At 66.5% G+C, this 57671-nt stretch carries 50 protein-coding genes and 1 riboswitch (1 of these 51 running past the window's edge); of the genes, 24 read left to right on the top strand and 26 right to left on the bottom strand.

Annotated elements, in window-relative coordinates:
- Positions 1 to 185, bottom strand: partial view of an NUDIX domain-containing protein gene (locus ACFWB0_RS15970; protein ID WP_378491440.1) — the start only. It extends 502 nt beyond the left edge of the window; only the first 185 of its 687 coding nucleotides appear in the window; the start codon lies at positions 183 to 185; its stop codon lies off the left edge, out of view.
- Positions 186 to 246: 61 nt separating this feature from the next.
- On the opposite strand from ACFWB0_RS15970, the gene ACFWB0_RS15965 reads away from it, so the two are divergent.
- Positions 247 to 1194, top strand: coding sequence for an ADP-ribosylglycohydrolase family protein (locus ACFWB0_RS15965; RefSeq protein ID WP_378491439.1), 948 nt, complete (start codon positions 247 to 249; stop codon positions 1192 to 1194).
- Between the two features lie 9 nt (positions 1195 to 1203).
- Here the strand turns inward: ACFWB0_RS15965 and ACFWB0_RS15960 are convergent, their stop codons facing one another.
- Entirely contained in the window at positions 1204 to 1383 is a 180-nt protein-coding gene (locus tag ACFWB0_RS15960) for a hypothetical protein (RefSeq protein ID WP_378491438.1), read from the bottom strand.
- Positions 1384 to 1451: 68 nt separating this feature from the next.
- Positions 1452 to 3506, bottom strand: a complete 2055-nt coding sequence (locus tag ACFWB0_RS15955) for an elongation factor G (protein ID WP_378491437.1) — start codon at positions 3504 to 3506, stop codon at positions 1452 to 1454.
- A 224-nt stretch (positions 3507 to 3730) separates the two neighbouring features.
- Here ACFWB0_RS15955 and ACFWB0_RS15950 point away from each other — a divergent pair, with 224 nt between their 5' ends.
- From ACFWB0_RS15950 to ACFWB0_RS15915, 8 genes are all read left to right on the top strand, one after another.
- A complete protein-coding gene (locus tag ACFWB0_RS15950) occupies positions 3731 to 4843 on the top strand; it encodes a collagen binding domain-containing protein (protein WP_378491436.1) in 1113 nt (370 codons plus the stop codon).
- Between the two features lies 1 nt (position 4844).
- Complete coding sequence (locus ACFWB0_RS15945; protein WP_378491435.1) at positions 4845 to 5453, top strand: class F sortase; 609 nt, start codon at positions 4845 to 4847, stop codon at positions 5451 to 5453.
- 392 nt (positions 5454 to 5845) lie between these two features.
- Positions 5846 to 7237, top strand: coding sequence for an ABC transporter substrate-binding protein (locus ACFWB0_RS15940; protein WP_378491434.1), 1392 nt, complete (start codon positions 5846 to 5848; stop codon positions 7235 to 7237).
- Positions 7237 to 9360 (top strand): ABC transporter permease, encoded by a 2124-nt coding sequence (locus tag ACFWB0_RS15935; RefSeq protein ID WP_378491433.1) that lies wholly within the window; start codon positions 7237 to 7239, stop codon positions 9358 to 9360. Before ACFWB0_RS15940 ends, ACFWB0_RS15935 begins: the two co-directional genes overlap by 1 nt.
- Positions 9338 to 10051, top strand: coding sequence for an ABC transporter ATP-binding protein (locus tag ACFWB0_RS15930; RefSeq protein WP_378491432.1), 714 nt, complete (start codon positions 9338 to 9340; stop codon positions 10049 to 10051). The genes ACFWB0_RS15935 and ACFWB0_RS15930 overlap by 23 nt, the downstream gene beginning before the upstream one ends.
- Positions 10048 to 10752, top strand: coding sequence for an ABC transporter ATP-binding protein (locus tag ACFWB0_RS15925; RefSeq protein ID WP_378491431.1), 705 nt, complete (start codon positions 10048 to 10050; stop codon positions 10750 to 10752). The genes ACFWB0_RS15930 and ACFWB0_RS15925 overlap by 4 nt, the downstream gene beginning before the upstream one ends.
- Positions 10749 to 11102: a hypothetical protein gene (locus ACFWB0_RS15920; protein ID WP_378491430.1), complete on the top strand. Its 354-nt coding sequence runs from the start codon at positions 10749 to 10751 to the stop codon at positions 11100 to 11102. The genes ACFWB0_RS15925 and ACFWB0_RS15920 overlap by 4 nt, the downstream gene beginning before the upstream one ends.
- A gap of 54 nt (positions 11103 to 11156) precedes the next feature.
- Entirely contained in the window at positions 11157 to 11708 is a 552-nt protein-coding gene (locus tag ACFWB0_RS15915; protein ID WP_378491429.1) for a hypothetical protein, read from the top strand.
- Between the two features lie 96 nt (positions 11709 to 11804).
- On the opposite strand, the gene ACFWB0_RS15910 is transcribed toward ACFWB0_RS15915, so the two are convergent.
- A complete protein-coding gene (locus ACFWB0_RS15910) occupies positions 11805 to 13562 on the bottom strand; it encodes a sulfite reductase subunit alpha (protein WP_378491428.1) in 1758 nt (585 codons plus the stop codon).
- Positions 13559 to 19048 carry a glutamate synthase-related protein gene (locus ACFWB0_RS15905; protein WP_378491427.1) on the bottom strand — a complete coding sequence of 1830 codons (5490 nt, stop codon included), beginning with the start codon at positions 19046 to 19048 and terminating at the stop codon, positions 13559 to 13561. Before ACFWB0_RS15905 ends, ACFWB0_RS15910 begins: the two co-directional genes overlap by 4 nt.
- 326 nt (positions 19049 to 19374) lie before the next feature.
- Between ACFWB0_RS15905 and ACFWB0_RS15900 the strand changes: the two genes are divergently transcribed.
- Together ACFWB0_RS15900 and ACFWB0_RS15895 are read left to right on the top strand one after the other, a co-directional pair.
- The gene (locus ACFWB0_RS15900) at positions 19375 to 20799 is read left to right on the top strand and encodes an aldehyde dehydrogenase family protein (RefSeq protein ID WP_378491426.1); all 1425 of its coding nucleotides are present in this window, start codon (positions 19375 to 19377) and stop codon (positions 20797 to 20799) included.
- Positions 20800 to 20945: 146 nt separating this feature from the next.
- Positions 20946 to 21410: a hypothetical protein gene (locus ACFWB0_RS15895; RefSeq protein ID WP_378491425.1), complete on the top strand. Its 465-nt coding sequence runs from the start codon at positions 20946 to 20948 to the stop codon at positions 21408 to 21410.
- 83 nt (positions 21411 to 21493) lie between these two features.
- Here the strand turns inward: ACFWB0_RS15895 and ACFWB0_RS15890 are convergent, their stop codons facing one another.
- Positions 21494 to 21793: a chorismate mutase gene (locus ACFWB0_RS15890; protein ID WP_378491424.1), complete on the bottom strand. Its 300-nt coding sequence runs from the start codon at positions 21791 to 21793 to the stop codon at positions 21494 to 21496.
- Positions 21794 to 22108: 315 nt separating this feature from the next.
- On the opposite strand from ACFWB0_RS15890, the gene ACFWB0_RS15885 reads away from it, so the two are divergent.
- Together ACFWB0_RS15885 and ACFWB0_RS15880 are read left to right on the top strand one after the other, a co-directional pair.
- Positions 22109 to 22987 carry a hypothetical protein gene (locus ACFWB0_RS15885; RefSeq protein ID WP_378491423.1) on the top strand — a complete coding sequence of 293 codons (879 nt, stop codon included), beginning with the start codon at positions 22109 to 22111 and terminating at the stop codon, positions 22985 to 22987.
- A 164-nt stretch (positions 22988 to 23151) separates the two neighbouring features.
- Positions 23152 to 24336, top strand: coding sequence for a thiolase family protein (locus ACFWB0_RS15880; RefSeq protein ID WP_378491422.1), 1185 nt, complete (start codon positions 23152 to 23154; stop codon positions 24334 to 24336).
- 97 nt (positions 24337 to 24433) lie between these two features.
- Here ACFWB0_RS15880 and ACFWB0_RS15875 read toward each other — a convergent pair whose 3' ends face one another.
- Genes ACFWB0_RS15875 through ACFWB0_RS15855 form a run of 5 tightly spaced genes read right to left on the bottom strand, consistent with a single transcriptional unit; the run spans position 24434 to position 33345 of the window.
- A complete protein-coding gene (locus tag ACFWB0_RS15875; RefSeq protein ID WP_378491421.1) occupies positions 24434 to 25993 on the bottom strand; it encodes a long-chain-fatty-acid--CoA ligase in 1560 nt (519 codons plus the stop codon).
- Positions 25994 to 26042: 49 nt separating this feature from the next.
- Complete coding sequence (locus ACFWB0_RS15870) at positions 26043 to 26537, bottom strand: NUDIX domain-containing protein (protein ID WP_378491420.1); 495 nt, start codon at positions 26535 to 26537, stop codon at positions 26043 to 26045.
- Positions 26538 to 26546: 9 nt separating this feature from the next.
- Positions 26547 to 30740, bottom strand: coding sequence for a TIGR02680 family protein (locus tag ACFWB0_RS15865; RefSeq protein WP_378491419.1), 4194 nt, complete (start codon positions 30738 to 30740; stop codon positions 26547 to 26549).
- Positions 30737 to 31870 (bottom strand): TIGR02678 family protein, encoded by a 1134-nt coding sequence (locus tag ACFWB0_RS15860; RefSeq protein ID WP_378491418.1) that lies wholly within the window; start codon positions 31868 to 31870, stop codon positions 30737 to 30739. The genes ACFWB0_RS15865 and ACFWB0_RS15860 overlap by 4 nt, the downstream gene beginning before the upstream one ends.
- Positions 31867 to 33345: a DUF2397 domain-containing protein gene (locus ACFWB0_RS15855; RefSeq protein ID WP_378491417.1), complete on the bottom strand. Its 1479-nt coding sequence runs from the start codon at positions 33343 to 33345 to the stop codon at positions 31867 to 31869. Before ACFWB0_RS15855 ends, ACFWB0_RS15860 begins: the two co-directional genes overlap by 4 nt.
- 103 nt (positions 33346 to 33448) lie before the next feature.
- On the opposite strand from ACFWB0_RS15855, the gene ACFWB0_RS15850 reads away from it, so the two are divergent.
- The 3 genes from ACFWB0_RS15850 to ACFWB0_RS15840 are packed head-to-tail and all read left to right on the top strand — an operon-like array spanning position 33449 to position 36376.
- Entirely contained in the window at positions 33449 to 34036 is a 588-nt protein-coding gene (locus tag ACFWB0_RS15850) for a DinB family protein (protein ID WP_378491416.1), read from the top strand.
- A gap of 59 nt (positions 34037 to 34095) precedes the next feature.
- A complete protein-coding gene (locus tag ACFWB0_RS15845) occupies positions 34096 to 34587 on the top strand; it encodes a MarR family winged helix-turn-helix transcriptional regulator (RefSeq protein WP_378491415.1) in 492 nt (163 codons plus the stop codon).
- Positions 34580 to 36376, top strand: a complete 1797-nt coding sequence (locus ACFWB0_RS15840; RefSeq protein ID WP_378491414.1) for an AMP-dependent synthetase/ligase — start codon at positions 34580 to 34582, stop codon at positions 36374 to 36376. Before ACFWB0_RS15845 ends, ACFWB0_RS15840 begins: the two co-directional genes overlap by 8 nt.
- 3 nt (positions 36377 to 36379) lie before the next feature.
- On the opposite strand, the gene malQ is transcribed toward ACFWB0_RS15840, so the two are convergent.
- Both malQ and ACFWB0_RS15830 read right to left on the bottom strand, forming a co-directional pair.
- Positions 36380 to 38485 (bottom strand): 4-alpha-glucanotransferase, encoded by a 2106-nt coding sequence (malQ, locus tag ACFWB0_RS15835; RefSeq protein WP_378491413.1) that lies wholly within the window; start codon positions 38483 to 38485, stop codon positions 36380 to 36382.
- A 65-nt stretch (positions 38486 to 38550) separates the two neighbouring features.
- Positions 38551 to 39981, bottom strand: coding sequence for a hypothetical protein (locus ACFWB0_RS15830; RefSeq protein ID WP_378491412.1), 1431 nt, complete (start codon positions 39979 to 39981; stop codon positions 38551 to 38553).
- Between the two features lie 120 nt (positions 39982 to 40101).
- Between ACFWB0_RS15830 and ACFWB0_RS15825 the strand changes: the two genes are divergently transcribed.
- The gene (locus ACFWB0_RS15825) at positions 40102 to 40665 is read left to right on the top strand and encodes a potassium channel family protein (protein WP_378491411.1); all 564 of its coding nucleotides are present in this window, start codon (positions 40102 to 40104) and stop codon (positions 40663 to 40665) included.
- 63 nt (positions 40666 to 40728) lie between these two features.
- Here the strand turns inward: ACFWB0_RS15825 and ACFWB0_RS15820 are convergent, their stop codons facing one another.
- The 6 genes from ACFWB0_RS15820 to ACFWB0_RS15795 form a co-directional block, all read right to left on the bottom strand.
- The gene (locus ACFWB0_RS15820; RefSeq protein ID WP_378491410.1) at positions 40729 to 41289 is read right to left on the bottom strand and encodes a LysM peptidoglycan-binding domain-containing protein; all 561 of its coding nucleotides are present in this window, start codon (positions 41287 to 41289) and stop codon (positions 40729 to 40731) included.
- 124 nt (positions 41290 to 41413) lie between these two features.
- Entirely contained in the window at positions 41414 to 42430 is a 1017-nt protein-coding gene (locus ACFWB0_RS15815; protein WP_378491409.1) for an alpha/beta hydrolase, read from the bottom strand.
- Positions 42431 to 42612: 182 nt separating this feature from the next.
- Positions 42613 to 43362, bottom strand: a complete 750-nt coding sequence (locus ACFWB0_RS15810) for an ABC transporter ATP-binding protein (protein WP_378491408.1) — start codon at positions 43360 to 43362, stop codon at positions 42613 to 42615.
- Positions 43359 to 44192, bottom strand: a complete 834-nt coding sequence (locus ACFWB0_RS15805; protein WP_378491407.1) for an ABC transporter permease — start codon at positions 44190 to 44192, stop codon at positions 43359 to 43361. Before ACFWB0_RS15805 ends, ACFWB0_RS15810 begins: the two co-directional genes overlap by 4 nt.
- On the bottom strand, positions 44173 to 45195 hold the full coding sequence (locus ACFWB0_RS15800; RefSeq protein ID WP_378491406.1) for an ABC transporter substrate-binding protein: 1023 nt from the start codon (positions 45193 to 45195) through the stop codon (positions 44173 to 44175). The genes ACFWB0_RS15805 and ACFWB0_RS15800 overlap by 20 nt, the downstream gene beginning before the upstream one ends.
- Complete coding sequence (locus ACFWB0_RS15795; RefSeq protein ID WP_378491405.1) at positions 45180 to 45890, bottom strand: TenA family protein; 711 nt, start codon at positions 45888 to 45890, stop codon at positions 45180 to 45182. The genes ACFWB0_RS15800 and ACFWB0_RS15795 overlap by 16 nt, the downstream gene beginning before the upstream one ends.
- Positions 45883 to 45979: riboswitch (TPP riboswitch) on the bottom strand. Its footprint overlaps the gene before it by 8 nt.
- Positions 45980 to 46065: 86 nt before the next feature.
- On the opposite strand from ACFWB0_RS15795, the gene ACFWB0_RS15790 reads away from it, so the two are divergent.
- The 4 genes from ACFWB0_RS15790 to ACFWB0_RS15775 are packed head-to-tail and all read left to right on the top strand — an operon-like array spanning position 46066 to position 50901.
- Positions 46066 to 47607: a carboxylesterase/lipase family protein gene (locus ACFWB0_RS15790; RefSeq protein ID WP_378491404.1), complete on the top strand. Its 1542-nt coding sequence runs from the start codon at positions 46066 to 46068 to the stop codon at positions 47605 to 47607.
- Between the two features lie 57 nt (positions 47608 to 47664).
- Positions 47665 to 48318 carry a TetR family transcriptional regulator gene (locus tag ACFWB0_RS15785; RefSeq protein ID WP_378491403.1) on the top strand — a complete coding sequence of 218 codons (654 nt, stop codon included), beginning with the start codon at positions 47665 to 47667 and terminating at the stop codon, positions 48316 to 48318.
- Between the two features lie 19 nt (positions 48319 to 48337).
- Positions 48338 to 49264, top strand: coding sequence for an ATP-binding cassette domain-containing protein (locus ACFWB0_RS15780; RefSeq protein WP_378491402.1), 927 nt, complete (start codon positions 48338 to 48340; stop codon positions 49262 to 49264).
- Positions 49261 to 50901, top strand: a complete 1641-nt coding sequence (locus ACFWB0_RS15775; RefSeq protein WP_378491401.1) for an ABC transporter permease — start codon at positions 49261 to 49263, stop codon at positions 50899 to 50901. The genes ACFWB0_RS15780 and ACFWB0_RS15775 overlap by 4 nt, the downstream gene beginning before the upstream one ends.
- Positions 50902 to 50911: 10 nt before the next feature.
- Here ACFWB0_RS15775 and ACFWB0_RS15770 read toward each other — a convergent pair whose 3' ends face one another.
- The 7 genes from ACFWB0_RS15770 to ACFWB0_RS15740 are packed head-to-tail and all read right to left on the bottom strand — an operon-like array spanning position 50912 to position 54419.
- Positions 50912 to 51199: a GNAT family N-acetyltransferase gene (locus ACFWB0_RS15770; RefSeq protein WP_378491400.1), complete on the bottom strand. Its 288-nt coding sequence runs from the start codon at positions 51197 to 51199 to the stop codon at positions 50912 to 50914.
- Between the two features lie 10 nt (positions 51200 to 51209).
- Positions 51210 to 51851 carry a Type 1 glutamine amidotransferase-like domain-containing protein gene (locus ACFWB0_RS15765; protein WP_378491399.1) on the bottom strand — a complete coding sequence of 214 codons (642 nt, stop codon included), beginning with the start codon at positions 51849 to 51851 and terminating at the stop codon, positions 51210 to 51212.
- Between the two features lie 2 nt (positions 51852 to 51853).
- A complete protein-coding gene (locus ACFWB0_RS15760; RefSeq protein ID WP_378491453.1) occupies positions 51854 to 52690 on the bottom strand; it encodes a maleylpyruvate isomerase family mycothiol-dependent enzyme in 837 nt (278 codons plus the stop codon).
- Positions 52691 to 52695: 5 nt separating this feature from the next.
- Positions 52696 to 53136 (bottom strand): HIT family protein, encoded by a 441-nt coding sequence (locus ACFWB0_RS15755; RefSeq protein WP_378491398.1) that lies wholly within the window; start codon positions 53134 to 53136, stop codon positions 52696 to 52698.
- A 4-nt stretch (positions 53137 to 53140) separates the two neighbouring features.
- The gene (locus ACFWB0_RS15750; protein ID WP_378491397.1) at positions 53141 to 53884 is read right to left on the bottom strand and encodes an NAD-dependent deacetylase; all 744 of its coding nucleotides are present in this window, start codon (positions 53882 to 53884) and stop codon (positions 53141 to 53143) included.
- A 22-nt stretch (positions 53885 to 53906) separates the two neighbouring features.
- Positions 53907 to 54047, bottom strand: coding sequence for a hypothetical protein (locus ACFWB0_RS15745; protein ID WP_378491396.1), 141 nt, complete (start codon positions 54045 to 54047; stop codon positions 53907 to 53909).
- A 9-nt stretch (positions 54048 to 54056) separates the two neighbouring features.
- Positions 54057 to 54419, bottom strand: a complete 363-nt coding sequence (locus ACFWB0_RS15740; protein ID WP_378491395.1) for a DUF488 domain-containing protein — start codon at positions 54417 to 54419, stop codon at positions 54057 to 54059.
- A gap of 258 nt (positions 54420 to 54677) precedes the next feature.
- On the opposite strand from ACFWB0_RS15740, the gene ACFWB0_RS15735 reads away from it, so the two are divergent.
- From ACFWB0_RS15735 to ACFWB0_RS15725, 3 genes are read left to right on the top strand one after another with little or no spacing between them, the layout of a single operon-like run.
- Complete coding sequence (locus ACFWB0_RS15735; RefSeq protein ID WP_378491394.1) at positions 54678 to 55805, top strand: Re/Si-specific NAD(P)(+) transhydrogenase subunit alpha; 1128 nt, start codon at positions 54678 to 54680, stop codon at positions 55803 to 55805.
- A complete protein-coding gene (locus ACFWB0_RS15730; RefSeq protein ID WP_378491393.1) occupies positions 55806 to 56135 on the top strand; it encodes an NAD(P) transhydrogenase subunit alpha in 330 nt (109 codons plus the stop codon). It abuts the gene before it with no gap.
- Positions 56135 to 57559 carry an NAD(P)(+) transhydrogenase (Re/Si-specific) subunit beta gene (locus ACFWB0_RS15725; RefSeq protein ID WP_378491392.1) on the top strand — a complete coding sequence of 475 codons (1425 nt, stop codon included), beginning with the start codon at positions 56135 to 56137 and terminating at the stop codon, positions 57557 to 57559. Before ACFWB0_RS15730 ends, ACFWB0_RS15725 begins: the two co-directional genes overlap by 1 nt.
- Positions 57560 to 57671: the final 112 nt, after the last annotated feature.

Below are 57671 nucleotides of genomic sequence, written 5' to 3'. Positions count from 1 at the left end.
GCGGCGTCGGCGAGACGCTCGCCGGGATGCAGGAACGTCCCGGGCAGCGCGCGCCCCCGTGGGTGGTCGACCACCAGCACTTTCACGGTCTCGTCGACGACGGTCAGCACGGCCACGTCGACGGCGACCGAGGGGCGCGGATAGTCGGTGAGGGGCTTGCTCGGAGACCCGGGGTTCTTACTCACGTAGACATTAAATCAAACATGCGCTAATTTCATTAGCGCAACATTGAGCGAAGGGGAGAATGTGGAACTGGACATGCAGCAGAAGGATCGTGTCGCGGGAGTGCTCGTGGCCACTGCAGCAGGTGATGCGCTCGGCGCCGGATACGAGTTCACCTACCCGCGACCGGACACGGTGATCGACATGATCGGCGGAGGGCTCGGCCCGTTCGCTCCGGGGGAGTGGACGGACGACACGTCGATGACCCTCGCGATCGCCGAGATCTCCGCCTCGGGACTGCCGATCGGGTACGGAGACGGACTCGATGCTGTGGCTGCGCAGTTCGTGCGCTGGTACGACACCCGCCCGAAGGATATCGGCAACCAGACTGCCGCCGTGCTCTCGGCGCGACCCGCCTCGGCGGCTGCAATGCGGCAGCGTGCCCGGGGCATTCCGGGACGGAAGGCGGGCAACGGATCTCTCATGCGTACCGCGCCCGTCGGCATCGCCTACCTGGACGACGCCGACGCGTGCGTCGCGGTGGCTGCCGAGATCAGCGCTCTGACCCACGATGATCCGCAGGCCATCGAGGCGTGCAGACTCTGGTCGTACGCGATCCGCCACGCTGTGCTGTACGGAAGCTTCGACGGCGCCCGCATGTATCTCGAGGGTGCGTCCACTGACGTGGCCGAGTATTGGGGAGCGCTCCTCGACGAAGCCGAGAAGGCAGAAACTGCAGCTGTATTCGACAAGAATGGCTGGGTGGTGCACGCACTGCAGGTTGCGTGGTGGGCCATCACCCACACCGACGCATCCGGACCGGGCCACCTCGTCGACGCACTCGAAGCCGCAGTGCGCGCAGGCGGCGACACGGACACCACCGCAGCAATTGCAGGCGGCCTGCTCGGCGCCCGCTGGGGTGCGTCGGCGGTGCCGGAGCGGTGGAAGCAGATGCTGCACGGATGGCCGGGATATCGCGTCGACGACCTCATCGAACTCGCGTCGAAGACGGCAGCGAACATGGCGGGCTAGGAATCCGGATCAGGAGGGAGCCTGATCGTCGGGTTCGACCTTCTCGGTCTGCTCGCGGTCGGTGGGATTCCCCGGCACGCCCTCTTCGTCGCGTTCCTTCTTGACGCTTTCTTCCATGTCGTCGATGAGCTGAGACAGGTTGTCGCCGGTCAGGTCGTTTTCGTGTGCACGTCGATGGGGATCGGACATGGTCTTCCTTTCGTCGTGCGTGCCTTTGCGTAAGACGGTACCCGGCTCGGCGGGGCGGGAAACCGGTCTCACGAACGAGCCGGCGCCTTCCCATCGAGGTACTGCGCGGCGAGGGCCACGGGCATCGGTTCGTGCCGGAGATATCCGCGGGCGAAGTCGGCCGTGCCCTGCGTGATCGCGCGCAGGTCGATCGGGTAGCGGCCGAGTTCGAGCTCGGGCACCTCCGCGCGCAACAGTGCGACGCCCGGACCGGGAGATTCGGTTCCCAGGACCCGGCCGCGCCGCGACGACAGGTCGCTCAGCACTGCCCCGAGATGTTCTTCGGGGACGGTCACCCGCACCGCGGCGACCGGCTCGAGCATCCGCGTCTCACCGTGGGATGCGGCATCGCGGAGCGCCAGGCCGGCGGCTGCCTGGAATGCGGCGTCGGACGAATCCACCGAATGCGCCTTACCGTCGACGAGCGTGACCCGCACATCGACCATCGGATTACTGGTCGCGACACCTTTCGCGGTCTGTGCACGCACACCCTTCTCCACGGACGGGATGAACTGCCGCGGGACCGACCCTCCGACGACGCGGTCCTCGAAGACGACCCCGCTGCCCACGGGGAGGGGTTCGATTTCGAGGTCGCACACCGCATACTGACCGTGTCCTCCGGACTGCTTCACCAGGCGACCGTGCCCCGAAACCGGGGCTGCGAATGTCTCGCGGAGCGGAACGCGATGCTCGACCACGTCGACCTGCACACCGTGCCTGTGGCGGAGTCGGTCGATGACCAACTCGGCGTGCGCCTCGCCGGTGCACCACAGCACCACCTGATTGGTGTCGGGATTCTGTTCTACCCGCACGGCTGGGTCTTCTGCAGTCAGCCGAGACAGGGCCTGGGACAGCTTGTCGTCGTCGGTGCGTGAATGCGCCTCGATCGCCAGGGGTAACAGCGGCTCGGGAATCGGCCACATCGCCAGGTCTGCGGGGTGATCGGAGTCGTGGAGCACGTCGCCGGGGCGCGCGGTCGCCAGCTTGCCCACGCACACGAGATCACCGGCCACTGCCTCGCCGACAGGTCGCTGCTGCTTACCGAACGGATTGGTCAGTGCCGGGATCCGTTCGGCCGAGCGCTCACTGCCTGTGAGCGTGGCCGTCGTGTCCGGTCTCAACGTGCCCGCGTAGACCCGCGCCAGGCTGATCCGGCCCACATACGAATCCCCGGTCACCCGCACGATCTGAGCGACGAGCGGTGCGTGGGGATCGCACGGTGGAGCGCCCCGCAGGCGGTGGGTGGGGGCGGGGAATCCCGTGACGATCAATTCGAGCAGTTCGACCGCGCCGACTCCGCTCTCCGTCGCGGGTACGGCGGGGTGCAGTGCACACGAGAGTATTTCGCGGGTGAGGCCGTCCTGCAGGGACTCCGGATCGAGTTCTTCGCCGGCGACGAACCGTTCCATGAGTGCATCGTCCTGACCGGAGATCGCCTCCACCAGACTCTCGCGCGCGGAGTCGGAGACCGGGCACGGACCCGGCTCACCGTAGCTGCGTCCGGTCAGCAGGCCCATCGACCCGATCGGACGGTCTCCGTCGAAGACCGGATAGAACAACGCACGCACCGTGTCGGGGCCGAGCCCGAAGGCATCGCGGCACTGCTCGAGCAGCTCGTCGTAGCTGTGCCGCGCGATGTCGAGTTTGGTCACGACGATTGCGCGCGGAATCCTCTCCTCGTCGCACTCGCGCCACAACGCGCGCGTCGCTGCAGTGACGGAGTCGGTGGAAGAGACGACGAAGATCGCTGCATCGGCAGCGTGCAGCCCGGCACGGAGTTCGGCGTCGAAATCGGGGTGACCGGGCGTGTCGATCAGATTGATCTTGATGCCCTTCCATTCGAGGGGCAATACCGCCAGCTGCACCGAGCGTCGGTGCTGCTGTTCGATCTCCTCGTAATCGGACACTGTGGTGCCGTCGACCACCCGCCCCGCGCGACCGATCGCGCCCGATGCGAAGGCCAGCGATTCTGCGAGGGTCGTCTTTCCCGTGGCGCTGCACCCGACCAGTGCGACGTTGCGAATGGCGTCCGGCGTTTCCGCCACGGGTGTCTGCCGGGTGCGTGATGCGGTGCGATCGGACATCGACCTGCTCCTCGTGTCGCTTCCGCTCAGTTTAGGCAGCCGCACCCGCTCCGCGGTCGTCTTTGGAACGTCCAAGATCATGGACGGCCGTAAGACACCGCGCGATGTCGGAGTGGCAACGGCTCGGTATCGAGACTCTGGCGGTGCTAACGGGCGGGGTGGTCAGGCCGACCACACCTGTGTCGGGGTACCCACCTTTCGGATCGTCGAAGGAGGCACCCGCCATGCGAGCTCCCTCACGCATCTTCTCTGCACTGGTCGGGGCGACACTGGTCGTCGCTGTGGCCGGTACAGCAGGCGCAGAACCGTCGGAGACGGATACAGCACCCAGCGTCGCCACGACGACCAGCGCGACGACTCCCACCACACCGCCACCCGATGTGGGGATCGAGATGGGGACGGTCGCGATCCGCGCGGCGACACTGTCCGACGATCAGCCGATCGCCGGTGTGTCGGTCGCCGTCGCGCGATGTGAAACCGGGGAGGTCGTCGGTACACCGGCAACGGGTCCTGATGGTACGGCGAGTGTTTCGGCTTCACTCGGATGTTATGTGGCGTCGGCGGCCGGATTCCCCGACGGCTACGATCCTGTGTCGACCGGACCGTGGCAGGTCGATCTCACGGCACCCGGTCAGGTTCGGAACGTGGGGTTCATCTTCGCTCGCTGGACGCCGTCCGGTGAGGGCACGATCGCGGTCCGAGCTCGCCACGTCGATGCCGGGAGCCCCGTCCCCGGTGTGACGTCGTCCGTGCGGTCCTGCGTCGACGACGTGCCTTACGGGTATCTGACCACGGACATGAACGGCAACGCGTCGGCGCAGTTCCCGCTCGGTTGCTACGTAGTGACGGCGACGACGATCCCGGCCGACACGGCACTCGTGTACGGCGGCCCGTTCACTGCGGAACTCGACGACCCCGGTGTGGTCCGCACGGCGGAGTTCACGCTGAACTTCTCGCTGCCACCGGAGCCACCGGAGCCACCGGCGCCGACCGCGCACGGGCGCATCGTCAAGATGGACAGGATCTCCGGAGGGCCTTTGGAGGGAGCAGTTTTCGTGGTGGGCCCCTGTCGGTCGGAGTGGAATCATCGTGAGGTGACCGGACCGGACGGCCAGATCCCGCTTGCGCTCGTCCCCGGGTGCCATGTGGCGAAGGAGATCATCGCTCCCGACGGCTACATCGCAGACACCAGGCCGATCACGTTCGAGGTGACGGAGGAGGACTTCTTCACCGTCCAGGCTCTGAACATGCCCGAGCAGCCAGGACCGATCTTCCGTAACCCTGCGGTGCGCGTTCCCATCCGGTCGATCCCCGCCGGTCCGTTGGAAAGGGGCTGAAATGCGTTCGCGCACAGCCGTAGCAGCGTTGGCTGGGGTGGCTCTCCTCCTCGTCGGAGGCTGTGCCGACGGCGCAGAGGACGCAGCTCCTGCTGCGCCGTCGACACAGCAGGAGCCGGGCAAGCACGACATGCCACCACCGGTGGAGGTGATCGCCGACGATCCGTCCGCGCCGGTCACACTGACGATCGCTGATGAGTCGGCGCCGACCGACCCGGTCGCGACCGACACCGCAGGGGTACTGCTTCCGCCGCAGGATGTGGGGCGCCTGGGGTGGTGGGCGGATTCGTCGCTTCCCGGATCCGGTGCCGGCTCGATCGTGGTGACCGGGCACATCGACGACGTCGCGCAGGGTGACGGTTTCGCGACGCGGTTCGCCGATCTGTCGGAGGGCGATGAGGTGGCCCTGTCTCTCAACGACGGATCGGCGCGGAAATACCGGGTCGACCGGTTACTGAGCGTCGGTAAGGATGACGACCTACCGCTCGACGAACTGAACAGGCTCGACGGCCCCGAAACCCTCGTACTCGTCACGTGCGGGGGAGAGTTCGTCGGACCGCCTTTGGGGTACGCAGACAACGACTTCGTCTTCGCCTCGCCGCTGGCGTAGGCGCTCGGCGCCTGAGTATCGGAACGCGAGTGCTGAACCGGACGCAGGAAAGCCCGTCGGCCCATCGTCGTCCATACCTGGGTCGAATAGGTGATCTCGACGGCGAAAACATACCCGCAGGGATAGTTACTCCACGGAGAAATAACGTATTTCACGAATGAGAATTGCGTTATTGACATTCGAGTATGTGAGTTGCACCATATGGGGGTCGATTGCAGATCGAACGCGCTCGATGTGGTGGGGGGCTACGGGGCAGAGGGGTCGAAACGGCAGAATTTGCGAGAAAGTACGCGGCGAGTGGAATCGATTCTATTTGTCAATGACGCACTCTCCCTCGGGGTTTCCGGGCGCTGTGATTGCCCGGATCATCAGCACGGCCGGAAACGGCCCGGATGAAGGATTCAATATTGAAATTGCACAAGGTGGTTGTGGCGTTCGCGGCTCTCGCAGTGCTCGCAACCGGATGTGGTGGCAGGGGTGGCGCGGAGGAGGTCGACTCCGGGTCGGGACAATCCGACTCGGTGGCGACAGCGAACTTCGGTGACCTGTCCGAGGTGTGCGGTCCGGGCGACGCCTCCACGGCCTCGGCTCAGGGCGTGACGGCCGATTCGATCGAGGTCGGAGTGTTCTCCGACATCGGCTTCACCAAGAACTCCGAATTCGTCGACACCGCGAAGGTCTTCACCTCGTGGTGCAACGAGGCCGGTGGCATCAACGGTCGTGAGCTCGTCGCCAACACGCGCGACTCGAAGCTCATGGAACCGCGGCAGCGGATGATCGAGGCGTGCCGCGACGACTTCGCGCTGGTCGGCGGCGGTGCAGCACTCGACGGACTCAGCGTCCAAACGCGGCTCGAGTGTCTGCTGCCGAGCTTCCCCGCCCAGGCCGTGCAGGAGAAGTCGGCCGGCGCCGACCTGGAGGTTTCGGCATCGCCGTCGAAGATTCCCGGCTACGACAACTACGCCGGAATCCGTACCTGGCTGATGGACGAGGCGTACCCGGAATCCAAGGGTGCGATCGGCATGCTGAACGGTGATGCTGCGGTATCCAAGTTGATCGGCGACATCAACCGCGAGACCCTCGTGGACCTCGGCGCCACCATCGTCTACGACGAGCTGTTCCCGCTGTCCGGGGTGACGGACTGGACTCCGTATGCGCAGGCCATCAAGTCCAGCGGTGTCCGCGGCCTGGTGTTCCTCGGCACATTCGATTCGCTCTCCAAGCTCGAAGAATCCCTCACCAACATGGACTACAAGCTCGACTGGATCGACGCCAACAACAACGCCTACAACGACCAGTTCATTCAGTTGCTCGGCAGGTCGGCGGACTTCCAGAACAACGTCGTCGACCTCAGCGGTGTCGCTCCACTCGAGAGCGATGAGCCCGCCGTGGAGGAACTGAAGGCGCTGTTCGAGGAGTATGCGCCGGGTGCCCAGATCACACTGCCCGCGATGCGTGCGTGGTCGTCCTGGCTGCTCTTCGCGAAGGCCGCCACCGCATGTGGCGACGACTTGACGCGCACGTGTGTCTACGAGACGGCCCGGGAAGAAACCGCATGGACCGGTGGCGGACTCCACGTCGCGAGTGATCTGGCAGAACCGCTTCCGCCGCAGCCCTGCTTCAACGTCGAGCGTGCGACGTCCGAGGGTTGGGAACCCGCAGACTTCGGAGCCGACAACGGCCTGTACCGATGCGATATCCCGGCGCGTGAACTCTCGGATGGAACATCGAGCGCACCGATGACCCTCGCCGACGTCGGCAAGAGCATGAACGATCTCGAATAATGGACCAGTTCATCGCTTTCGGAGTTGTCGGTCTGTCGACGGCAGCCATCTACGCGATCATCAGCAGCGGGCTGGTGGTCACCTACGCCACCACCGGTGTCTTCAACTTCGCGCACGGTGCGACCGGCATGATGGCAGCGTTCGCCTACTGGCAGCTCAGTGTCGGTTGGGGATGGCCGGTATGGCTTGCGCTGCCCGTCATTCTGCTCGTGCTGGCCCCGCTGTTCGGGATACTGGTGGAACTGCTCATGCGGCCCGTCCAGGGGCTCGGCGACGCCGAGAAACTCGTGATGACGATCGCGCTGTTGAGCGGACTCATCGCACTCGCGCGGTGGGTCTGGGCTCCGATGGAGCCGCGGTCGCTGTCCAGTTTCTTCGCAGACCGGGCGCCGTTCCACATCGGTTCGGCGACGGTCAGCTGGCATCAAGCGCTGACGATGGTGATTGCCATCGCGGTGGCGCTCGCGCTCCGCGTCCTGCTGTTCAACACCCGCACCGGCGTCGAGATGCGGGCCACTGTCGACGACCGTGCGCTCGTCGGCCTCACCGGGGCAAATCCGGTGCGGGCCAATCGGGTTGCCTGGGTCGTAGGCACGATGCTCGCCGCTCTCGGCGGTGTGCTGATCGCCTCGATGGTCTCACTCGACGCAATGCAACTGTCGCTGTTGATCGTCAGCGCGTACGCGGCGGCCATCTTCGGCAGATTGACGAGCCTGCCGATGACGTTCGTCGGTGCGGTCGTCGTCGGATGTATGGAGGCATATCTCGCCGGATATCTGCCGCAGAACGACTATCTGCCCGGGCTTCGTCTCGCGGCGCCGGCGATCCTGCTGTTGATCGCACTGCTCATCTTCCCGCATCGGAAACTGCGCGGCCGCGAACGCAATCTCACCCAGGTTCCGGTACCCACTGTGCGGGGCACGTTCGTATTCGCCGTCATCATCGTCGTATTCGGTCTCATGCTGGCGACAGTGCTCGGTGAAGGTGACCTGATCACCTACGGACAGATCTTCGCGTTCGGTGTGATCGCACTGTCGATGGTGCCGCTCATCGGTTATGCGGGTCAGATCTCGCTGGCCCAACTGGGAATCGCGGGGATCGGTGCCGTCGTGTGCGCCAACTTCGGCGCGCAGGGGCAATGGTGGGCGATTCCCCTCGCGATGGTGGTCGCGGGTGCCATCGGTGCGCTCGTGGCGTTACCCGCGCTTCGACTGTCCGGGGTGTATCTGGCCCTGGGCACCGGTGCTATCGCAGTGGTACTCGATCGCTGGATCTTCCCGATGACGTCGTTCGAGATCTTCGGTCGAGAATTCGCCTTCTTCAACATGGGATCAGCAAACTTGGTCGGCCCCAGTCTGTTCGGGTTCCACCTCGACACCACTGCCGAGCTGACGGTATTCGCAGCCGTGTGCCTCGCTCTGGTGACCGCAGGCGTCGCTGCCATTCGGCGAGGGAAGTTGGGGCGGCGCTTGATCGCCTTGCGCGACAGTGAGACCGCCTACGCGACATTCGGTGGCAGCCTGCTGCTCATGAAGACTCTGGTATTCGCGATCTCGGCTGCGATCGCGGGTCTCGGTGGCGCACTGTACGGGATGCAACTGCAAGCGGTGGCGCCCGAACAGTTCAACTTCGTCGCCGGTCTCGGTATCTTCCTGATCGCGGTCGTGGGCGGTCTCGGCGTGGTCGGCAACGGCCTGTTCACCGGCGCGATGATTGCCGGACCGATGAACGCGCTGGTGGCGTTGATACCGGCGACGCAGAATTTCGTGCAGACCCTCCCCGCGCTGGCCGGACTCGCCTACGGGTCGGGGGCGGTCGACGACGGTGTGGTGCCCTCCCTGAGAGAACGATTCGACGGTGCGCTTCGCAATCCGATCGCCATGGGCTCGCTCGCAACAGCGGTCGTCGTGCTGTGGCTGCTGCGGATCGCCGACGTGATCAACGGCTACGTGCTCGTCCTCGGGATCGTGATCGCAGCAGCGGCCGCATTCGGATGGGGTGCGCGTCGCGCGCCCGAGAGCGCCTCGGAACTGGAAATTCCCGTCGAGTGGTGGGGGCTGCAGCGCCCGTGGGACGAGAACGATGAGGAGGTGCTCGATCGTGCCATCACAACTCGAGGTTGAGAACGTCACGGTGGCATTCGGTGGCCGCAGAGCCCTCGACGGGGTCGACCTCCGGGCCGAGCCGGGGCATGTCACCGGACTGATCGGTCCCAACGGGGCGGGAAAGAGCACGCTGTTCGACGTGATCTCCGGTCTGCGCAAGCCGGCGAAGGGGAGCGTTGCCCTCGGCGGCCGGGAGATCACCAGACTCGGCCCCGCGCGCCGCGCGCGACTCGGGATGTCCCGCACCTTCCAACGGCTCGAACTGTTCGGGCGGCTCAGCGTCCGCGACAATCTCCTCGTCGCAGCCGAGATGGGACCCGACCGGAAGCAGGCGACGGCCGTGGTCGACGGACTCCTCGATCGCCTCGATCTTCGTACCATCGCCGACACGACCGCGGATGCGCTGTCCACCGGCATGGGGCGTCTCGTCGAAGTGGGACGCGCACTTGCCGCGCGGCCCAGCGTGCTTCTCTTGGACGAACCCGCCGCCGGCCAGGATCACGAGGAAACCGAGCGCTTCTCCTCGCTGCTGCGCACGGTCGCAGACGACGGAGTGGCGGTCCTGCTCGTCGAGCACGACATGGATCTGGTGATGAAGGTGTGCGATACCGTCCACGTCCTCGACCTCGGAAAGATCATCAGTGTCGGTACCCCGGACGAGATCCGCAGCGACGACCGCGTCATCACGGCCTACCTGGGAGCGTCATGAACCCCATCCTCGAACTCCGCGATGTCTCCGCCGCATACGGAAAGATCACTGTCCTGCGCGGTGTGAACGTCGCCGTGATGCCCGGACAGGTCGTGGCACTGCTCGGTCCCAATGGCGCGGGCAAGACCACGATGCTACGCGTTGCGTGCGGCGCCCATCCCGTGAGCTCGGGTCAACTGTTGCTCGGTGGCCGCGACATGACAGGTGCCTCACCGCGAGACCTCGCCCGGATCGGTGTGTGCTTGATCCCGGAGGGGCGCGGGGTCTTCCCCAACCTGACGGTCCGGGAGAACCTCGTGATGATGACGTTCACGGGACGCTCGATCGAAGAAGTCGAGGAGATCGCCTACACGCGATTCCCGATCCTCGGTAAACGCGTGTCGCAGACGGCCGGAACGATGTCCGGCGGCGAACAGCAAATGCTTGCACTGGCACGGGGATTGGCAACCGATCCGGCTGTGCTCATGCTCGACGAGCTGTCGATGGGATTGGCTCCCCGGATCGTGGCGGAACTGTACGAGCACGTCGCCGAGGCCGCGGCGCAGGGGGTCGCGGTCTTGGTGGTCGAGCAGTTCGCCACGGCGGTGCTTCACACCGCTGATCACGCCGCGGTGCTCGTCCGCGGCGAGATCGAGATAGAAGGCCCACCGGACGAACTCGGCGACGAACTCGCCTCCCTCTACCTAGGAAGTGCATCATGACCGCGACGGAAACACGCGCCGACAGGTTCGCGCGCGAACTGACCGAACTGAAGATCCCCGATCCGGCTGCCGGCCGATCCGGTCTGTGGTTGAAACTCGGTGTCGCGCTGATGGTTCTCGGGCCGGTGCTCGCGATCGTGGCGTATTTCCTGTCGCACAACACCTCCGACGCGCTCGTTCAACGCGACGCCATCATCGTGGCGCTGCTCGGTATTGCGGTGGCAGTCGTGGGAGCGGCTGTATTCCTGCGGTATTCGATCACGGGATTCCTGAGATTCTGGCTGGCCCGGCAGTCGTACGAATTCGCTCGCCTCGGTGATCGGCTTCCTGCGGACCCCACCGCATCCTGAATCCACCCGTACCACCCACGTGGACGAGGGTCCACCCTTCGAAAGGAACACCTAGTGCGCACACTTTCCCTCCGCCGGGCATTGGTCGTCAGCGGAATGGCCGCTGTTCTCGTTGCCGGAGTTGTGAGTTGCGGCAGCGACGACTCGTCGGACAGTGCCGAAGATGGGACCGCGACCACCGTGGCCACCGCGACGACAGAGGCGGATGACACGACGGACGCCGGCACGACAGACGAGGCCGGGGGCGCCGCAGACGCGGAGACGACGCAGGCGGTCACCGATGCCTGGGTCGCGTTCTTCGATGGCTCGACTCCGCCGGAGACCCGCGCGGGTCTCGTCGAGAACGGTGACGAGTTCCTTCCCGCTCTGCAGGGGATGGCCGCAGATCCGCAGGCCACCGCGACCACCGCGACGGTCGACGGCGTCACGAGCGCGGGGGACGACGCTGCGATGGTCTCGTGGACACTGCTGATGAACGGCGCGCCCGTGCTGCCCGATCAGTCCGGTGAAGCGCTCCTCGAGGACGGTCAGTGGAAGGTGTCCGCCATAACTTTCTGCACGCTGCTCGCGATCCAGGGCGACGGTAGTGAGGTGCCCGGCTGCTGACGGTACACAACCTGATACGGCCGAATGTCACCTCGAGTCACGTGAAGTGGCTCGAGGTGACATTCGGCTATCACGCGCGTCAGGCCTTCGTGGGTGTCAGTAGACGTCGCGCACGTACCGCTTTTCACGCTTGAGTGCGGTGACGTACTGGGCAGCGTGCTCGTCGCTCATACCGCCGTGTTCGGCGATGATCTCGTGCAGCGCGACGTCGACGTCCTTCGCCATCCTCGACGCGTCGCCGCAGATGTAGAAGTGCCCGCCCTCTTCGAGCCACGTGAACAGCTCGGCGCCGTGCTCCTTCATCCTGGTCTGGACATAGATCTTCTGGGCCTGGTCGCGGGAGAACGCCAGGTCGAGGCGGGTGAGCAGACCGGACTCGACGAAATCGGCGAGCTCGTCCTCGTAGATGTAGTCGCAACTGCGCTTCTGGTCGCCGAACAGCAGCCAGTTCTTGCCGGTCGCACCGCGGGCGCGGCGCTCCTGCAGGAAACCGCGGAACGGTGCGATACCGGTGCCCGGTCCGACCATGATCATCGGCGCGGTGTCGTCGGATGGGACGCGGAACGACTTGTTCTTCGTCACGAAGATCCCGACCGTGTTCTCGCCGACACGGTCGGAGAGGAACGTCGAGCACACGCCGCGCCGTTCACGCTCGTCGTTGCCGTAACGCACGGCCGCGACCGTCAGGTGCACGGACCTCTCGGCGCAGTTGGGGCTCGACGAGATCGAATAGGCCCGATGCTGCAGAGGCTTGAGGACCGAGAGGAGCTCTTCCGGTGAGAACGCCGGCGTAGGTTCGAGCGACAGGAGATCGAGAATATCTCGGCCCCAGAGCCATTCGTCGAGGGCCGCCTTGTCGCCGTGGCGCAGCACATAGGTGAGTTCTTCGTTGCCCGTGCGCTCTTCGACTGCCTCGAGCAGGTCGACGTTCGGCGCGGTGATCTCGTACCGATGAGTCAGAAGGTGCTCGAGTTTCTCGTCGTGACCGTCGGGGACCGTCTCGCCGTCGAGCCCGAGTACACCGAGCAACGACTCTACGAGCCCGGTGTCGTTGACCGGAACCACGTTCAGTGCGTCGCCCGCCTCGTACTCGATGCCCGAGTCGGCGAGCGCGAACTCGAAGTGCCGGATCTCCTTCGCGGAATCCTCACTCGAGAGTCGTCGGTTGACAGTCAGGGTGGCGGGAAACGGGTTCTTCCGTGTCCACTGTGATTTCGACCGTGCCGGTGCGGTCTCGGCCGGAGCGGCGGCCGCGCTGTCGCCGTTGATGCCCTCGACCGCAGCGACGAGGGGCAACGTCTCGGCGATCCACGCTGCCGCGATGTCCTCGAAATCTACGTCGCAATCGACGCGCGACACGATGCGCGCCGCTCCGAGTTGCTCGAGGCGCATATCGATCAGCTTGCCTGCCTGGCAGAACCCGTCGTAGCCGGTGTCGCCGAGAGCGAGCACTGCGAAGTCCACACCGTCGAGACGAGGTGCGGATTCGTCCGACAATGCGTCCCAGAACAGTTCGGCGTTGTCGGGCATCTCGCCCTCACCGTAGGTGGACGTGATGATCAGGACCCGCCCGAGCGACGCGAACGTCGCGGGATCGACGTCGTCGAGGGCGGAGACCACGGGCGTGAATCCGTGCGTGCGGGCCGCTGCTGCGGCATCCTCGGCAACCGTTTCGGCGTTGCCGGTCTGCGACCCGTACAGCACGTGCAGGGCGGGAGCCGAACCGGTGGCGCCGACTGCGCTGGCGGGATCACCGGAGAACAGACGGGTCTGCATGCCCGCGAGGAAGCCTGCCAGCCACGAACGCTGGTCGGTGGTGAAAGGAGCGTCGACGGGGATGAACGGAGCGGTCATGCGGAAACTCCCAGAGTCGGGGCGACGAGGCCGGGCACCGCGTGGCGGGCGAACAGTTCTTCGTAGCCCGGCAGATCACCGGCGATGTCGAGATTCTTGCCGCTCTGCCACAGGATCCACCCGTAGGTTCCGGGTGCATCCACCGAGCGGACGTTGCGCAGCGCGAGGGCCTGTTTGTAGTCGGTGAGCCGCTTGTCGGCGACGAGCGCCGCCAACTGGGTGTCGGTGTGGTCTGAAATCGCTTCGAGTGCATAGCGTTCGAGCTTGCTGATGAGGAAGAAGTCCTCGGTGAGCAACAGATTCCGTGACGCCTTCTGGACTGCGGGATCGTCGGTTCCTGCTGCGCCGGGGACCTTCTGCAGTGCCATCTCCTGTGCGGCGGCGAGCACCGTGTAGTTGTTGAGCAGCGCGTACATCGACTCGGTGTCGGTGCCGTTCGGGGTGACACCACCGGCGACGGGCGCACCCGACCGGTAGCTCTCCTTGAATTTGCGCACCTGATGTGCGACGAGTGCTGTAGCGACCTCACTCGCGAGTTCCTTGCGGGTCGAGGCAGCGAGGATCGCGTCGAAGTCCTGGTATTGCAGCAGAGCGCGCGGCATACCGTACGCGAAGTGCTGCTGCTCGACCTGCCAGTTGTCGATGAGGAATCGGGCCTTCTCGGATCCGGTGGCCTCGACGTGCAGGTGCAGCAGTCGCAGCACGGTCGCGTTGTGGATCGCGGCCTGCGGGTCGTCGCCGGTGATCGGGCCGAGCACGATCGAATCGGCGCTGGCCTTGCCGGAGAGCTGACCCTCGGGGTCGTACTGGTAGACGAACCCGCCCGACATGCCGTTGCCGACGCCCTTGCCGAACCCACCGATGTTGAGTACCGCGCCGTTGGTCATGTATTCGCACGCGAAGTCGCCGACACCTTCGACGACGGCGGTCGCACCGGAGTTGCGGACGGCGAAACGATCGCCGGCTTCACCCTGCACGAGCAAGCGGCCGCCGGTGGCGCCGAACAGCGCGAAGTTGCCGATCAGCACGTTGCCGCCGCGGTCGCTCGCGCCGCCGCCGGGGGAGGACACGACGATCTGCCCGCCGCACTGGCCCTTACCGACTCCGTCGTTGGCGGTGCCGGTGTGGTGGAGCACCATGCCGTCGTTACAGAAGGCCCCGAACGACAGGCCTGCCGAGCCGGTGGTGGTGATGGTGACGGTGCCGTCGCGCAGCCAGCGGCGTCCACGTTCGTCGGTGAGTGCGGACGGCACGTGGCCGAGTTGCTCGTGGTTGAGCATGCGCTCGATGTCGATCGCGAGCTGCGCGCCGACGCTCTTGTTGTTGTTGGTCAGCCGTACACCCTCGCCGAGTACGACGGTGAGTTCGTTCTCGTTGTCGAGAGCGCCGCGGAGCTCGCTGATCCACTCGTCGTCGAGCGAGTAGTCCTTCTCCAGATACACCGGGTTGTCGACGTGGACCTCGGGGATCACGGCGAGCATCGCCCGCAGGTCCAGTTCGCCGACGCTCGACGGATGGTCGAGCAGGTGCAGCAGGTCGGACCGGCCGCGTGCGTCGCGGAGCGACTGCAGGCCCAGGCGGGCGAGCAACTCGCGGGTCTCGTGCGCGATGTTGAGCAGGTACTGCGCCATCGCCCGTGGGTCGCCGTTGAACATCTCAGGGTTGGTGGTCAGGCCGGCGGGGCATTTGACGTTGCAGTTCTTCGCCATGACGCAACCGAGCATCATCAGTGCGGTGGTGCCGAACTCGAAGCTGTCGGCGCCGAGCAGTGCGGAGGTCAGGACGTCGGAGGCGGTCTGGTGAGCACCCGAGCACCGCAGGATGACCTTGTCGCGCAATCCGTTCGCGCACAGCGCCTGGTGGACCTCGGCGACACCGATCTCAGCGGACCGGCCGGCGTACTTGAGCGAGGTCACCGATGCGGCACCTGTGCCACCGGTGTTGCCTGCGACGTTGATGACATCTGCGCCGGCCTTGGCGACACCGACGGCGATCGTGCCGATTCCCTCCGACGAGACGAGCTTGACGATCACCCGCACGCGGGCTGCCTTCGCGTCGTGGATGAGCTGCGCGAGATCCTCGATCGAGTACGTGTCGTGGTGCGGGGGAGGGGAGACGAGTTCGACACCGGGGGTCGCACCGCGGGCGGCGGCGATCTCGACGGTGACCTTCTTCGCGGGAAGCTGGCCGCCCTCGCCCGGCTTGGCGCCCTGCGCGATCTTGATCTCGATCTCCTCGAGCATCGGATCTGCCAGATACCCGGCCCACACTCCGAAGCGACCCGACGCGAACTGCTTGATCCGCGATCCGCGGATGGTGCCGTAGCGGGAGATGTGTTCGCCGCCCTCACCACAATTCGACATGCCACCGACCATGTTGGTGCCGTGTGCGACTGCCTCGTGAGCGTTGGAGTTGAGAGCACCGTGGCTCATCGCACCGGACGCGAGGGAGCGGGTGATCTCGTGGGCCGGCTGGATCCGGTCGAGACGCAGGCTCTGCGGCGCCTGCCGGATCTGCCCGAGATAGTCGGCGGCCTGCCCGAGTGCCCGCACGGTGAGGGTGTCGCAGTAACTGCGATACTCGACGATCGAGTCGCCGAACCGTGCGACGAGCGACTGCGCGAGCGCCTCGGGGCGGGTGTGGTCGTCGGCCAGCGGGCCGGTCAGGCGCAGCACGAACTCGTTGTCGCCGACGCGGGACGCGGAGAGCCCGCGCACCAGCATGGAGTTGTTGCCGTACCGGGCGAACCGGCCCATCTCGCGCTGGAAGTCGTCGGCGCCGGTGAGGTATGTGACGTCGGCGGGCAGTGCGAGCACGTCGCGCAATGCGGCGGGGCGGCGTATACGTTCGTCGGCGATCGTGCGTGCGAAGGCGCGGTAGCCGGGAGTGATGTCGAACGCGTCGATCTCGTCGGGGGTGAGCGCACGGAATCCGCCGTAGCGGTAGGCGTCGTCGTCGAGGCCGTGTGCGTCGGACAGCCGGTGCAGCGGAAGCAGCCGCAGGGAATCGGTCAGGTCGGCCTCGCCCGTACGCTCGACCGGCAACGTGACCTCTTCCTCGGTCATGTCGACGAACCCGCGCACCGCGGTGGTGCCGAAGGAGTGACCGGCGCCGTCGGCGCGTTCCTTGAACAGGCCGAGCAACGGCACGTCGGTCTCACCCTGCACGCTCAGGGCGTGGCTGTGCCAGTCGGCGACGGCCTGCGCGATGGTGGTGAATCCGACACCGCCGACCGGGGTCCTGACGTTGGGGAACCAGCGGCTCAGCACCTCGTCGTCGGTGTCGAGGTAACTCGGTTCGAAGAACTCGCCACCGATGTACGACTCGACGGTGCACAGACCCACCCGGCCCATCGTCTTCATGAGTGACTTCTCGGCGGCCTTGCGGAACTTCAGGAATGCTGCGTCGGCGTCGTCGCTGAACTTCTCCTCGGCGCGCATCTGCACTGTCAGCGGGTAGACGGAGGCGGCGCCGAAGCCGAGCGTGGCAGCGATGTGGTGCGACGAGAACAGCTGACCGGATTCGACGATCACGGACACCCGAAGACGTACGCCATCGTCGATGAGTCGCTGGTTCACGGCCGCGACGGTGAGAATCATCGGCAGCGGCGCGTGGTCGGCGGACACGTGGCGGTCGGTCAGGACTGCGATACCGCCTGTGGTGCGAGCGAATTCGGTGATCCGGTCGGCGACGACGTCGACGGCGGCGGCGAGCGCCGCGGCATTGGCCTTGCTGTCGTCGAACACGGGGGAGTACAGCATTTCGAAACGCTGTGTCGGTGTCTCGGACTGCTCGCGGATCCGGAGCATGTCGAGGTGGGTGAGGATCGGGGTGGGAACGACGATCTGTGCCGCGGAGGGTGCACCGCTGCCGGGGCGTGCACCGAGCGCGACCCTCAGCGTCATGCCGTCGGCTTCGCGAATGGAGTCGAGTGACGGGTTGGTGACCTGCGCGAATCGCTGGGAGAAGTACTTCGCGACACCGCCCTCCTGATCGGAGAGGGCATTGATCGCGTTGCCGTAGCCCATCGCCGAGATTCGCTCCTGTCCCGAGGCGAGCATCGGGTCGAGCATGAACCGGAACGATTCCTGATTGAGCGAGTACGACACGTAGCGCTGGTGCCGCCCGAGGTTGCCGTTGTAGCGCAGCGGTGAGCCGGCTTTCTCGGCCGGGACCGGAGGCAGCGCGTCGAGGTTGCGGCGGGCCTCGTCGACCAGCGTCGCGTAATCTCGTTGAGCCGCAAGCATCTCGAGTGCTTCGTCGGCTCCGTACGACCGGCCCGTGCGGTGGTCGAAGTACAGCATGCCGCCGGCTTCGATGCGGCCGCGACGAATCACGGCTTCGGGCGCGAAGTCGAACTGGCCGGCCTCGGAGGTGACGGCGAGATACTCGTCGGTCTCGACGGTCCGCAGAGGACGTAGGCCGAGTCGGTCGAGGCGCGCGCCCACGACGGTGCCGTTGCCGAAGATCAGTGCGGCGGGCCCGTCGTTCTTCTCCTCGTAGAGGGAGAAGAATTCGAGCATCGCGCGGACCTGCGGCGACACGGTCGGATCGTTCTCCCACGCGGGCGGAACCATCTGGACGACCGCAGTGACGAGATCCAGATCGCCCGGCGCGATGCGCGCAGCGAGGGTCTGGTCGAATCGGCAGCTGTCGGACTGCCCGGGCGGGCGGATGATGTCGCGGCCGGCGGCGCGCGCCTGGGCGCCTTCGAACAGGCGGTTCTTCCGGTCGGTGTTGAGCTCCCCGTTGTGGGCCATGAGCCGGAACGGTTGTGCCATCGTCGGATGCGGGTCGGTGTTGGTGGAGAAGCGAGTGTGGAAGAACAACGTGTGCACCGCGTGTCGCGGGTCGACGAGGTCGCGGAAGTAGGGAATGACCTCGTGAGAGTTCAAGCGGCCCTTGAGGACCTGGGTTCGGGTGCTCAGCGACAGGGGGTAGAGACCGGCCAGGGCGGGCTCAGTGTAGGCGCGGGACTCGATCGTGAGCAGTATCTCGTGCAGGATGCGGTCGAATTCCTCTGCTGACGTGCAACTGTCGGGCCGTCCGAAGATCCACTGACGGATCGGCAGCTGGTAGGCCGCGGCCGACGGACGCAATACGGAATCGTCGACGGGGATTTCACGGACGGTGATGACCTCGACACCGGCCGCGGTGAGCGCTCCGGTGACCAACGCTTCCGTGTCGTGGTGCACGGATCGGTCGGCAGGCATGAAGAAGTTCCCGACGCCGAATTCCTGTGCGCGCAAGGGTCGTCCGGTGAGCACGGAGAAGAAATCGACGGACAGGTCGACGTTGACACCGGCGCCGTCGCCGACGCCCTCGGCGGACATGCCGCCGCGGTGGGGAACCACGCACAGTGCTTCGTGTCCACGGGTGAGGACCTCGTGAGTCTGGGCGCCGTCCTTGCGGGTGATGAACCCGACTCCGCAGCTGCTCTTGTCGAGCGTGCTGTCGTACAACCCGGTATCGGTGTCATGCGTCAACGGACCATCCTCCTCGGCGATTCGAAGTCGACCGTCGGCGGCGGCAGGGGGCGCAAATATGCAGCTGTGCTGCACAGAATGCGCGGAAGAGAGACCGGTGCCGGCGACGGTGACCAAAGATGAAGAAACAGACGTCTTTGTCCGAATGCGCCGAGCGTTGCGACAGTGGAGCGCGCGAGCAGCGTTGTCGATTGTAGCGCACAGGTTACGGCTGTGCGTCCGCGTCATGCGTCACAGTCGGGGTGACGTGCGAGCGAGTGCGGTAGGTCACAGCGTTCGGATACGCTGCGAACGTCGTCCGATTCAGAAGAGCAGGGGTGTTGCAGATGAGTGAAGTCCTCGACCGCACCAAGATCTACATCGGCGGACGGTGGGTCGATTCCGGTGGCGCCGGACGCATCGACGTCGTCGATCCGACCACCGAGCAGGTCATCGCGACGGTCGCGGAGGGCGTCGCCTCCGATGTCGACCGTGCGGTGGCAGCGGCCCGCGAGGCGTTCCCGGCGTGGTCGGCTCTGAGCGGTGCGGAACGCTCCGCCTATCTGGAGAAGATCTCGTCCCTCGCCAACTCGCGTGTCGATGCGCTCACCGCAACCGTGTCGCAGGACATGGGTATGCCGCTGAGCCTGGCGAAGCCGGTGCAGATCGGTATGCCGCTCAAGAACATCGCCGCCTATGCCGCATTGGCAGGCACCTACGACTTCGACGATCAGGAGCTCGGCAACGCCCTCGTCGTGCGCGAGCCGATCGGTGTCGTCGGGGCGATCACCCCGTGGAACTATCCGCTGCATCAGGTGGTCCTCAAGGTGTTCGCGGCACTTGCGGCCGGATGCACCGTGGTGCTCAAGCCCACCGAGGTCGCGCCGTTGATCACCTATGCGCTCGTGGACATCGTCGACGAAGCGGGGCTGCCGGAGGGTGTCCTCAACGTCGTCAGTGGATACGGCCCGGTCGTGGGTGAGGCCATCGCCGCGCATCCCGACGTCGACATGGTGTCGTTCACCGGGTCGACACGCGCGGGCAAGCGCGTCGCGGTGGTCGCCGCCGAGACGGTGAAGAAGGTGGCGCTCGAACTCGGAGGCAAGTCGGCGAACCTGATCCTCGACGACGCCGACCTCACCGCTGCTGTCACCGAGGGAGTGGGCAAGTGCTTCCTCAACTCCGGTCAGACCTGCACGGCACTGACCCGCATGTTGGTGCCCGCGGAGCGGCTTCCCGAGGCCACCGCCATCGCGACGGAGGTGGCGAAGGCCTACACCGTCGGGCTGCCCTCCGAGCGAGGCTCGAAGCTCGGTCCGCTCGTGAGCGGAACGCAGCAGAAGCGGGTCCTGTCCTACATCGACAAGGGTGTGGAGGAGGGGGCCGAACTGGCGCTCGACGGTCGAGAGCACGGATTCTCGACCGGATATTTCGTCGGTCCCACGGTGTTCGGCAACGTCACCGAGGATATGACCATCGCGAAGGAGGAAATTTTCGGTCCGGTGCTGTCGATCATCGGCTACCAGGACGAGGACGACGCCGTGCGCATCGCCAACAACAGCGAGTACGGCCTGTCCGGTGGTGTGTGGTCGAGCGACCCCGCACGCGCCGAGGCCGTCGCGCGTCGTATCCGTACCGGGCAGGTGTACATCAACGGCGGGGCGTTCAACACCGATGCCCCGTTCGGTGGTTACAAGCAGTCGGGTATCGGCCGTGAGGCGGGTGTGTTCGGGCTCGAAGAATTCCTGGAGATCAAAACGATCCTGCGCTGACTGGCACTGCGTGCCTGCGCCGCGACACGCCGGAGTCCCGGTGTGTGACGTTCCGCACATCTCGGACGATAGTCGAGGTAGGCAGATAGTCGAAGCAAGCGATGAATCGTGGCGCAGGACGCAACGGCACAGGAAGAAGCGCGGCTATGTATTGGTCGGCGAACACGGACAACGGTGGGTTCGGGCACGGCGGTGGTCCGGGTGGCGGTGCCGAGCAGCAGTTGCGCGCGATCCTCGAGGCGAGGCTTCCGGCTCTCGCGCCGTGCGCGCGAGTTCTGGCGGGCAGGCGCGACGTGGACACTGCACTGCTCGATCGTGCGGTGGCCCGCGCCGCGGCGACCTGGCGAGAGCCGGTCGGCCCGGAACTGTGTGCCTACGTCCTGTACTGGTTCGGGTATCTGCTGCAGTCGCAGCGGCCTCGGCTCGGTCCGCCGCATCCGGATCTCGGCGTCGATGACACAGTGCTCTTCGGGGCACTCTCGCCGCTCGAACAGGTCACGATCGTGCTGAGCGCGTACGACGGAGTGCCCTCCGCGAGGGCTGCAGCACTGGCCGGCCGTGCACTGGCCGAATTCGAATTGGACGAGTCGGCTCGCACGGTCGTCGGATAGACGCGAGGCCGGTCGGTGGGAGCCCCACCGACGCACGGAGCCCCCGCACCATCGGTGCGGGGGCTCCGTGCAAGCGGGTGCGGTCAGGACCGGCGTGTGCGTCCCAGACGCAGCAGGGTCATGGCCAGGGTCTTGCCGTCGTTGCCGAGTTCGGCGAACCGGTCGAGCACACCCATCTCGGTGGTCTGTGCTTCGCGGGTTTCACCCGATTCTTTCGCTGCGGCGCCGATCTGCTGGGACAATTCGGAGCGCCGCTTGACCGCCTCGAGGATATGGGCGTCGAGGTCGCGGATCTGGTCGAAGAGGCTTCCCAGGTCCGTGTCGTCGGCCGACGGTGTTGCTTCGGCGCGCTCGATGCCAGGCGAATCAAGCTGGATGGTCATGCAGATTCCTCCGGTCTCGTCTGAATCGTCACAGATTGTGTCGTGTTCTCCGGTGAACGTGTTACTCATCCGTACATGAAAATTCTCGGGCACTGCCGCCATGGCCGAATCGACTCCCCATAAATCCGTTGTGAACTGGATAAATACCGCAACTGACCGGTCAGTATGGTAATCGTCACACTGGCGTGTGCCAAGGCTTTGTGCTGTGTGCCTGGCGGGGTGCTCGTTGCTGGAACCCGGGTGCGGTAGCGTCGGGCCGCAACCCGGCATTCACCGGAGGCGTCGGGGCCTCCGGTGCACCGGAAGGGAGTACCTATGCAACGGCCCATTCTTCGGAAGGGGCAGGACTCGGCGGATCCCCAGGGGCATGCGGATGATCTGGTGCGTCCGGAGGAATGGGGACATCCGTCCTGGAATATCCGGGCCGCGATCTCGATCGTGCTGGCCGCTGTGGTGAGTGTCTTCGCCTTCGTGGGTGGGTCGTCGTCTGCCGGCTCAGAGTTCGGCCCTGAGTCCCGCTTCTTTTTCATACTCTCCGTCTTGATGCTTCTCACCGCTGTGTTCGGGTGTGTGTTCTGGTGGCCGGGACGCGGTAGGCCAGGCGTGCGCACACTGCGTCGGGGTGGCCTCGGTGCGGCGACCGAGGTGCGTTCGCGGATGTCGGTCTTCGTGTCGCTGGTGGCGATGGTGGGCTGTGCGGCAGCGCTCGCCGTGGGAGCTGCCGTGGAGGTGTTCCTGTTCAACAACGGCATCCCGTGGGTGAGCCTCGTCCTGGCGTTGCTGGGCGTGCCGTGTGTGGCGTTCGTGATCGAGGTGGCGCTCGGGCGCTTGTCGGTGGGGGCGCTCGTGCTCAGTGCTGACGGCATCCGTCAGCGGGGGTGGTCGTTCGAGTCCTATCTGCCGTGGATGTCGGTGGCAGGTGTGCGGGCCGTGAACTACGGCTACCCGGAAACATGGGTCGAGGGCACGACGACTGCAGCGTGGGCGCGCCGCCGCACGAGCACACTGTTCCGGCTGGACAGGTTCCCGGACGCGCCGCGTATGGAGATCGACTCGCGGCGCTATGCGGTCGACCCGGTGCTGCTGCACAGGATCCTCGAGTTCTACGCCGAGAATCCCGCGACGCGGCGCGAGCTCGGTACTCCGCGGGCCGTCGAGAGGTTCCGGCGCGGGGATCTCGGTCTTCCGGACTGAATGATCCGAAAGTCTAATTCTCTTATTGTGAGAGCGGCACTTCCATAACGTTCCGGGTGAGAGTAGATTGATTGCTGGAGATTGCGGCACTGAGTGCCGTAGCCTGCGTCTGGGCGCAGCACTCGGCCCGACACACCAGTGTTCGACCAGATTGGATTGCAGATATGACCACTCCGGACCCGATCGTCATCGTCGACGGCGCGCGTACCCCCGTGGGAAGCTTCGGCGGCGCGTTCAAGGATGTCCCCGCCCACGAGCTCGGAGCGGTCGCCGTGCGCGCAGCACTCGAGCGTTCCGGTGTCGCAGGCAGCGACATCGACGAAGTGGTCATGGGCTGCATCGGCCAGGTCGGTGGCGACGCATACAACGCGCGTCGCGTCGCACTCGCGGCAGACCTGCCGATTTCGACCCCGGCGTTCACCGTCAACCGCCTGTGCGGCTCCGGACTGCAGGCCGTCTGGTCGGCCGCTCAGCAGATGCACTGGGGCGGCGCCGACATCACCGTCGCCGGTGGTGACGAGAACATGTCGCGGATGCCGTTCTACGACTTCAATGCCCGAAACGGCTACAAACTCGGTAACCGCGAGCTCGTCGACGGCACCACCGGCATGCTCACCGACCCGTTCAGCGGCAAGCACATGGGTGTCACGGCCGAGAACGTCGCGCGGGAGTACAACGTCACCCGCGAGCAACAGGACGAGTTCGCTCTCGAATCGCAGCGCCGCGCCGACACCGAGGCCGCCAAGGCGGCCTTCGCCGAGGAGATCACCTCCGTCGAGGTCGGTGGCCGCAGGCCGTTCACCGTGACCACCGACGAGCACCCCAAGCCGGAGACCACCCTCGAAGGACTCGGCAAGCTGCGGGCGGCGTTCGTCAAGGACGGCACCGTCACCGCAGGCAATGCCTCGGGCATCAACGACGGCGCCGCTGCGCTCGTGCTGGCCAAGCAGTCCGTCGCGCGTGAACGTGGCCTTCCCGGCTCCGTGGTGATCGACTCCGTCGCCGTCGCCGCGATGGATCCCTCGCTGATGGGCTACGCCCCCACGCATGCCCTCGCGAAGCTGTTCGAACAGACCGGCACGACGCCGTCCGACATCGACACGATCGAGCTGAACGAGGCCTTTGCGTCGCAGGCGATCGCCGTGATCCGTGATGCGAAGCTCGACCCGGAGAAGACCAACCCGTACGGCGGCGCGATCGCCCTCGGCCACCCCGTCGGCGCAACCGGCGCGATCCTGACCGTCCGTGTCGCCAAGGACCTCGTCCGCCGCGACCTCGAACTGGGCATCGTCACGATGTGCATCGGTGGTGGCCAGGCTCTGGCTGCGCTGCTGCGTCGTGTGAAGTAGTCGCGTGAAGTAGTCGCGTGAAGTAACAGGCACTCGAGCGAGAAGGCCGGGGACCGGAATTCCGGTCCCCGGCCTTGTCGTGGTTCGAGCGTCTTCGTCAGATGCTGCGTTCGCGGCCGTCCCAATAGGGCTCGCGCAGCGACCGTTTGAGGATCTTCCCCGTCGGATTGCGGGGCAGGTCGCCGACGATGTCGATGCTGCTCGGGCACTTGAACTTCGCGAGCCGTGTCCGGGCGTAGTCGATCAGCTCGTTCGCGTCGGCCTTCTCGTCGTCGGCGAGGACCACGACGGCCTTGACCGTCTCGCCCCACTTCTCGTCAGGCACCCCGATCACCGCGACCTCCGCGACTGCCGGATGTTCGACCAGCACGCGCTCGACCTCCGGGCAATAGACGTTCTCGCCGCCGGTGATGATCATGTCCTTGAGCCGGTCCTCGATGAACACGAATCCACCTTCGTCGGCGCGGCCCATGTCGCCGCTGCGTAGCCAGCCGCCCTCGACGATGGCCTCGGCGGTCGCGTCCGGCCGACCCAGATATCCCGGCGTCGTCTGCGCCGACCGCCACCACAGTTCGCCGACGGTCCCTCCCGGAACATCGGTGTCGGTCACCGGATCGACGATGCGCATCTCGACCCCAGGTATCGGGGTGCCCGCCGACGCCATTCGATGTTCTTGCGACGGGTCGCGGTGTACGGCGGGCATCAGAGCGGTGATCACCCCGGCGAGTTCGGTCATGCCGTACACCTGCACGAATTCGGAGTCGGGCCACGCGGCGAGCGCCGCACGTAACAGCGGCAGCGGCATCGGGGCCGCGCCGTAGGTGATGCGCTTCAGCCGGGACAGGGCGGCGATCGCCTTCTCACCCGCGGCAAGGACGCCCGCGATCACCGGCGGCACGAGGAATGCGACGTTCGCGCCGGCCGCGATCCCACCGAACAACGAGGGTGCGTCCGCTTCCCGGGTGAAGATGCACCGTCGGCCGTCGTGGATTCCGATGATCGCGTAGCAGGTGCCCCCGACGTGGAACAGCGGCATCGCCACCAGCAGGCAGTCCCGGTCTCTGAACGGAAGTATCGACAGCATTGCCTCGGCGTGCGCCGCGAGGTTGCGGTGGGTCAGCTGCACACCCTTCGGACGTCCCGTGGTCCCGGAGCTGTACAGCAGGAGCGCGGTCGTATCGGGCTCCACTTCGGGTAGAGGATACGTCGGGTCGCCGGACGCGAGGAACGCCTCGAACTCGTCGTCCTCGCCACCGACGACGATCACCTTCGTGAGCGTGCCGAGGTGTTCACGGATCGAGCTGACCACGTCGGTGAATTCGGCGCCGACGAACAGGATCTTCGCATTCGAGTCGCGCAGAATGTAGGCGAGTTCGTCTCCGGCCAGCCGGAAGTTGGGGACGGCATCGGCGGCACCCAGGGCAGACGCCGCGTAGGTCACCTCGACGCACGCGAGGTTGTTCTTGTCGACGAACGCGACAGTGTCGCCCGCGCCGATGCCGGCCGCGGCGAGCGCCCCTGCGAGATGCCGGATCCGGTCGTGCCATTCGCTCCAGCTGTGCGATCGGTCCAGATACTGGACCGCGGGGGAGTCGGGGATGGTCTGCGCCCAGTGTTCCAGGCGGCGAACGAGCGTGGGTGAGTGCGACGCGGACATGCGGACTCCTCTGTGTGGTGTGTGTCACAGAGGATAGCGGTTGCGGGGTCTATCGAGGAGGGGACAGGTCGAGGGCCCTGTCGGGCACACGACCGTCGAGTAGTCGCGGGAAATCGGTGGCGAGCGAACGCGGTGCCAGCAGGTCGGGGCCGGTGTACGAGGCGAGCTCCGGCAGCGGCCACCAACGGAACGCGGACAGGTTCTCGGCTGCGAGTTCGGCGGCGGTCAGAGTGGGGCTCGGGACGAACGGCGCCGTGCGGATCAGGTAGTAGTCGTTGATGATCCCGTCGAAGCCCGGCACGTGATCGGGCGAGACGATCGTCGAATGCCACACGTGCGGAGGCTCGGCGCCGAGCCGGAAACCGACTTCCTCCATGAGTTCACGAGCCAACGCCTCGAGTAGCGTCTCACCGCTCTCGATTCCGCCACCCGGGGCGATCCACACGGTGAGCCCGCCGGGCGTGTGCGCGCGACACAACAGCAGCCGGTCGTCCGGGTCGACGAGCAGGGCACGAACCGAGTGACGGAGACGAGGGACGCTCACGCGGCGAGCCTAGCCGCCGGCGCGTACGTGCCTGCTGCGTCCGTCCCAATGGACCCGGGTCGTCACGGCGGAACTGTCGCCCAGACGCCGGACCTCGTAGATGTCGAGGGCCGGTACCTGCGGAACACACCCCCACAGTGCGTGTCCGGTCATGACGAAGTCGATGTCCTGGCGCACCAGCAAGCCCATGAGCTCACCGATGGTGGGCTCGTCGATCTTGGCGAACGCGTCGTCGAGCAGGACCATCCGCAGTGCCAGGTCGGTGTCGGGCAAACCGGAGAGGTAGCCGTCCGCTGCCGCGAACAGTGCGACGTACGAGACGAACCGGGTCTCTCCCTGAGAGATCTTGGCCCGCTTCGAAATGCGACGTTCCTGATCGGGCTCCGGGCCGATGATGGTGACGTCGACGGTATGCCATGTCCGGTAGTCCAGCGCACGCGACAGATGTGCCGCGTATCCGGCAGAGGGGTCGCCGTCGTGCGAGACCTCCACCCGGTGACGAAGCAGTTCGATCAGATCATCGCTGTCGTCGATCGATCGCGCGCTGTCGGTGAGGAGTTCGGTGATGCGTGCTGCGTCGGCGTCCTCGCGCACAGGATGCCACCCGATGCGAACGCCGATGCCGTGGCTGGTCCTGCTGGCGGCGAGGCTGTTGTTCATCGCCGCGATCAGGCTCTCGGCCTGTGTGATCCGTCTGCGGAGTTCGTCGGCGACGCCACCGAGCACGAACCCGGTGAACACGTCGTGTTCGCGTTGGGACAGTGCGGCGCGGCCCTCTTCGGCGCGGACGGTGAGCTGGGCGAGCACACTCGTCGGGGTGGTGTCGCTCCCCGCACCGGACAGGCGCACCACATGGGCACCCGATTCCACCGTGTGCTCGATGTCGAGTTGATCGGAGATCTCCCTGTCGAAGCGTTGCAGCGCGGCGAGGACGCGATTGTCTCCCGTATCCGTCGACTGTGGCAGTGCAGCAAGCAGGGTCTCGGCAGCCCCACGGACCTGCTGCGCGTCGTCGAGGCGCGTGATCGGGTCGCCCTCGACATCAGCAGCAGCGGACAGAGCGGGAATGGCGCGCTGTGTTCCGAGAATGCCCGCCGCGACCTCGAGCTCCTCGCGATGCCGGGTGAGGCGTTCCCGCGCCGCCGAACTCTGCTGCATTGCCGCGGCCACGGCTTTGCCGAGCTGTTCACGGTGGGCGAGGGTGCGCCTGCACTTCTCGTCGGTGCGGGCCCGCTCGGTTTCCGAATTCCGCAGCTCCTCCGCGAGGTCGGCGACCTCGACGTCGACCGCCTGGGACTGTGCCGCGACCACTGCCGCGCGGTCGTGCCACTCGTGCCAGCGGGATTCGGCCTCTTCCTCCGCCTGCGCACGGAGCTCGATCGCCTCGGCGACCGCACGTGCGCACCTGTCGAATCGGTCGTATTCGGCGAGGACATCGCCGATGTCGCGGGCCAGGCTCGTGCAGGCCGCGTCCGCCTCGGCACACGCCACCACGATTGCGTCGAGGTCGGCGACACTCGTCGGCAAGTCGAAATGAGCGCAGGCGGTCCGGTGGGATTCGAGGTCGGCTGCCCACCGAGAACGCAGCGCGGCAGCCCGCTCACGAGCCTGAGTGGAGGCTTCCGCACGTCGGGTTGCATGCTCGGCGTGGGCACGGGCACGTGCGTACGCCCGGTAAAGAGCGTGTGCGGTGGGTGTGGGCTCGAGTGTGGGCGTGACGTGAGCGTCGGGCTGCCCACTCCACGGGGCAGGCTCGGTTCCCGCCCGCGCGACGCGGTGATCGACCGCCCGTTGTTTCTCGGTGCGGTCCAACCGGGCGAGCTCACCGGTGATTTCGTCGAGCCTGGCCCGGCGTGTGGCTCGGGTTCGGCTGCGGGCGGCCTCACCGATGTATCCGGGTGTCTCCGCGGTGTGTCGTCCGCGCAGGACACCGTTGTGCCAGCGACCGTCGCGCGAGACCGAGGTGACTGCCGAAGCATCCTCGAACCCGATCGCCGAGAGCACCGAGGCGACCGCGTCGACCGGCACGTCGGAATCCGGATCGGGCTGCAGAACGACGGAGAGCGGCTGACGCGGGGGCTCGCCGCGTGGTGATACGAGGATCTGTCCCGAATGGGCACGCAGCCGACCTTCACCGTCCACTGTCGCGGTGAGGAATCCTGCTGCCAGCAGTGCGGATTCGATGCCTGCCCGATCGTCGTCGCCGAGGGTGTCGACGAAATCCACAGCGCGCCACAGCGGGACGCCGCTCTGGGGGCTGCGCCACGGTGCCATCGGAGGGCCGACCTCCTCGGACTCGAGGCGGCGTTGTTCTTCGAGCAACGCAGAACGCAGCGCGGAATCGGTGGCTTCGAGCGTGTCGGCCTCGAGCGTGTCACTTTCGGAGGTGGGCCCGAGGTGGCTGGGCGTCGCCGTTCGAGTGAGTGCGACGAGTTCACCGAGGATCGTGTCTGCAGCCCCGGGATCGGGGTCGTCGCCGGAGAGTGACTGCGCAGCGTCGACCAGGCGTTGCATCAGCGCCGCACCGTGCAGGGCGATGTGGGGTGACAGCCCGGTGGTGCGCTCGGAGGTGAGCCATTCACGCCAACGATGCTCGAGTTCGAGGGCTGCGTCGTCGAGCGCACGCGCGGCGGCGTCGCGTTCGAGCGCCTCACGTTCGGCGTCGTGTGCGGCCCGCTCGGACTCGGATTCGGCGTCGCGCACCCCGCGTTCGGAGAGTTCGAGGCGGCGGGCCTCGACCAGACGCCGGGACGCCTGCTCCTTCCTGCGACGTGCGGCCGCGGCAGCCTGTTCTGCAGCGACTCGGGCGTCGTCGCAGGCGTCCGGCACCAGCCGCACTTGCGCGACGGTGGGCCGGGTGAGTGCTTCGGGGACGGTTTCGCTCCGCGCACGGACCGGCTCCGAATGCGTTTGGGGTCGCTCGATGTCGAGGCGGACCCGGTCGGGTAGGGCGCCGGACGGCACGGACGCGGTGGTGAGTCGTAGTTTCGCGGCTGCCAGTGTCTCGGAGGCCTGGGTGACCGTGCCGCTCAGATCGGCCAGATGCGTGTCGGCGCGTTCGGCTTCGAGGGACTCGTGCCGTCTCGCCTGTGCCGCGTGATGTAACGCCTGGTCGGCGGCGCGACCGAGTGCGTCGACGGTGAGAGCGCGCTGAGCGAGATCGTCCGCGCTGCGGAACAGCGCGTGCGACTCGAGGCCCCGGATCGCGCGATCGAGTTCGGCGAGCTGGTCGCGTCGTTCGCTCAGTCGGGTATCGGCTGCGGCCGCCTCGGCGTCGAGGTCTGCGATCTCGGCCTCGGCCTCGTCGAGTTCCGCCTCTGCCCGGGCGACCCGGTCTGCGGCCTGCAGCGCATCGTCCGCGCTCGAGCGCAGCAGGTCGGCCGCGTATCGCCGGTAGACGGCGTGGAACTGGCGGACCCGGGTGAGGGCGGATTCCAGTCGGGTCTGGGCGGCGCGACTCTCGCCGAGCAGATCGAGGCGGTCACCTGCTGCGGCGAGCATGTTCTCGTTGAGCGGGGGCAGTGCGTCGGACAGGATCTGAGGCAGACGGCCCTCGTCGATGCGGTTACCGACGTCGGGGGAACGCAAGGTGTGGAGTAACTGCAACAGTCCCGTGTACCGGTCGCGCCCGGACTCGCCGTGCAGGCCGAACACCAGCTCGCGGACGGTGTCCCGATGTTCCTCGGGGCTGCGGGTGATCCGGTCTGCGCCGATGCGGGCGGCGAGGTCGTCGCGCGAGAGCGGAACCCGATGCTCGTCGACCAGCGGGAGATCGGCGCCGACACGGTTTTCTGCGGTGAAGAAGTACACCTCGCTGCGATGCGCGGTTGCGCTGTAGCGGACCTGCGCGCCGATCGTGAGAAACCCGTTCGGGCGAGACAACTCGAGCCACAGGTAACCGACCCGGTTGTTCTGACCGCCTGCGCCGATGCGCATCAGTTCGTCGAGGTCGACCTTGCCCGCGCCGGTCGCGTCCATGCGTTTGCGGTCGGCATCGAGCAGAAACGGCAGCAGCATCTCCAGGGCGCGTGATTTCCCGGACCCGTTGGTTCCGCGCAGGATCATGCGACCGTCGCTGAGCGTGAACTCCGTATCGAGGTAGTGCCAGACGTTGACGATGCCTGCGCGGGAGAGCTTCCAGCGTTGCGGGTGTGCTGAGGCGGTGGTGGCATCGAGTAGGGATGCGTCGGACGAGTGAGTCATGGCTGAGGGCTTTCGGCGATGGTCGGGCGATACCGGGCAGCGGGAGCAGCGAGAAGGAGCCCGTCGTCGTGGGCACGTGCGAGACCGAGGCGGACGAGCAGTGCCGTGACATCGCGACGCAGGGCGGTGACGTCGCGGACGTACTCGCCGCGCCAACTCCGCGCATGGGCGGCGACGAGATCCGACAGAGTGTTCTGGAGGGTGTCCGTGTCGACGTGCACAGCGCTGCCGGGAACAGGGTCGGCGATGTCGACCAGCTCTGAGATCAGAAGGAGTGCAGCTTGATTCACTGTCCCGGGCCCGGGGAAGGGTACGTCGGTGAGACTGCCGTCCGGGTCGTAGGCGAGCGCACCCTCGGTGCGTACCTCGAGGACCAGGCCGAAATCTTCGTCCAATCGGCGTGCGAGGTCGGCTCGTTCGCGGATCAGCACGTCGAGGGCCTCGGGGTCGAGATCGTCGCGCGCCGTGAACGGATCCTCGACGAGCCTGCGATACAGCCGCCGTCGCGGTGTCTCCGGTCGCGCTGCGATCGCCGCAGACGGGCCGGGGAGGTCGTGTAGGGCGAATGCGGTGAGATGCCGCAGTAGCGACCGACAGACGGTGAGGACCGGTTCGCCCTCTTCTCGATCTTCCCTGTCCTGATCTTCACCGAGATCGGTCTCACCGACCACACCCCACTCCATCAGGGCCTGCAGAGCGGCCACGAGATGTCGGCGCTCCGACAACCCGTCGGCGATCTCGATGCCCTGGGCCGCGGCGTCGGCGCGGATCTGGTCGACGAGCACTGACATCGGGATCTGGTCGCCTCGGCCGGGCGCGAGCAACGCGGCGGCCGTCAATGCGAGGTAGGTGTATCCGACCGCGCCGAAATCGCCGCCGGTCGTGCGGTGCAGCGGCCGCAGGGGTGCCGCGGCATCGAGGGGAGCTTTCACCAGGCGCGCGAACTCCGTCTCGACGATCAACGTGTAGCCGAGACGATCGGCGAACATCGCTCGCAGCGCTGCGGAGTGACGGCGGACCAGGTCGAAGTTGTCCGGGTCGTGGGTTGCCGTGAGGATCGGGCGCTGCAACAGTGCCCGGGCGGCATCGCGGCGGCCGGCCGCGTCCTGGACTGCGGTACCGGTGCTCACCACACCCCGATCGCCTGTGCGGAATCAGTGGGAGCAAGGAGCGGCGAGGAGGTACGCAGGGTCAATCCGTGCACGGTGAGATCGCCGTCGGGGCAATGCACCGTGGTGCCGGGACCCGGTTCGGCGGTCAGGGCGAGCCCGAGGTCGTGGTCGTCGATGCGGTACACGCCGTCGAGGTCCTGGTGTCGCGCGAGAAGCACTGCGAGTTGGTCGAGCACCACGTCGCGCGCGGCCGTCGAGATCTGTGCGCCGTGCAGGTCGCCTGCCGCGCGCAGTTCGGCGACGGCGTCGGCGCGTTCGCCCGACTCCTGTTCGGCCAGTGCCATGATGAGGGATCGGTCTGCCGTCGGATCGGGAATCCGCGCGTTCCCGCCGCGCGGCGAACGGTCGCCGCGTTCGCGCAGTGAGACGGGCACGGACACCGGATCGGCGTTCCACCAGGATGTTCCGGCGCCGATCCGTGGGTCCGGCTCCTCGGGGCCGAGCAGCAGGTGCCGGCTCGGATAGGCACCGAACGTGGCGGCGTGGAGTCGGTGGGCCTGTTCGTCCGAGGATTCCGAGAACCAGGAAGCCAGGCGCAGGAGGTCTGCCCGGTGGGAGAAGCCGGGTGCTTCGGAGGTTCGGCTTCGGGTGTGGGCGAGCAGCCGGTTCAGTGCCGTCGCCGCGGCGTCGCGCAGTTCCCGCGGGCCTGCGTCCTCGTGGTACCAGGAGGCGAGCTGTTCCCAGTCGTCGCGGGTGCGTCCGGGGGCGCGAGTGACGGTGTCGCCGGGCAGACCCGGATCGGGGAGTGCCGCGAGCAGGCCGTCGACGAGGGGAAGTAGCCGTTGCAATGTTGCGAAGGCCGGGTGTGCGTAGCGGCTCAGGTCGGAGGTGATGACATCGACGTAGTCGAGCAGCAGGAGCTTGAACTCGGTGTACTCGTCGCCGGAGAGGTCGGGGCGCCCCGAGGCCTCCGCAAGATAGGTGTAGAAGTCGGCGACGCTGTCGGTGAAGGCACGGTGGTGCACGAACACTCCGGTGACGTGCCCGGCGAGCGTGTTGGGATCGATGGCGAATCCGGTGTCGGCCGCGGTGTCGATGTGCGCGAGGGCGTCGCAGATCCGGGCGAGGGATTCGCGGGTGACCTCGCGGGCGCCGTCGTGTGACGCCAGGAGTGCGGTGGCTTCGCGGTGTATGCGGCCGCCGAGGACGGTCGGGCGATAACGGGCGGTGACGCGGACGTGGTCGCCGACCGATCCGGCGCGAGTGTCGCGGCCTGACTCGCCGAGGTTCCCCCACGCGACGAGTTGTCGGCATCGGTTCTCTGCGATGTCCCGGTCGAGGCGATGCCCGCCGGTGGTGAGAGCTGCCGCGATGTCGGCTGCGGTCGCGTCGGTGAGCAGGATATCGGTGAAGTAGTTCATGACGGCGACGTAGTCGTCGGATTCGTCGGCGACCAGGTAGCGGAACAGGCCGCGGGACCCCCCATCACCCATCGGTCGTCCCCCTCCTCTGCGCCACTACCACGGTACGCACAGGCTAGTACTTCCTCGTCGGCGAGCTGTGGGGCGACGTGGGGTGCGGACCTAGGATGAGGCAATGACCGGTACCGACGGGTGTGGGGCCGACCTCATCGAGCAGCTGCAGTCCTCGCGCGACTTGATCGTGTGGAAGCTCGACGGTGTGTCCGAGTACGACGCGCGGCGTCCGATGACGCCCACCGGAACCAACCTGCTCGGGCTCGTCAAACACCTCGCAACCTGTGAATTCGGCTATTTCGGTGAGTTATTCGGACGGCCGCCCCCGGTTGCGTTGCCATGGGCGGACCCGGAGAAGGCCACCGGCCCGAACGTGGACATGTGGGCCACCGCCGACGAATCACGCGAGTATCTGGTGGGTCTGTACCTCCGATCGTGGCAGCACGCTGCGGAAACCTTCGCCGCGACCGGTCTCGACGACGAGACACACGTGGAATTGTGGGGACAGGGTCGGGTGACGCTGCACCGAATCCTCGTGCACATGAACACCGAGACCGCCCGCCATGCCGGGCACATCGACATCGTGCGAGAGATGATCGACGGCTTCGTCGGATGGCGGCAGGACTACGACAACTTGCCGTACCGCGAGGAAGAACGGGTACTCGCGCACCATGCCCGTGTTCAGGCCGCCGCTGATCGTTTCCGCTGATCATACGGGTGCATCGCCCTGGTTTGAGGCGTGGAGCACACCGGGCTTATAGTTGCCGTATGCAACAGAAGCGGCGGTCCGGTGCACCGGACCTGGCCGGAGTGGTCGAGGTCTACGACGAGTTCGTCGGCCTCGTGCGCTTCCTGACTGCAGGGGAGCGGTCCGACGACAACTCCCTCTCGCTCGCGCAGCATTCGCTGCTCGGGTTCATCGCCCGCAATCCGGGTTGCCGCGCCACCGACATCTCGGAGGTGTTCGGCGTCAACCGGTCGACCGTCTCGAGGCAGGTACGCCACTGCGTCGACGAAGGTTGGCTCTCGGCGGACTCCGGGCCCACACGGTTGGGACACCCGCTCAGCCTGACGGACCAGGGGCACGGCGTGCTCGCCGTCACAGTGACGCGCCGTTACGGCGAAGTCGCCGCAGGGCTGGCGGGATGGGGCCAGGATGAGATCGATACATTCGTCCACCTGCTGCGCCGCTTCCGCTCCGGAGTGGATCCGTCCACCCCGCCTTCGACCGACCAGAACGATGGAGATTTCAGTGCGTGAGTACTCGACCCCCGCCCAGTTCACCGTTGCGGACAACGATTCCGTCGTCCACACGGTCTTCACACAAGCGGAGAAGACCCCGCACCGCGTGATGTACTCGCGCCCGCTGGGTGACGAGTGGGTCGCGGTCACCGCATCGCAGTTCGCCGAGCAGGTGTCCGGCGTCGCCAAGGGCTTGATCGCCAAAGGCGTGCAGCCCGGCGACCGGATCGCGCTGCTTTCCGCCACCCGGTACGAGTGGTCGTTGTTCGATTACGCGATCTGGGCGGCCGGCGCGGTCTCGGTGCCGATCTACGACTCGTCGTCCACCGATCAGATCCGCTGGATCCTCGAGGACTCCGGTGCCTGCCTCGCCATCGTGGAGACCGCCGCCCATGAAGCACTATTCGTCGGCATGCCCGACGCTCTCCGTGAGACCTACCGGATCGACGGCGGGGCAGTGGACGCGCTCATCGCCGCAGGCGCCGGGATCGACGACGCCGAGGTCACCGCGCGCCGCGGGGGCATCCGCGCCGACGACCTCGCCTCCCTCGTCTACACCTCCGGTACCACCGGCCGGCCCAAGGGCTGCATCCTCACTCACCGGAACTTCCTCTCGGAGGTACGCGGAATCCTGACGGCGTCGATCGGTCAGACGGTCGCCAAACCTGGCAACCGGATTCTCACGTTCCTGCCCCTGGCACACGTGCTGGCGCGGGCAGTGTCACTCGCTGTCTTCGAAGGTGGTGCGGCGCAGGCGCACTGGGCTGATTTCGGTACCGTATCGGGTCAGTTCGCCCGGTACTCGCCACACATGATCCTCGGTGTGCCCCGGGTGTTCGAGAAGGTCCGTGACGCCGCGGCCGGGAAGGCCGCCGCAGGCGGAAAGCTCAATGCGGCGATCTTCCAGTTCGCCGAGGAAACCGCCATCGCCTACAGCGAGTCGCTCGACCACGGCGGTCCGAGCCTGGTCCTGAAGGCCAAGCGGACCATGGCCGACAAGCTCGTCTACAGCAAGCTGCGTGAGGCCATGGGCGGCGAGTGTCAGATGGCCATCTCCGGTGGCGGTGCGCTCAGCGCCAAGCTCGGGCACTTCTTCCGCGGAGTCGGCGTGCCGATCTACGAGGGCTACGGTCTGACCGAATCGACCGCTGCCCACACCGTCAACATGCCGGGATCACAGAAGATCGGTACCGTCGGACTGCCCCTGGGCGGCAACAGTGTTCGTATCGCCGAAGACGGCGAGATCGAACTGCGCGGCGGGGTCATCTTCAACGGCTACTGGTGCAACGAGAAGGCCACAGAGGAGGCATTCCACGACGGATGGTTCCGCACCGGCGACCTCGGTTCGCTCGACGCCGACGGATACACCGCGATCACCGGCCGTAAGAAGGACCTCATCGTCACCGCAGGTGGCAAGAACGTCTCGCCGGGCCCGCTCGAAGACCGGATGCGTTCGCACACCCTCGTGTCGCAGGCCGTCGTCCTCGGCGACGGGCGCGCGTTCATCTCGGCGCTGCTGACCGTCGACCCCGAGGTGTTCGACAACTGGAAGGCCGAGAACGGCAAATCGGCCGACGCCACCATCGCGGATCTGCGCCACGACCCTTCGTTGCGCGACGCGATGCAGACGATCGTCGACGACGCGAACAGCACGGTCTCGCATACGGAGGCCGTCAAGAAATTCGTGATCCTCGACCGCGACCTCACCGAGGAGACCGGTGAGCTGACTCCGACGCTGAAGATCAAGCGCAACGTCGTCGCCGAGAAGTTCGCCGCCGACATCGAGGGCATCTACGCGAAGCGCTGATTCTCACTCGGATTCGGACGGAGACAACGCCTCGGCCAGATTCGTGAAGCGCTCGTGACCGGTGAGGTCGTCGATGAGGACGGCCTCACCGTCGGCGTCGGCGAGCGGAACGCGCCAGTTCGGATACTCGTCGACGGTGCCCGGCTGGTTCTGACTCCGATGCTCACCCACCACATCGACCAGCGACAAGGCCAGCAATGCCGATGGGCTCGCAGCGATGAGTCGATGCAACGCCTCGACCCGGTCTTCTGTATCGCCGAGCAATCCCCGGTCGCGGGCGAGCCGGAGAACTGCGTCGCGTTCGGCTGCGGCCCCGGCTAGTTCGGTCTCCAGATCTCCCTCGAGCAGGCCGAGCTTCGACCGTATCGACACATGCTCCCCTGCAAGGTAACCGGACGTCGGCGGCAGGTCGTGTGTGGTGACCGACGTCAAGCAGAGCTGCCGGTAGGTCTCGGGCGCGCGAGGGGTGTCACCGTCCTTCTCGAACCACAGGATCGACGTACCCGCGACCCCGCGCTCGGCGAGATACTCCTGGACCCACCCCTCGAACACCCCGAGGTCCTCGCCGATGACGACCGCGTCGGCGCGGTGCGCCTCGAGCACCAGGATGCCGACCATCGCCTCGTGGTCGTACCTGACGTATGCCCCGTCGGTGGGTGACGATCCTTCCGGCACCCACCACGTGCGGAACAGGCCCAGGATGTGGTCGATCCGCACACCACCGGCATGTCGCAGCACCGAGCGGATCATCTCTCGATACGGGCGGTAACCGAGTTCGGTGAGTCGATCGGGCCGCCACGGTGGCTGGTTCCAGTTCTGCCCGTTCCGATTGAAGTCGTCGGGTGGGGCGCCCACGGTGACACCCGACGCGAGCGCATCGCCGAGAGTCCACGCGTCGGCGCCGTCACGCTGCACACCCACCGCCAGATCGTGCACGACTCCGATGTCCATCCCGGCGGCACGGGCGGCATCCTGCGCCGCCGCGAGTTGTTCGCCGCACAACCATTGAAGCCAGCGGTGGAAGTCGATGCGCTCGGCCAGTGCGACGCGTCGGCGCTCAACCCAGGGGTCGTCCGGCGACGTGGCTCGCTCGTCCCAGCGGGTGCGTCGTGGACCGGCCTTCTCCGCCAGCGCACACCACAGCGCGAAATCGTCGAGTGCGCGGCCACCGTCGGCGCAGAACGCCGCGTAGCGAGCCTGACGTGCCGGGCTCCTGGGGACACGATGGATACGTTCGAGCACCGCCAACTTGGCACGGAACGCCGGATCGCGCTTCAGACGTCCGGCCTTACGATTGGCCTTCGCGCAGTCCTGTGCGTGCTCGTCGAGGAGGGCGCGCTGCTTGCGTGAGAGATAGGCAACCTCGGGAATGTCCTCGACCCGCAGATACAGCGGATCGACGAATCGCCGCGACGACGGAAGATACGGAGACGGTTCGTGCGGGGGCCGGGGCTCGGCCGCATGGACCGGGTTGATCAACACGAAGTCGCCGCCGTAGCCCGCGGTGACCGCCGCAAGATCGGCGAGGTCGGCGAAATCGCCGATACCCCACGACCTGCGCGACCGCACCGAATACAACTGTGCGGCCAGACCCCACCGCCGGGCGCTGAGCACCCGGTCGGCAGTGGACAGCCGAGCCGGTGTCACGACGAGAGTCGCGGTCGCTTCGATGTCGTTGCTGCGCGCATGGATGGTGTGCCAGCCCAGCGGTAGCTCCGGCACCGCGAACGTCGCCCGGCCGATGAGCCGCCCGTCCACCGTTCTCGGTTCGACCCACACATCGAGCTGGTCGGCGTCGACCTCGGCGCCGTCCTCGGTCGTTACCCACACCGACACGGGATCGCCGTGTGGGACATGCACGGCGAAGGTGCGCCTGTCGCCCTCGATGACGACGAGCGAGAGCGGCAACATCTGTCGCCATGGCACGTTGGGCACATCCGCGAGCGAGTGCTCTACCTGGGCGTTGGACGCGGCAGGCACCTCGAGTGCCGCCAGGATCTTCCGCAACGTGCTGTCCGAGACCTGATGTTCGAGAGTGTCCCAACCGCGGTAGGTGCAGGACACCCCATGGTGCCCGGCGAGTTCGCGAAGCTTGTCCGACGACGTCACGCTCCGGAATCATGCCAGCAAACGTCCGTCGACGCCGCCAACTCGTCGCTGCTCGGTGGAGGTGGCTAGTCGCCGAAACCGTCGAAGAGCGTCGGCTCGTCCGGGTTGTCGAACAGTGGGGGCTGGTCGGTGCTCGACTTCGACTGCGGGTGCCGACGAATCGGACGGTCGGTGGGCTGTTCGAGATAGCTCAGCGCTGCGGCCAGAGACCAGCTCGTCAGCTTCCACTCGAGCGCCTTCGTATCGGCGGCAGCGACTCCGTCGTCGTCGCCTGCGAATGCTCGGTTGAGGGATTCGCTGGTCCAGCCCACGTGCTGCTCGGTGCTGAGTTCGAGGAACAGCTGCAGGCGCGAGGCCTCCTGGTCTCCGATCGCCGCGACCTTCTCGACAGCGATATCGGATCGCCCGTGCACGTGGTGATCGCGCAGTTCGAGCAGCGCCGACGGAAGATCGTCTTCGAGACGTGGTTCCCACAGGTCGTCCTCGAACATATCGTGCTCGAAATCGGTGGGTTCGAAATCAGAGGGTTCGAGATCGGAGGACTCGAAGTAGTGGTCGTGGCCGTGACCGCGCATCGGCAGGCCGCCGATATGCGCGGCGAAATCGTGGTCGACGACTTCGAGGAACTGGCTCATGCGATCGAGAGCGGACACCAGATGCTCGGGCACGAACGGTGACGCAGGCAGATGGTTGACGACAGCGACGCGGTCGTCGATCAGCACGAACTTCAGCTGCGGCCACTGCCGATTGAGGTCGGAGACCACCTCCATCGCGCGGGTACGACCACTGATCGAGTGCACGATCGGGGCGAGCAGATCCACCGTGGCAGCGCCCGCTCCGACCCCGACGAACACCAGAACATCGGCGAGACGCAGCACGAGGTCGCCGTCTTCGTCCCACGTCGGGGTGTCGCCGACCCGCTCGCCCACTGTGTCTTCGATGAGCTCGCGCAGGTGCTCCTCGCCGAGCGGATGGACCAGCCCCCGGACGGGCTCCTTCGGAATGATCTCGGCGACCGGCGCCGGAGTTTCGAACTCGTGCGCGCTTACGGTTCCGAAGGATTCTGCGCGCAGGAACAGCGGATGCGGAACGCCCCACACATCGCGAAGCGCGCGCACCGCGACCTCGGCGAGCCGATCGGCCCACGACGACGGTAGATCCATCCAGAATGCGGGCGAGCCGCCGTCCTCCGGCGTATCGGGATCTCGCGATGGTGCCTGCCAGCCCAGACCCAGCAGAATCGCCTCGTCTTCGGGTGACAGATGCCGATCCTCGGACAGATGGAGATTCGACGGCACTTCGCAGCGCACCTGCTGATCACCCCACGCGTAGAACTGCACGCACGGCCCGGCTGGCCCACCGGATTCCTCTGCCAGCGGCTCGAGCACGAGTCCGCCGCCGTCGCGCATGGTGGCGACGTGGTCGGCGAGGTCCCCCCGGAACTCGCGCCAGGCCCGGTCGACGTCGCGGTCGAATCCGCTTTCCGGTTCGTCCATGAACCTGCCCCCTTTTCCTTCCCGACATTGACCAGTGTGTCGTGAACACTAGTCGGCCTCACCGACACGACGCCTGTCGGTGAGCGTGTGGATCGGGTGGGAGCGCGCATACTTGCATCTGTGCCGAACCGCACGCGGTCACCCGACGCCGACAGATCGGCGCAGTTGCGCAGGCTCACGTGGCGGGCGTTGCTGCGCACGGTGGCGACGGTCGTCGTGGTGGGTACCGCATACTTCACGTTGCCGTTCACCGGACTCGACGACCTCTCCACACTGGTGCTGTTGCTGTGCGGGTCGGTGGTGGTGTGTGCTGTCTGTGGCTGGCAGATGTGGTGGGTCCTCCGGTCGCCGCATCCCGTGGTCCGGGCCGCTGAGGGAATCGCGGCGACCACCACCGTCTACATCCTCGGGTTCGCGTCGCTGTACACGGTGCTCTCGCAGGTGGAACCGGAAGGGTTCACCGAGGTCCTGACCAGAATGGGCGCCCTGTATTTCAGCTTGACGGTCTTCGCGACCGTCGGATTCGGGGACATCGCCGCGATCACCGATGGAACGCGGGCCGTGGTCTCGGCGCAGATCGTGGGCAATCTGATCTTCCTCGCACTGGTGGTGCGGTTGTTCGTGCTCACGGCGCAACATCGTCGGCGGCAGGTGGAGGAGCCGGCCGCAGAGAACGACCCGTGAATGTGGAACGTCCCCACCACCGGGCCGGTGATGAGGACGCTCGAGATCATGAGCCCGTGGGCGTCACGGGATGGTGAGCACCTGGCCCGCCCGGATCAGGTCCGGGTTGGAGATGCCGCTCGCATCGGCGATGCGCTGGTACTGGTTTCCGTCGCCGTAGAAGCGCTCGGCGATCGCCCACAGGGTGTCGCCGGAAGCGACGGTATGGGTACGCGGGGCCGGCGCAGCGGCGGGAGCGGGCTCGGCTGCCGGTGCGGCGGCGGCACGTGCAGCGGCGGGCGCGGCAGCCTTCGGGGCAACGCTGTCGCTCGCCCACACAGGCTTGCTGCCGGCGTACAGCACGACGTTGCGGTCGTCCTGCACCGTCAGGCGCACGCCCGAGTTGCCGCTGGTCTCCGATGCCCACACCGGGGAGTTGTCGTTCTTGTACAGGACGAAGTTGCCGTCCTCCTGGACGTTCGCGCGCACAGCGCCGGAGCCGTTGGTTCCTGCGGCCCACACGGCCTTGCCGCTCTCGGACAGGACCAGGTTGCCGTCCCTCTGGAGCGTGAGGGCGTACTTGCCGTTGTCGGACTTCAGTTCCTGGCCCACGCTGAGGCTCTGGCCGGCGTTGAGAGAGCTCACGCTGTCCCTTTCGATCGATGCGTTGTGATTCGGGCAACCGGCACGAACCGGATACCGTCACGCACAGTACCGCCGGTCGCGCGGCTTCCTGCGGATCCCGTCGCGGGTCTCCCTGTTTGCCGGATCACACGGTGTCGAGGGAACGCACGAACCTGCCGATCTGTGCCACCGCGCGTCTGCCCTCGGGTACCAGCGATGCTGCCGCCTGGAACACGTGTACCTGCTTCTCCCACACCTGTAGTTCTGTGGGAACACCGGCAGCGGCGAGGCGATACGCCATGGTCTCGGCATCGACGAAGGTCATTTCCTCGGACCCCGTCTGGATCAGTGCAGGCGGCATGCCGATCATCTCGAGATCCACCGGAGAGGGCACCGGTTCGTACCGGTCGTCGATCCGCTCGGCCCGCTGGATCAGAGTGGACAGCACCGGCACCGCGCGCCGCGGGAACAGAGCACACTTCTGGGCATTCGGGTGCTCGAGCTTGTGGTGGGGATCCAGATCGGTCAGGGGCGAGATCGCAACGGTGCCTGCGGCCCGGCCCAGCCCCAGACGTAGTGCTTCGTATGCCACCGAGAAGGTGAGGAATCCGCCTGCGGAGTCGCCGGCGATGACGATCCGGTCGATCGGGTAGCCGTGAGCGATCAACCACCGCAGCCCGGACAGGCCGTCGTCGACCGCGCGCCGGATCGGGTGATGCGGAAGCATCCGATAGGCCACCGAGAGCACCGGTGCGCCCGCTGCCGCCGAGATACGCGACACCAACTGACGATGGGTGGCCAGACCGCAGCACAGGAATGCGCCGCCGTGCAGGTACAGGATGGCGGTGCGACCGTCGCCGCCGGGGGCGCGCAGGAACTCGGCGGGACACGCGTCGAGTGCGACACGGTGATGTTCGGTCCCCGACACCGGCAGAAGCGGGAACGCCACACGGTCGACCAGACCCGATGGCCAGGGAAGTGCCGGGGCGAGCGCCCAGGCATCGAGGAACGGTCGCACGGTATTGCGCACCGAGAGGCTCAGCGCACGGGAAGCGAGGCTGACCCCGCCGTACTCCTCGATGTGTGGAGTATGGGCAGGCGACGACGATCCGGACGGCGACACGAGCGGGGGCGACACGAACGCGTCGGACAGAGCACTCATCTCGCCTCCTCGCGCCTATCGGTACCGGACAGGTGTTCGAGCTATGGATTCCCCAAGGTACGCCCGGCGAGCCGCCCGGGTGGGCGCTGTAATCCGATAGATACGGGGTGGCGCGGCCGATGCAGGTGGGACGGTGCCCTGTTACCGTTTCGATATTCCGGTCTCCCGAATCACGTGAGTGCTCAATGCATGTCGGACCGCGCGTGCAGTACCGACACGAGCTCGCGTTCCAGCGACACGAACTCCGGATCGGTCAGCAACTCCAGCGACCGCGGACGGGGCAACGGAACGAGGACCTCGTGCAGGATCCGCGCGGGGCGAGGGGAGAGCACGAGGACCCGATCGGACAGCAGGACGGCCTCGCGCACGTCGTGGGTGATCATCAGGACGGTCCAGCGGTGGCGCTGCCACACTTCCTGCAGCCACAACTGCATGTCGGTGCGGGTGAGCGAGTCGAGGGCGCCGAACGGCTCGTCGAGCAGCAGGACCTCACGTTGCTGGATGACGGTTCGGGCCAATGCGGCACGCTGACGCATCCCGCCGGACAACGCAGAAGGCCGGGCATCCTCGAATCCGGTGAGTCCGAACGCGGGGAACAACTTCCGTGCCCGCTCGCGTGCCTCCCGACGCGATGTCCCCTGCACCTCGAGAGCGAGGGCGCAGTTGTCGAGGACGGTACGCCAGGGGAACAACAGATCCTTCTGAGGCATCAGCGCGGCGCGTCCCGGCGCGGCGGGCCGCCCACCGACCGTGATGCTCCCCTCGTCGGGGGTGTCGAGCCCCGCGACGAGGCCGAACAGGGTGGACTTCCCCGATCCACTCGGTCCGATGACGGAGACGAATTCTCCTGGGGAAACGTCGAATCCGATGTCGTCGAGCACGTGGCTTGCGTCGAAGGACCGGTGGACGCCGGAGACGGTGACGGCGCTCATGCGCGACTCCCTGCTGTGCGATTCTCTGCTGCTCGATTCTCTGTGGTGAGGGCCCACGGCGCGACGATGCGTTCGGCCACGTAGGTGAGCAGGTACAACACCAGTGACACCGCTGCGGTGACGAGGACAGCGGCGAGCACCAGATCGGTGCGGAACGAGTTCTTCTGCATGGCCATGTAGATGCCGAGACCCGATGTGGCACCGACGTATTCCGCGAAGACCGCACCCACTACGGCATAGGTGATTCCGATGCGCAATGACGTGAAGAACCGCGGCAGGGCCGACGGGAGCCGCACATACCGGAACACCTGCCACCGCGTGGCCCCCATGCTTCGCAGAAGCGCCCCCGCCTCCCGGTCGGCCGCCGCGAAGCCCTCGATCAAACCGATCGCCATCGGGAAGAACGTGGCCAGTGCGATCACCAGGATTTTCGGCAGCAGACCGAAGCCGAACCAGATGATCATCAGCGGGGCGATCGCAACGATCGGCACCGTCTGGGAGGCCACGAACAACGGCACGAACGCTCGCCGCAACCACGGTGAGAAATCGACCGAGATCGCCAGCACCCACGCCAAGGTCAACGACACAGCGAACCCGACGATCGTGACCTGCAGCGTCGCGACGGCGTGCCCGGCGATGTCGGTGCGATGCGCCCATCCCTGGTGCAGCACCCGCGCGGGAGAAGGCAACACCTGAGGGCGGATTCCACTGATCATCACGTAGAGCTGCCACGCCGCCACGAGCACCACCGCGACGATGATCGCCGGCATCATATGGTTCACGCGGCGTCGGGCTGCGGTGCGTCGAGCCTCAGGGCGTTCGGTAGTCATCGGTGAAGTACGTGGACCAATCGGGCTCGCTGGTCAACGGTGAGCCGTCGGGACCGGTGAGCAACCCCTGCTCGTACAGGAACCTGGCGTACCCGGCCCATGTGCTCGCGTCGAGAGTGCCCACGCGGCCCTGGTCGTCGCGCATGTAGTCGGCCGAGAGCATCCGCTGGCTCTCGAAGACGAGTTCCTCGTCGGGGAACGCGCCCGGGTTGGCGTCGAGCAGTGCGCGGGCGCCGCGATCCGGATCGTCGGCGGCGATCTCGTACCCGCGCTGCACCGCCTGCACGAACGCGCGGGCCCGATCCTGGTTCTCGGTGAGCCAGTCCTCGTTGCCGTTCACGACGATCGCGTACTGATCGGGGAAACCGTAATCGGTGTAGTCGAAGTAGCGCATCGGCAGTCCGCGATGTTCCGCTTCGAGCCCTTCCCACGCGAGGTACGAGACGGTGAAGTCCGCGGTACCCGAGTAGACCGCCTCGTACGCGGACGTACCGAGGACGACCTCCTCGAATTCGCCGCGTCCACCGTCGTTTCGGATCACCTGGGCGAGCGCCTCGGCGTCGCCGGGGTCGGCGAACCCGGCGTACACGTGGCCGTCGAGGTCTGCCGGGCGTGTGAGATCCGCGCGGTCTGCCTTGACCCCGATCCCGGTTGCCCAGTGCTGCAACGGAGCGAGGACGGTGAGGGTGCGTGCCCCGGAGGAGCGGGAGAACGTCGCCATGCCGTGAGTGGAGATGCCGAACTCGGCGTTGCCTGCGTCGACGAGGGTGTCCGGTGTCGCCCCGTTGTAGGGCAGGATCTCGACGTCGAGTCCGGCGTCGTCGAACAGCCCTTCCTGCACCGCCACGTACAGGCCGGTGTGGTTGGTGTTGGGAGTCCAGTCGAGTGCGAACCGGATCGTGTCGTCGGAGCCACCACCGGCGCACGCGCTGACGGCGCACAGGGTGAGGGTCGCGACGGTGAGTGCCCTGATCCGGTGCCGCAGCGTCACGACGCGGGCCACGGCTGCGTGTTCAGGGCGGTATCCCAGAACAGCAGCTCGTAGCGGGTCGCGAGGGTGAATGCGTCGATCATCGCGTCGCGCTCGGAGGCGGTCGCGGCCGCACCGGCGGCGTCGACGAGGGTGCGCGCGGTGGCGACGGAATCCTGGAATGCCTGGTCGTCGTAGGTGGCCACCCACTGTGCGTACGGATGGGCGGGATCGGCGGCGAGCACGTCGGCCGCGCGCGAGGCCAGGTCGCGGCCCACTTCGGCGTAGATCCAGAAGCAGGGCAGCACCGCGGCGGCGCCCACCGGATACGGCTCGGTTGCCACGGTGGCCGTCAGGTACGACACGTAGCCGAGGCATGCGGGGGAGTGTGCGACCGGTTCGTCGTGCACGGGCAGTACGCCACCGGTGAGAAGCTGCTGGTGCAGCGAGGATTCCTCGGTCGCCGCCGTCGCGGAACTCGTCGCCCAGAAGGCGCCGGTGACCGGGTCCGGTGCCTTGGACGCGAGGAGCGCGAGGGCCTTGGCGTACCCGGCCAGATAGAGGGCATCCTGCTCGATGTAGAAGCGGAACGACTCGAGCGGAAGTGTGCCGTCGCCGAGGCGCCGCAGGAACTCGAGGTCGTCGATGGAGTCGCGCAGAACCTTCGTGCGGTCCCACAGGACATCGGTGAAACGGTCGGTGGGTGAATCGTGCGCAGGCACAGTCATCCCGAAACATCCCTTCGTCAGAATTACCTGATCAGGTTCGACGGGTGTGATCTCAGCCCCGCTCGTGCGGAGCACCCCGTGTCGGTCGGAGGCGACGATAGCACCTTCGCCGGGAAGGTGTCGGAGGAGACTCCCCTGGGTACGTTGGGATACGAGAAGCTCACCGGGAGGTCATGTGGACGCCGAGACACTCGTCGTCGGATGCAAGTACGGCGAAGCCCGCGGATACCGCGACGGCGAGGTGTACTCGTGGAAGGGGATCCCGTTCGCCGCACCGACCGGCGGAGACATGCGGTTTCGGTCACCGGAAGCGCCTCGGCCGTGGCCGGGCGTGCTCGACTGCGCGCGGTACGGACCGATCGCTCCGCAGAGCCGGAACAGCCCGATCGGGATCTCGTCCGACATGGCACTCGGCGAGGATTGTCTCTCGCTCAACATCTGGGCGCCCGAACCGGACGGCACACGGCGCCCGGTGATGGTGTGGATCCACGGCGGCGCGTACGTGATCGGATATTCGGGTCAGAAGATCTACGACGGACGCGTGCTCTGCGAAACGGGCAACGTCGTGGTGGTCACGCTCAATTATCGCCTCGGGGCGCTCGGGTTCCTGGATCTGTCGTCGTTCTCCACAGCAGGCGACACGTACGAGTCGAATCTCGGTCTGCGGGACCAGATTGCGGCGCTCGAGTGGGTGCATGACTGCATTGCGGACTTCGGCGGCGACGCAGGCAACGTCACCCTGTTCGGTGAATCGTCGGGTGGGGGATCTGTTACGACGCTGATGACGGTGCCGCGCGCCGAGGGGCTGTTCCACCGGGCGATCGCGCAGTCGCCGCCGGCGACGTCGGTGTACGGGCGTGAACGTGCCGCGATGGTGGCGCAGCGGTTCCTCGACGTCCTCGAGGTGCCGTCGGCCCGAGTCGGGACCCTGCGGGGAATGCCCTACGAACAGCTCGTCACCGCGGCCGAGACCGTGGTCGGGGAGATCCCCACGACCATGCCGGGCACGTTGGCGATGACACCGGTGGTCGATCGAGATCTGGTTCCCAAGTATCCGGTCGCGGCCTTCCAGAAGGGTCTGTCGCATCGGGTGCCGCTCATCATCGGTTCGAACAAGGACGAACCATCGATCTTCCGTTTCATGAAGTCGCCGCTGATGCCGGTCGACGATTCGGCGGTGAGGGCCATGCTGGAGGCACTCGCGAAGGATCGCCCTGATCTCGAGCCCGAACGCATCGCCGAGATCGCTGCAGCGTATCCCGATCTCCCGAAGCCGAGCGGCGCGATGGCCCTGTCGCGCGACGCAGGATTCCGGATGCCGGTGTTGTGGGTGGCGGAAGGGCACGCCGCGCATTCCCCGACGTGGGTGTACCGATTCGACCATGCAACGCCGATGCTCAAGGCGGCGCGCATCGGTGCCGGTCACGCAACCGAATTGCCATACGTATTCGGGAATTTCGGAACGCTCGGCCGAGATCCGAGTTTCTGGCTCGGGGGACGCAAGGGTGCGGTCGAGGTGTCTGGTCGGATACAGCGTCGATGGCTTGCCTTCGCGGAGCACGGGGTTCCTGCCGCCCTCGATGCGTCGAAGCACTGGCCGCCATACGAGCCCGACGAGCGGACGACTCTGCTCATCGATGCACGTGATTCTGTCGAGTCGGATCCGGATGGGTCGATGCGCGAGGTGTGGGGCGATCAGGTGATGGGCTTCTCCTGAGTTCTCTCGACCCTGATTTCTCTTGACCCGACTGAACGCGTGTGCAACCCTTGGAACATGCGTTCAGCCGAGGGCGATTCCGACCTCACCGCCCGTGCTCGCATCCGCGACACGGCAATCCGGTGTGTCGCTCGGGACGGCGTGAACGTGTCGCTTCGTGCTATCGCCGCAGAGTGCGGAGTGAGTGCCTCGCTCATCGTGCATCACTTCGGTTCCCGGGCCGGCCTGCGTGAATATTGTGACGAGTACGTTCTTCGCAGTGTCCGCGAGCTCAAGAGTTCGGTCCTCGAGCCGGGCAGCGGTGTCGCGGCGATGTTGGCTCAGATCGAGGACATCGGGAGTTATGCCCCGCTCATCGGCTATCTGATCCGGAGCCTCCAAGCTCGGGGACCCGCTTCGCAGGCGTTTCTCGATCATCTGGCGGCGACCACCGAAGGCTATCTCGAACAAGGGGTCGCATCCGGCGTGGTTCGTGCAAGCCGGGACCCCCGGGCGCGGGCACGAGCACTCGTCGAATTCAGCACCGGCGCGTTGTTACTGCATGTTCCCGGGCCGAGCGAGCCCCTCGACCTCGATGAATTGCCCACGTGGCTGCGCTCGTACACCGACCGCATGTTGCTCCCGCTGCTCGAGCTCTATTCCGAACCGCTGCTCACCGACTCGGCGATGCTCGACGCATACCTGGCCGTCCGGGAGGCGGCTGCCCCGTAACGATCACGGAGGTTGCACCATGGACACACCCGCCATCGACACAGTCGACCTCGTCAAGACATTCGGAACAACCCGTGCTCTCGACGGATTCTCGATCGAAGTCGGAACCGGCACCGTGGCAGGGTTTCTCGGACCCAACGGTGCCGGAAAGTCCACCGCGATCCGCGTACTGCTCGGTATGCTCCGCGCCGACTCCGGTTCGGCTCGGGTCCTCGGACTCGACCCGTGGACCGACGCGGTGGCGATTCACCGTCGCATCGCGTACGTCCCGGGCGACACCAATCTGTGGCCGGCGCTCACCGGCGGCGAGATCATCGATCTGCTGACCCGGATCCGCGGGGGCGACAACCCTTCCCGCCGGGCCGAACTCCTCGAACGGTTCGAACTCGACCCCACCAAGAAGGCCCGTACCTACTCGAAGGGCAACCGGCAGAAGGTCGCGCTCGTCGCGGCGCTGGCGTCGGACGTCGAGTTGTACATGTTCGACGAGCCCACGTCCGGACTCGACCCGCTGATGGAAGCGGTGTTCACCGACGAGGTGCGTGCGTTGCGTGATGCCGGACGGACGGTTCTCCTGTCGAGTCACATTCTGGCCGAGGTCGAAAAACTTTGCGACACAGTGACGATCATTCGGGCAGGGAAGGATGTGGAGACCGGAACACTCGCGCAGCTGCGGCACCTGACCCGCTCCGCGGTGCGGGCCACCACGCCCACGCTGCCCGCCGGTTTCGCGTCGATGCCGGGTGTGCACGATCTGACCTACGACGACGGCCACCTCGCGTTCGACGTCGACAACGCTTCCGTCAACCCGGTGCTGCGTGCACTCACCGAACTCGACATCGCGAACCTGACGATCACGCCGCCGTCGCTCGAAGAGCTGTTCATGCGTCACTACGGCGACACGCTCACCGACGTGCCCGAAGGTGAGGAGGTGACCACCCGATGACCGCCACCCTCGCTCCCCGCGAGCACCGGGGAACCCGAAGTGTCCACCGTTTCAGTGGAATCGTCGAATTGCTTCGGCTCTACCTCCGGCTCGACCGCATCCGCATCACCGTGTGGACCCTCGCACTCGCGTTCACCGTGTACGTGACCGTGGAAAGCCTCATCGCCGCGTATCCGGACGCGGCCGCGCGGCAGGCCCGCGCGGGCCTGCTCGAGAACCCTGCCGCGGTGCTGATGACCGGGCCCGCATACGGGGCCGACAACTACACCCTCGGCGCAATGACCGCGAACGAACTGAGCCTGACGGTGTTCGTCGCTGTCGCGATCATGAGCATCCTGATGGTGGTGCGGCACACCCGCGCCCAGGAGGAAGCGGGCCGACTCGAACTGCTCCGCGCGCTCCCCGTGGGCCCGTTCGCGCCGCCTGCGGCAGCGCTGCTGTCCGTCGCCGTCGCCGATGCGATCGTCGGTGCCGGGGTCGCCTTCTCGCTGATGGCGGGCGGACTCGCGATCACGGGGTCGCTGCTGTTCGGCGTGGCCACGGCCGTCACCGGGCTTCTGTTCGGCGCTGTGGCGGTGGTGACTGCGCAGTTCAGTGAGCATGCGCGGGCCGCGACAGGTTCCGCGCTCGCCGCGCTCGCGGTGGCGTTCCTGGTGCGCGGATTCGGGGACATCATCGAACCCACCGGGTCGTGGCTGTCGTGGCTGTCGCCGATCGCGTGGGCGCAGCAGACCCGACTCTACGTCGACGAACGGTGGTGGCCACTGCTGTTGTCGGTGCTCGCGATCGGTGTACTGCTCGCGGTCGCCGTCGCACTGTCTCGGCGCCGCGACATCGGCGCAGGCCTGCGCGCCCCGAAACCGGGACCGGCGGAAGCGTCGCCGTCGCTGCTCACACCGCCCGGACCGACATGGCGGCTGCTGCGCGGGACTTTCGTGGCGTGGACCGCGGCCCTCGCGATCATCGGGCTGGCGATGGGCACGCTTGCGAATTCGATCGGCGACATGGTCGAGGAGGTCCCCGACATCGTCGAGTTCCTCGGTGCCGACACAGAATCGTTGACTGCATCCTTCGGCGCGACGATGCTGCTGTTCCTCGTCGTGGGGGTTGCGGCGTTCGCAGTCTCGGCGGTCATGCGCGTGCGCGGCGACGAGGACGCCGGCCGGGTCGGGTTGGTGATCGTCACCGGAACGCCGCGGACCCGCTCGTTCCTGTGGACCGTTGCGGTGATCGTCGCGCAGGTCTTAGTCGCTCTGGCCGTCACGGGCGCCGCCACCGGCCTGGGTATGGCGGTCGCGACCGGCGAAGCGGACTGGATCATCCGGATGTGCGGGGCCGCACTGGCCTACGCACCCGCGGTCCTGTTCGTGTTCGCGGTGACGCTCGTGCTGGTCGGTTTCGTTCCGCGTCTCGCGAATCTCGCGTGGATCCTCGTCATCTACGCGGTGTTCGTGGCGTGGTTCGGCGAATTACTGAACCTGTCGCAGTGGCTGCGCGACCTCTCGCCGTTCTCGCATATTCCGCTGGTCCCCTACGAAAGTGCAAGTGCGGCAACGATGCTCGTACTCGGGGCTGTTGCTGTGGTCTTGGTCGCGGCGGCGGTCGTGGGCTTCCGCCGCCGCGATGTGATGGTGTGACTCGGGCAGCTCAGTTGCGATATTCAGGATGCTCGGAGACGAACTTCTCGACATACGAGCAGGACGTACCGATCTTCAGACCTTCGGCCCGGGTTGCGTCGAGCGCGAACTGCACGACCTGCCCGGCGAGCCCGCGACCTCGGAAGTCGGGTTCGGTGACTGTGTGGTCGAAGTCGCGCAGCCCATCGACCTCGCTGTAGTCGGCGTATGCCCCCAGATCGTCGCCGAGGAACAGCGCGAACCGTGACTGTGCGGGCAGGTGCTCGATGCGGTTGGCGTTCCCTGTGTTGTTCGACATGCTCACGACTTTACCTCCGGGCCTGATCGCCGTCGGTCAAGATCACCAGGGCGTCGTCGTCGCGCAGCGCCACGTACGGGACTGACTCGCGCCGAAAATATTCCAGTGTGCGGTCGACACCGTCGTCGCCCAGAGCGGAGTCTCCCACGTGGGGGACGATCGAGTGCTCGACCCAGCCGAGGCCGTCCCACACCACCGGGCCCGCCCCGATCGCGGCGACCTCGGCGGGATCGTCGGAGAATTCGAGTCCGCGCAGCGTCGGTGTCGCGATGCACGCCCCGGCGCTGTACCCCCCGTATGCGAGGGTGCCGTCGCCGACCAGGTCGGTGAGTACTGTGTCGCCGCCGCTGCGGGCGAGCTGCGCGCGGAGCACGAACGTGTTGCCCCCGCGTACCCAGACCGCGGAGAACGTTGTCAGGCGTGCGCGGAGAGAGTCCGGATCGCCCAGGTGGTCGCGGAGATCCACCTCGTCCGGGTCGTATCCGAGAGCGCGCAACGGCCCGAACTCGCTGACCACACTCGACGCCCGGGCGCGGGACGGCCACGCGTCGCCGGCATTCGCGATCACAGCGATCCGGCCGGGCCCACGCGTCACCTCGAGTAGGCGCGCGGGATCGGAGCCGAACCGATACGACGACAGAAACAGGCGCATCGTCAGATCGTGAACGCGAGATTCTCGACAATACGGCGACCCACTGCGGTGTCGCCGCCGAGAGTCACCTCGTCGAGCTTGTCGACGCCGCTGACCCGCCCGCCGGCAAGCCGCACGAACAGGCCCGAGTCCATCGTGATGGTGGCCGTCGCAGGCTCCGACAGCGACGGCACCACTCTCGCGCGACCGGCCACCTCGAGATGGATGGTGCGGGCGAGGGGGCCGGTGAGTTCGATCGTGATCCGCGAACCTTCGGGAGCCTTGCCGCGTTTGCCCACGACGAACGGCACCGCACCGAACATCTCGGCGGATCCGAGTTCGGCCCGGGGGCCGCCCTCACTTCCGACGGTGCCCAGCGCGTCGTGGATATCGAGTTCGTGCAACCAGCAGTCGAACACCCGGATACGCATGAACCGGCCGTAGGTGGCGGGGCCGATCGGGGTATCGGCCGGTGCATCGAAGTCGGCCTGCGTCATCGCGCCGAGACTCTCGCGCCGCTGCGCCACGATATCGCGGTAGCGGGTCAGCACATCCGCACCGGCGACACCGCGGAAATGCTCGACCCACTGTTCGTTGAAGGCGCCGATCTCGTTGCGCACGTGGCCCAGCGCGTGCACGTCGATGTCGACGTGAGGTGCGGCGACGCCGACAAGCAGCGATTCGGTCCCGATCAGGTGAGCGACGATGTCCTTGACCGTCCACCCGGGCAGGTCGGTCGGGGTGAACCACGCATCGCCCTCGATCCCGGACAGCAGTGCGTCCAGAACCTCGAATTGTTCGAGGAGCAGTGGCCGGATGATATCGATAGGAAACTCGCTGGTTCCGGAACTGCCGGACAGGGTTGTCACTGATTCTCCTCTGCTGAGAGACGATCGAGACCCGCACGGATGGCCGCCGCGGTGGACTCCGGGTCGCGGGGCTTGCGGCGCATGGCGCCGATCCCCAGACGGACGCGGTCGCCGTTCCATCGAGGAATGACGTGCAGGTGCATGTGGAAAACGGTCTGGAACGCGGCGCGGCCGTCGTTGACCACCAGATTGGCACCGTCGGTGGCCAGATCGGACCGGGTGAGTGCGCGGGCCAAGCGTTGACCCGCCGTGAACATCGATGCCCCGTACGCAGGATCGAGATCCTCGAGCCGATCCGAGTGGGCCCGCGGCACCACCAGCAGATGACCACGCGCCAGCGGCCGGATGTCGAGGAACGCGACCACACGGTCGTCCTGGTAGACGAGTGCGGCCGGCGCTGCGCCCCCGGCTATGGCGCAGAACACGCAGGAGTCCACCGACTCACTGTAACTCCGACACCAGGTCCGGCAGCCCGACCGCCGCCGTCGTGCGCCACACCTCGTCGACCTGATCCGACAGGTCGGTGTCGTCAGGATTGATTTCCACCACCGGAACTCCGTGGCGTCGTGCGAGTGACGGCAGGCCCGCCGCGGGATACACCACCCCTGACGTACCGACGACGAGCAGGAGATCTGCTTCGCGCAGGGACGCCGTTGCGGCCTCCCACGGCTGCTCGGGCAACATCTCGCCGAACCACACGACGCCGGGACGAACGATCCCGCTGCAGTTCTGGCACGTGGGTGGATCGAGTCGTGCGACGGGTTGCTCCGGTGGCTCGGCCACTTCTGCATCGAGTCCGCAGTCGGTGCAACGCGGTGAGAACAAACTGCCGTGCAGGTGGGCGAGCACCGTGCTGCCTGCGCGCTCGTGCAGATCGTCGACGTTCTGCGTCGTGATCTGCAGATCGGCGTTGCGTCCCCACTCGGACAGTGCGAGATGACCGGCGTTCGGCTGCACGCGCCGCACCAGTCCGACCCGCCACTGGTACCAGGCCCACACCAGCGCGGCGTCCTCGTTCCATGCTTCCGGGGTCGCGAGCGATGCGGCGTCGAAGTTCTCCCACAATCCGGTCTGGGCGTCGCGGAAAGTAGGTACACCGCTCTCGGCGGACATGCCTGCGCCGGTGAGGACGGCGATGCGCCGCGCGGGGCGCGCGAGGTCGAGGATCGCAGTCGGGACGGCCATGGCGCCAGGTTAGGGGACTCGATCAGGTTGTGGGGGAGTTGTCCCACTCGTGTCCACAACGCGGGCACGGTGCATCGCGGTCGTCGAGGAACAGTCCGCATTCCGGACAGACGCGGTCGAGCCAGCACACTGGGTCGCCGCCGAGGTCGGTGCCGTCGGTCATCGCTTCGTCCTACTCTCCGCGCAGATGCTCGGCAAGAACCTCCGCTCCGCTGTGCTCGACATCGCGGGTCGCGGTGAGGAGGACGAGGGGCCGTCCGTCGGCAAATGTGTCGAGTTGCTCGATTGCGGCGCGACCGCCGGGCGACGTCAACTCCTCGATGTACCGATCACGGAACTCGGCGAACAACGCTGTGTCGTGCGAGTACCACTTGCGCAGGTCCGTGGACGGCGCAAGATCCTTGACCCAGTCGTCGTAGTGGAACGCATCCTTGCGAAGTCCTCGCGGCCACAACCGGTCCACGAGGACACGCACGGAGTCCTCGGCGCCGGGGTGGTCGTAGACCCGTTCGACAGTGACTGCACGTCGCGACATGTGGCCCTCCCGAAGTCGTCCTCTCACAGTGCCGAACCCGGCGATGTGAAGTGAGGTGCCTCACATTCTTGCATTTTCTTACTGTTCGGACTCGATTCAGACACACCGGACCGCTTGCGACTCCGAGGTGGGAGCGGTAGGTCTGGCAAGGCTTACAACACACGTGTAGGGCCGTCACATGGCCGAAGACACGCATATTCGCCGCCGATCGCGGCGCCGCGCGCGGCAATTTTCATTCGACGCAGGAGTTAGAGAATATTGAGTAGCGAAGAATCGAACACGGAGAGCGGGGACCGCCGCCGCCCGGCCGTCGGTGTCGTTCGTGAGACGAACGACGGCGAGCGGCGGGTCGCGCTGGTGCCGAAGGTTGTGCCCTCACTGATTTCGAAGGGCCTCGATGTCATCGTCGAGCCCGGTGCCGGGCAGAACGCACTGATCCCGGACGAGGCATACAAGGAAGCGGGCGCCACGCTCGGCGACGCATGGTCGGCCGACATCGTCGTCAAGGTCGCACCGCCGTCGGACGCCGAGATCGCCCGGTTGAAGTCGGGGCAGAAGCTGATCGGTTTCCTCGCCCCGCGCAATGCAGAGAACCAGATCGACGCGCTCACCACCGCCGGTGTCGAGGCGTATGCCGTCGAGGCCATCCCGCGCATCTCGCGTGCCCAGGTGATGGATGCGCTGTCGTCCCAGGGCAACGTGTCGGGGTACAAGTCCGTGCTCGTCGCCGCTTCCGAATCGACGCGCTTCTTCCCGATGCTCACCACCGCGGCAGGCACAGTGAAGCCGGCGACCGTGCTGGTGCTCGGTGTGGGTGTCGCGGGCCTGCAGGCTCTCGCGACCGCCAAGCGCCTCGGTGGCCGCACCACCGGGTACGACGTGCGACCCGAGGTTGCCGACCAGGTGCGGTCGGTCGGTGCGCAGTGGCTCGACCTCGGCATCGACGCCGCAGGCGAGGGCGGATACGCCCGTGAGCTCACCGAAGAGGAACGCGCTGCGCAGCAGCAGGCCCTCGAAAATGCCATCAAGGGCTTCGACGTCGTCATCACCACCGCTCTCGTGCCGGGTCGTCCCGCGCCGCGCCTGGTGACCGCCGCCGCGGTCGAGGGCATGAAGCCCGGTTCGGTCATCGTCGACCTCGCCGGTGAAACCGGTGGCAACTGTGAGCTCACCGAGCCCGGGCAGACCGTCGTCAAGCACGATGTGACGATCTGCTCGCCGCTGAACCTGCCCGCGACGATGCCCGAGCACGCGTCGGAGCTCTACTCGAAGAACGTGTCCGCGCTGATCGAGCTGCTGCTCGACGAGAGCGGCGCGCTCGCGCCCGACTTCTCGGACGAGATCCTTTCGGGTGCATGCGTGACGCGGTCGAAGGAGAACGTCTAGATGTACAACGAACTGCTCGCGAACATCGCGATTCTGGTCCTTGCCGGATTCGTCGGATTCGCCGTCATCTCCAAGGTCCCGAACACGCTGCATACGCCGCTGATGTCCGGTACCAACGCCATTCACGGCATCGTCGTGCTCGGCGCCCTGGTGGTCCTCGGGCATCTGCCCGGCGACGCCCACTGGGGAATCAAGATCATTCTGTTCGTCGCTCTTGTCTTCGGCACCCTGAACGTGGTCGGCGGCTTCGTCGTCACCGACCGCATGCTCGGGATGTTCAAGCAGCGCAAGGAGGCCCCGAAGGCTGCCGAGAAGGGGGCTGACGCCTGATGAGTTACCTCGTTTCAGTGTTGTACATCGTCGCGTTCGGGATGTTCATCTACGGTCTGTCGGGTCTGACCGGGCCCAAGACCGCGGTACGCGGCAATTACATCGCAGCCGCCGGTATGGGCCTCGCGGTCGTCGCGGTGCTCATCGACATCCGCGACACCGACAACTGGGGACTGATCATCGGCGGCCTGGCCGTCGGTGTCATCCTCGGCGTCCCGCCCGCACTCAAGACCAAGATGACGGCGATGCCGCAGCTGGTCGCATTGTTCAACGGTGTCGGTGGTGGCACGGTCGCGCTCATCGCGTGGGCCGAGTTCCTCGATTCGACGAGCTTCACCGAGCTGACCGACGAGCCGACCGTGGTCATGATCGTCGGCTCGCTGTTCGCCGCGATCATCGGCTCGATCTCCTTCTGGGGCTCGCTCGTCGCGTTCGCCAAGCTGCAGGAACTGCTCAACAAGAACCTCGAGAAGAAGCTGGTCTCGGCTGCGAAGCTGTTCCAGCTCGCCAACATGATCCTGGTCGTCGCGTCCATCGCGGTCGCCGTGTACATCGGCATCAGCGCCGACGGTGAGCCGCTCGCGTCGTTCTGGATCGTGCTGTTGCTCGTCATCGCGGGTCTGATGGGTCTGTTCGTCGTGCTGCCGATCGGCGGCGCCGACATGCCCGTGGTCATCTCGCTGCTCAACGCCCTGACGGGTCTGTCCGCTGCTGCGGCAGGCCTGGCGCTGAACAACCAGGCGATGATCGTCGCAGGCATGATCGTCGGTGCGTCCGGCACCATCCTGACCAACCTGATGGCCAAGGCCATGAACCGCTCGATCCCGGCAATCGTGTTCGGCGCGTTCGGCGGCGGCGACGACGGCGGCGCTACGGCAGGCCCCGGTGGTGGCACCGTCAAGGCGACCTCGGCTTCCGATGCCGCGATCCAGATGGCGTACGCCAACCAGGTCATCGTCGTCCCCGGCTACGGTCTGGCCGTCGCTCAGGCGCAGCACGCCGTCAAGGAGATGGCGGCACTGCTCGAAGAGCGTGGTGTCGAGGTCAAGTACGCGATCCACCCGGTCGCCGGTCGTATGCCCGGCCACATGAACGTCCTCCTCGCCGAGGCCGACGTCGAGTACGACGCGATGAAGGAAATGGACGACATCAACGGTGAATTCGGCCGCACCGATGTCACCATCGTCATCGGCGCCAACGACGTGACGAACCCTGCCGCGCGGCAGGATTCGTCGAGCCCGATCTACGGCATGCCGATCCTCAACGTCGACCAGTCGCGTTCGGTGATCGTGATGAAGCGGTCGATGAGTTCCGGTTATGCCGGCATCGAGAACCCGCTGTTCACGCTCGACCAGACGTCGATGCTGTTCGGTGACGCGAAGAAGATGGTCGGTGAGGTCACAGAGGAGCTGAAGGCTCTCTAGAGTTACTGCGTCTCTAGAGTTACTGCAGAGCTGAAGGCTCTCTGGTCGTTCATCCGAAAGTGTTGATGCGAGCCCGCGTACCGGGGAGGGTCGCAAAGATTGTCAATTTTGT

The organism is Rhodococcus sp. NPDC060086, from assembly GCF_042730275.1.
Classification (GTDB): Bacteria; Actinomycetota; Actinomycetes; order Mycobacteriales; family Mycobacteriaceae; genus Rhodococcus.
The sequence above is the reverse complement of the archived record's forward strand: the minus strand, read 5'-3'. Positions and strand labels throughout refer to the sequence as shown.

Excerpts from the sequence above, each read along its gene's own strand:
- ACFWB0_RS15875 (WP_378491421.1), bottom strand. The coding sequence starts at position 25,993 with ATGTCCGCGTCGCACTCACCCACGCTCGTTCGCCGCCTGGAACACTGG.
- ACFWB0_RS15850 (WP_378491416.1), top strand. The coding sequence starts at position 33,449 with ATGACCGGTACCGACGGGTGTGGGGCCGACCTCATCGAGCAGCTGCAG.
- ACFWB0_RS15795 (WP_378491405.1), bottom strand. The coding sequence starts at position 45,890 with ATGACTGTGCCTGCGCACGATTCACCCACCGACCGTTTCACCGATGTC.
- ACFWB0_RS15925 (WP_378491431.1), top strand. The coding sequence starts at position 10,048 with ATGAACCCCATCCTCGAACTCCGCGATGTCTCCGCCGCATACGGAAAG.
- ACFWB0_RS15910 (WP_378491428.1), bottom strand. The coding sequence starts at position 13,562 with ATGACCGCTCCGTTCATCCCCGTCGACGCTCCTTTCACCACCGACCAG.
- ACFWB0_RS15770 (WP_378491400.1), bottom strand. The coding sequence starts at position 51,199 with ATGTCGAACAACACAGGGAACGCCAACCGCATCGAGCACCTGCCCGCA.
- ACFWB0_RS15895 (WP_378491425.1), top strand. The coding sequence starts at position 20,946 with ATGTATTGGTCGGCGAACACGGACAACGGTGGGTTCGGGCACGGCGGT.
- ACFWB0_RS15885 (WP_378491423.1), top strand. The coding sequence starts at position 22,109 with ATGCAACGGCCCATTCTTCGGAAGGGGCAGGACTCGGCGGATCCCCAG.
- ACFWB0_RS15805 (WP_378491407.1), bottom strand. The coding sequence starts at position 44,192 with ATGACTACCGAACGCCCTGAGGCTCGACGCACCGCAGCCCGACGCCGC.
- ACFWB0_RS15815 (WP_378491409.1), bottom strand. The coding sequence starts at position 42,430 with ATGAGTGCTCTGTCCGACGCGTTCGTGTCGCCCCCGCTCGTGTCGCCG.
- ACFWB0_RS15890 (WP_378491424.1), bottom strand. The coding sequence starts at position 21,793 with ATGACCATCCAGCTTGATTCGCCTGGCATCGAGCGCGCCGAAGCAACA.
- ACFWB0_RS15785 (WP_378491403.1), top strand. The coding sequence starts at position 47,665 with ATGCGTTCAGCCGAGGGCGATTCCGACCTCACCGCCCGTGCTCGCATC.
- ACFWB0_RS15935 (WP_378491433.1), top strand. The coding sequence starts at position 7,237 with ATGGACCAGTTCATCGCTTTCGGAGTTGTCGGTCTGTCGACGGCAGCC.
- ACFWB0_RS15855 (WP_378491417.1), bottom strand. The coding sequence starts at position 33,345 with ATGGGTGATGGGGGGTCCCGCGGCCTGTTCCGCTACCTGGTCGCCGAC.
- ACFWB0_RS15730 (WP_378491393.1), top strand. The coding sequence starts at position 55,806 with ATGTACAACGAACTGCTCGCGAACATCGCGATTCTGGTCCTTGCCGGA.
- ACFWB0_RS15940 (WP_378491434.1), top strand. The coding sequence starts at position 5,846 with ATGAAGGATTCAATATTGAAATTGCACAAGGTGGTTGTGGCGTTCGCG.
- ACFWB0_RS15765 (WP_378491399.1), bottom strand. The coding sequence starts at position 51,851 with ATGCGCCTGTTTCTGTCGTCGTATCGGTTCGGCTCCGATCCCGCGCGC.
- ACFWB0_RS15745 (WP_378491396.1), bottom strand. The coding sequence starts at position 54,047 with ATGACCGACGGCACCGACCTCGGCGGCGACCCAGTGTGCTGGCTCGAC.
- ACFWB0_RS15960 (WP_378491438.1), bottom strand. The coding sequence starts at position 1,383 with ATGTCCGATCCCCATCGACGTGCACACGAAAACGACCTGACCGGCGAC.
- ACFWB0_RS15865 (WP_378491419.1), bottom strand. The coding sequence starts at position 30,740 with ATGACTCACTCGTCCGACGCATCCCTACTCGATGCCACCACCGCCTCA.
- ACFWB0_RS15740 (WP_378491395.1), bottom strand. The coding sequence starts at position 54,419 with ATGTCGCGACGTGCAGTCACTGTCGAACGGGTCTACGACCACCCCGGC.
- ACFWB0_RS15775 (WP_378491401.1), top strand. The coding sequence starts at position 49,261 with ATGACCGCCACCCTCGCTCCCCGCGAGCACCGGGGAACCCGAAGTGTC.
- ACFWB0_RS15955 (WP_378491437.1), bottom strand. The coding sequence starts at position 3,506 with ATGTCCGATCGCACCGCATCACGCACCCGGCAGACACCCGTGGCGGAA.
- ACFWB0_RS15950 (WP_378491436.1), top strand. The coding sequence starts at position 3,731 with ATGCGAGCTCCCTCACGCATCTTCTCTGCACTGGTCGGGGCGACACTG.
- ACFWB0_RS15945 (WP_378491435.1), top strand. The coding sequence starts at position 4,845 with ATGCGTTCGCGCACAGCCGTAGCAGCGTTGGCTGGGGTGGCTCTCCTC.
- ACFWB0_RS15920 (WP_378491430.1), top strand. The coding sequence starts at position 10,749 with ATGACCGCGACGGAAACACGCGCCGACAGGTTCGCGCGCGAACTGACC.
- ACFWB0_RS15900 (WP_378491426.1), top strand. The coding sequence starts at position 19,375 with ATGAGTGAAGTCCTCGACCGCACCAAGATCTACATCGGCGGACGGTGG.
- ACFWB0_RS15845 (WP_378491415.1), top strand. The coding sequence starts at position 34,096 with ATGCAACAGAAGCGGCGGTCCGGTGCACCGGACCTGGCCGGAGTGGTC.
- ACFWB0_RS15725 (WP_378491392.1), top strand. The coding sequence starts at position 56,135 with ATGAGTTACCTCGTTTCAGTGTTGTACATCGTCGCGTTCGGGATGTTC.
- ACFWB0_RS15780 (WP_378491402.1), top strand. The coding sequence starts at position 48,338 with ATGGACACACCCGCCATCGACACAGTCGACCTCGTCAAGACATTCGGA.
- ACFWB0_RS15830 (WP_378491412.1), bottom strand. The coding sequence starts at position 39,981 with ATGGACGAACCGGAAAGCGGATTCGACCGCGACGTCGACCGGGCCTGG.
- ACFWB0_RS15810 (WP_378491408.1), bottom strand. The coding sequence starts at position 43,362 with ATGAGCGCCGTCACCGTCTCCGGCGTCCACCGGTCCTTCGACGCAAGC.
- ACFWB0_RS15750 (WP_378491397.1), bottom strand. The coding sequence starts at position 53,884 with ATGGCCGTCCCGACTGCGATCCTCGACCTCGCGCGCCCCGCGCGGCGC.
- ACFWB0_RS15880 (WP_378491422.1), top strand. The coding sequence starts at position 23,152 with ATGACCACTCCGGACCCGATCGTCATCGTCGACGGCGCGCGTACCCCC.